Below are 57028 nucleotides of genomic sequence, written 5' to 3' on the forward strand. Positions count from 1 at the left end.
GAAGGTGCGCGCCTCGTCCACCAGGATGGGCACCACACGCGGGCCCAGGGCCTGGTCACGCAGCAGCTGCGTGAGGAAACGCACATAGGCCTGCGTGGTGGAAATCTCGCGACCCTCGGCCGTGGGCTCCAGCACCGACTTGAAGGTCTCCAGCGACGGCACGGTGAAGCTCTCGCTCGACACGGTACGACGCTTGGGCAGGTAACCGCCCAAGGCCTGGCGGCGCTCGTGCAGGTACTTCATCTCCGGCGTGTCGTCGGCCGGCTTGTAGAACGGGATCTTGGGCAGCTCGCTGTCAGGGATCGGGATGTTGAAGCGGTCGCGCATGTAGCGGATGTCGTCATCGCCGAGCTTCTTGGTCTGGTGCGCGGTGTTCTTGCCCTCGCCGGCCTTGCCCATGCCCCAGCCCTTGACGGTCTTGACCAGCAGCACGGTGGGGCCGCCCTGGGAGTTGTGGGCCTTGTGGAAGGCGGCATAGACCTTCTGCGCGTCGTGACCGCCGCGGCGCAGGCCCCAGACTTCCTGGTCGCTCATCTTGGACACCATCTCCAGCGTGCGCGGATCGCGGCCGAAGAAGTTCTTGCGCACGAAGGCACCGTCATTGGCCTTGAAGGCCTGGTAGTCGCCGTCCAGCGTGTCCATCATGATCTTGCGCAGCGCACCGTCCTTGTCGCGCGCCAGCAGGCCGTCCCACTCCTTGCCCCAGATCAGCTTGATGACGTTCCAGCCGGCACCACGGAACTCGCCCTCGAGCTCCTGGATGATCTTGCCGTTGCCGCGCACCGGGCCGTCCAGGCGCTGCAGGTTGCAGTTGACCACGAAGACCAGGTTGTCGAGCTTCTCGCGCGCGGCCAGGCCGATGGCACCCAGGCTTTCGGGTTCGTCCATCTCGCCGTCACCGCAGAAGACCCAGACCTTGCGCTGGCTGGTGTCGGCCAGGCCGCGGGCGTGCAGGTACTTGAGAAAACGCGCCTGGTAGATCGACATGATGGGCCCCAGGCCCATGGACACGGTAGGGAACTGCCAGAAACCGGGCATCAGCTTGGGATGCGGGTAGCTGGACAGGCCCTTGCCGTCGACTTCCTGGCGGAAGTTCAGCATCTGCTCTTCGCTGATACGGCCTTCCAGGAAGGCGCGGGCATAGATGCCGGGCGAGGAATGGCCCTGGATGTAGAGCAGGTCGCCACCATGGGTGCCGCCCTCGTCGGTGTTGTCGGCGTGCCAGAAGTGGTTGAAGCCGGCGGCGAACATGTGCGCCAGCGACTGGAAGGAACTGATGTGGCCACCCAGGTCGCCACCGTCGGCCGGGTCCAGGCGGTTGGCCTTGACCACCATGGCCATGGCGTTCCAGCGCATATAGGCGCGCAAGCGGCCTTCGAGGTCCAGGTTACCGGGGCTGTGCGCCTCCTGGTCCGGCTCGATGGTGTTGGTGTAGCCGGTGGTGGCCGAGAACGGCAGGTCGATGCTGTGCTCGCGCGCATGTTCCAGCAGTTGTTCCAGCAGGAAATGGGCACGTTCCGGGCCCTCCTGCGCAATCACGGCTTCCAGGGCGTGCTTCCATTCAAGGGTTTCCTGGCTGTCGATATCTTGGGCTTCGATTCCCGACAGGTTCTGGGGCAGGGCTGACATGCTTGGCTCCTCTTGGTTTTAGGCACGGAACTTGTTCGCAGACAAGTTCTTCAGTCAATGTAGAACGATCTAGGAGTTTCTCATAATTTTTTGCCTATTTCAAGGCGTGCTTGTCTATTTCACATTATGGATTTCACGCAGACCCCGGAAGGTCATACGGAATACACTTGGCACACATGCAAACACGACTGAGCCAGCTGCTGCCTTACCTGCGCGAACTGCCCGCGCTGGTGCGACTTCGGCAGTGGTGGCGCCGGCAGTCCCCCCACCGCCAGGACCGTTACGCCATGCTGGCGCCGCTGGTGGCCGTCCTGCTGTTTCTGGCCGCCATCGTGGCCGCCTTTGGCTATTTGCGCCTGGAGGAGATGGAGCGGGAACAGGAAGCGGTTCGGCGCGACGTGGAATACGCCCAGCAGCGCATGCGCCTGCGATTGCTGGAGCGTCAGGAGGAACTGGTGCGCCTCGCCCAGGAAGTCTCCAGCCAGGAGCTGGACGCCGACCAGTTCCGCAACCGTGCCAACGTGCTGCTCAACCAGTACCCCGAACTCCAGGGGCTGAGCTGGATCGACGAACGCCGCCGCCTGCGCGTCGCCCATGGCAATCCCAGTCTGGCGCACAGCCTGGTCAACAGCCCCGTCCGCAGCGGCGTGCTGCCGGAAAAACCCAGCGAGACCGAGAACGCCTTTGCCCTGGCGCGTGAACTGCGCCAGCCCATCTATGTGCAGCGCAGCGCCACGCCGGATGGCACCGCGCTGCTGGAGCTGCACCTGCCCTTGCACAGCCGAACCCGCTTCGCTGGTGTGCTGCTGGCCGAGTACTCGCTGGACACGCTCTACCGCTATGGCGTCCCCTCGGAAGTCTCGGCGCGTTATGCCGTCTCCCTGCGCGATTCCCGCGGCGAGGTGCTGGCCGGCAGCAGCGCCCCCAAGCGCAACCGGGCGGGCCAGTGGCTGGGCTGGGCCTCACATGCGAACGAATATGAAGTGCCGGTCTCGCCCGTGGGCAACGGTCTGGTGCTGCACGCCCAGGCCTATCGCGCTTCGCTGGGCGTGGTGGGCAGCGGCCTGTTCTGGCTGGTCGGCACGCTCAGCGTGATGACGGCCTGGATGCTGATCGCCAACTGGCGCCACACCCGCCGGCGCATGCAGGCGCAGCAGGCCCTGGTGCTGGAGACCAATTTCCGCCGCGCCATGGAGAACTCCATGCCCACGGGCATGCGCGCGCTCGACCTGCAAGGCCACATCACCTACGTCAACGCCGCCTTCTGCCAGATGACGGGCTGGAGCGAACGCGAACTGGTCGGCTGCACGGCCCCCTTCCCCTACTGGCCCGAGGAAGACCGCGACATGCTGATGGGCCGGCTGGAAGACGAGCTGACCGGCCGTGTGACCCCAGGCGGCTTCCAGGTGCGCGTCAAGCGCAAGGACGGCACCCTGTTCGATGCCCGCATCTACGTCTCGCCGCTGATCGACGCACGCGGCCTGCAGACCGGCTGGATGACCTCGATGACCGACATCACCGAGCCCAACCGCGTACGCGAGCAGCTTTATGCCTCCTACGAGCGCTTCACCACGGTGCTGGAGGCGCTGGACGCCTCGGTCTCGGTCGCGCCGCTGGGCGCCGACGAGCTGCTGTTCGCGAACAAGCTGTACCGGCTCTGGTTCCATGAACAGAGCAACGGCCATGTGCGCCTGTCCACCCAGGCCGGCCTGCCGGCGCGGGTGAGCACCGAGGACAGCCAGGACAGCGTGGATGGCCTGGTCGGCATGCCCACCAGCGCCCTGCCCGACGCCGACGCCGAGAACGCCGAGGTCTACGTCGAGGAACTCGGCAAGTGGCTGGAGGTGCGCACCCGTTACCTGACCTGGGTGGACGGGCGCCTGGCGCAGATGGTGATCGCCACCGACATCACGCCGCGCCGCCTGGCCGAGGCCCAGTCCGCCGCCCAGGCCGAGCGCGCCCAGACTGCCAGCCGCCTGATCACCATGGGCGAGATGGCCTCCAGCGTGGCCCACGAACTGAACCAGCCGCTGACCGCCATCAACAACTACTGCAACGGCATGGTCTCGCGCATCAAGGCGCAGCAGATCTCCGAGGAGGACCTGCTGGGCGCGCTGGAAAAAACCGCCAAGCAGGCCCAGCGCGCCGGCCAGATCATCCAGCGCATCCGCGCCTTCGTGAAACGCAGTGAGCCGAACCGCACGCTCTCCGAAGTGGCCGTCATGGTCAACGAGGCCGTGGAACTGGCCGAGATCGAACTGCGCCGCTACAACGTGCGCCTGAGCTACTTCATGGCCGACCTGCCGCCGGTGCTGGTCGACCCCATCCTGATCGAGCAGGTACTGGTCAACCTGCTGAAAAACGCCGCCGAGTCCATCGTCCATGCGCAACGCCCGCCACCGCATCGCCGCGTGGAACTGCACGTGCTGCCCGCCACCGTCGAGGGCAAGCCGGTGGTGGAGTTCACCGTGACCGACACCGGCCGTGGCATCGCCCCGGAGGTCATGGCACGCCTGTACGAGGCCTTCCACACGACCAAGGCGGAAGGCATGGGCATCGGTCTGTCCCTGTGCCGTTCCATCGTCGAGTCGCACCAGGGCCGGATGAAAGCCGAGAACCTCTACAATGGCTCCGAAGTCACCGGCTGCCGTTTCACCTTCTGGCTGCCCGTGGACGGACCAGCGGCTGCGTCAGCCCCTCCACAACTGCAAGCAGAAAAACCTCAGGTTAGAGCATGAGTCTGATTCCGAAAAAAGGCACGGTCTATGTGGTCGACGACGACGAGGCCGTACGCGATTCGCTGCAATGGTTGCTCGAGGGCAAGGACTACCGGGTGCGCTGCTTCGACTCGGCCGAGTCCTTCCTCAATCGCTACGACCCGCGCGAGGTGGCCTGCCTGATCGTCGACATCCGCATGGAAGGCATGACCGGGCTGGAACTGCAGAACCGCCTGCTCGAAGGCCACTCGCCCCTGCCCGTCGTGTTCATCACCGGCCACGGCGACGTGCCCATGGCCGTGGACACCATGAAAAAGGGCGCCATGGATTTCATCCAGAAGCCCTTCAAGGAAGACCAGCTGGTGACCCTGGTCGAGCGCATGCTTGATCGCGCCCGCGAAACCTTCAGCGTGCACCAGCAGGCCGCCAGCCGTGAAGCCCTGCTGGCGAAGCTCACGCTGCGCGAAAGCCAGGTGCTGGAGCGCATCGTCGCCGGCCGCCTGAACAAGCAGATCGCCGACGACCTGGGCATCAGCATCAAGACGGTGGAGGCGCACCGCGCCAACATCATGGAAAAGCTCAACGCCAACACCGTCGCTGACCTGCTGAAGATCGCCCTGGGACAAGCCGCCAAAGCCTGACCGCCCCCTCGCCCCTGCGACGCCCGCCTCGTTCGTTCCAGCGGGCGTTTTTACTTGACCGACGGAAACACACCATGACGCAGACCACCGGCCGACTGATCGACGGCAATGCACTCTCCAAACAACTGCGCGGCGACGTTGCCCAGCGCGCCGCCGCCCTCAAGGCCCGCGGCATCACGCCCGGCCTGGCCGTGGTCCTGGTCGGCGAGAACCCGGCCTCCCAGGTTTACGTGCGCAACAAGGTCAAGGCCTGCGAAGACAGCGGCCTGCACTCGGTACTTGAGAAGTACGAGGCTTCCATGACCGAAGCCCAGCTGCTGGCGCGCATTGAGGCCCTCAACAAGGACCCTGCCATCCACGGCATCCTGGTGCAGTTGCCCCTGCCCGCGCACATCGACGCGCACAAGGTGATCGAAGCCATCTCCCCGGCCAAGGACGTGGACGGTTTCCACGTCGCCAGCGCCGGCGCGCTGATGGTCGGCCAGCCCGGCTTCTGGCCCTGCACCCCCTACGGCTGCATGAAGATGCTGGAATCGATCAACTATGACCTCAAGGGCAAGCACGCCGTGGTCATCGGCCGCTCCAATATCGTGGGCAAGCCCATGGCCCTGATGCTGCTGCAGCAGAATGCCACCGTGACGATCTGCCACAGCGCTACCCCGGACCTCAAGGCCATGACCCTGCAGGCCGACGTGATCGTCGCCGCCGTGGGCAAGCGCAAGGTGCTGACCGCCGACATGGTGAAACCCGGCGCCGTGGTGATCGACGTCGGCATGAACCGCAATGACGAAGGCAAACTCTGCGGCGACGTGGATTTCGAAGGCGTGAAGCAGGTTGCGGGCTGGATCACCCCGGTGCCCGGCGGCGTCGGCCCCATGACCATCACCATGCTGCTGGTCAACACCCTGGAAGCCGCCGAACGCGTGGCGGCGGGCTGATCGGGAACATCAGCAAAAGCTATGGGGACATGGCTTGAATCCGGCCCCGCTGACCGCACAATGCTGAACATGAGCAACCCCCTTCTCGACGTCTCCGACCTGCCCCTCTTCGACCGCATCCGCCCGGAACACGTGGCCCCGGCCATGGATGCGCTGCTGCAGACCTGCGACGCCGCTCTGCAGCGCGTCACCGCAAGCGACTTCCCGCCCGACTGGTCCGCCATCGCCCGCGAACTGGATGTGGCCACCGAACAACTGGGCCGGGCCTGGGGCGCGGTCAGCCATCTCAACAGCGTGGCCGACACCCCCGAGTTGCGCGCCGCCTACAACGAGGCCCTGCCGCGCGTGACCGAGTTCTGGACCCGTCTGGGCGCCGACGAGCGCCTGTACGCCAAGTACAAGGCCATCGATCCGTCCCGGCTGAATGCCGAGCAGCGCCAGGCACACCAGAACGCCCTGCGCAACTTCGTGCTGGGTGGGGCCGACCTGCGCGGCGCGGCCAAGGAACGCTTTGCCCAGATCCAGGAGCGCCAGGCCGAACTGAGCCAGAAGTTCAGCGAGAACACGCTGGACGCGACCGACGCCTGGTCCTACTACGCAACGCCGAGCGAACTCGAAGGCGTGCCCACCGACGTGCAGCAGGCCGCGCGTGCGGCCGCCGAGGCCGAGAGCAAGGACGGTCACAAGCTCACGCTCAAGATGCCCTGTTACCTGCCGGTCATGCAGTTTGCGAAAAGCAGCGACCTGCGCCACAAGCTCTACCGTGCCTACACCACGCGCGCCTCCGACCAGGCCGAGGGCGAAGGCAGCAAGTTCGACAACAGCGCGCTGATCCGCGAGATCCTGGCCTTGCGCCAGGAGGAAGCCCAACTGCTGGGCTACCTGAATTTCGGCGAGGTCTCGGTGGTGCCGAAGATGGCCGAATCCCCCCAGCAGGTGGTGCGTTTCCTGCGCGACCTGGCGGTCAAGGCCCGCCCCTACGCCGAGCAGGACGTGGCCGACCTGCGCGCCTTTGCACGGGACGAGTTGCACATGGCCGATCCCCAGCCCTGGGACTGGCCCTACATAGCCGAGCGCCTGAAGGAGGCGCGCTACGCCTTCAGCGAACAGGAGGTCAAGCAGTACTTCACGGCACCGCGCGTACTGGCCGGCCTGTTCAAGATCATCGAGACCCTGTTCGAGGTCTCGATCCGGCCTGACACGGCCCCGGTCTGGCACCCGGCGGTGGCTTTCTACCGGATTGAGCGCGGCGGCCATCTGGTCGGCCAGTTCTACCTGGACCAGCCGGCCCGCCCCGGCAAACGCGGCGGTGCCTGGATGGACGATGTGCGTTCACGCTGGCTGCGCCCGGACGACGGCCGCCTGCAGATGCCCGTGGCCCACCTGGTCTGCAACTTTGCCGATGGCGTGGGCGGTAAGCCGCCGCTGCTCACGCACGATGACGTCATCACCCTCTTCCACGAGTTCGGCCACGGCCTGCACCACCTGCTGACCCAGGTCAACGAGCGCGATGTCTCCGGCATCAGCGGCGTGGAATGGGATGCGGTGGAACTGCCCAGCCAGTTCATGGAAAACTTCTGCTGGGAATGGGACGTGCTCAAGCACATGACATCCCATGTCGAGACCGGCGAGCCATTGCCGCGCGCCCTTTTCGAGAAGATGGTCGCCGCCAAGAACTTCCAGAGCGGCATGCAGACCCTGCGCCAGATCGAGTTCGCCCTGTTCGACATGCTGCTGCACACTGAACACGACCCGCAGCAGGACTTCATGCCCCTGCTGGACTTGGTGCGCACCGAGGTCGCCGTGCTGCAACCGCCGGCCTGGAGCCGCACGGCCCACACCTTCAGCCACATCTTCGCCGGTGGTTACGCGGCCGGCTACTACAGCTACAAATGGGCTGAGGTGCTCAGTGCCGACGCCTACGCCGCCTTCGAGGAAACCCCGGGGCCGGAGGGCTTGCCGAATGTGCAAACCGGGCGAAAATATCGCCAGGCCATCCTGGAGGCCGGCGGCAGCCGCCCGGCCCTTGAATCCTTCAAGGCGTTCCGCGGGCGCGAGCCCAGCCTGGACGCCCTTTTGCGGCACCAGGGCATGGCCCGTTCCTAGGGAACCTTCACTTGAGGAATAATGAGGCGCATGAAGACCACCTACCGTCCCCGCCACGCCGCCCTGCTGGCTGCGGCTGTCATACTGGCCCTGCTCCCTGTTTTGGCTTCTGCCCAGGGCATCTACCGCATCGTCGGCCCGGACGGTCGGGTCACCTTTTCCGACAAGCCGCCCACCAGCAGCGAAAAAGCCACGGCACTGAGCCCGAGCGGCCGCTCCAGCGAGAGCGGCGGTGCCAGTGAACTGCCCTTCGAACTGCGCGAGGCCATGAACCGCTACCCGGTCACGCTCTATAGCGGAAAAAACTGCGAGCCCTGCAATGCAGCGCGCAGCCTGCTGAACTCACGCGGGATACCCCATACCGAGCGCACCGTCACGACGTCACAAGATGTCGAAGCGCTCAAGCGCCTGGGCATTGAGGCCACGGTGCCCACGGCCACCATTGGCGGCCAGCGCCTCAAGGGCTTTTCCGAGGGGGAGTGGAGCGACTTCCTGGACGCCGCGGGTTATCCCAAGAGCTCCCGCTTGCCCTCTGGCTACCGCAACCCGCCGATTGCCCCCCTGGTACCACTCCAGGAAGCTGCTCCCGCGTCCGCCGAACGCCCAGCAGCGCCACCGGTAACGCCCAGCGCCCCGGCACCCGGGCCGACGCCGGACAATCCGACCGGCATCGTGTTCTGACCAGCAAGGGGCCTCAGCAGGCCCCTTGTGCATTCAGTACGTCAGCGTCTTCACGCCGCTGGCCGTTCCCAGCAGGCAGACCTGGGCGCGCTGGTGCGCGAACACGCCCACCGTCACCACGCCCGGCCACTGGTTGACCTCGGACTCGAAGGCCAGCGGATCCTTGATCTGAAGGCCGGTCACGTCCAGGATGTGCTGGCCGTTATCGGTCACCAGGGGCTCGGCCCCTTTCATGCGCACCCTGGCCGTGCCGCCCAGGGCGGTGAACTGGCGGATCAGGCGCTGGCTGGCCATGGGGATCACCTCCACCGGCAGCGGAAACTTGCCCAGCACGGTCACCTGCTTGGATTCGTCGGCAATGCAGACGAAGCGGCGCGACTGCGCGGCCACGATCTTCTCGCGCGTCAGCGCGGCGCCGCCGCCCTTGATCATGTAGCCTTTGTGGTCGATCTCGTCGGCGCCATCGATGTAGACCGACAGTTCGCCGACCTCGTTGGCGTCGAACACCGGGATGCCCAGGGCCAGCAGGCGCTCGGTGCTGGCGACCGAACTCGACACGGCCCCCTTGATCTGGCCTTTCATCGAGGCCAGGGCATCGATGAACTTGTTGACCGTGGAGCCGGTCCCGACCCCGACGATTTCGCCGGGAACCACGTAGTGCAGGGCGGCCTGGCCGACCAGGGTCTTGAGTTCGTCTTGGGTGAGCATGTCGCGATCTATAAAGTGAGGTGGTTGATCTGGGAAAATACGGGAACAACGGAATTATGCGATGTCCCTGATCCCCTACGCCCTCTCCCGCGCCATGCTGTTCCGCCTCGACCCCGAGGCCGCGCACGAGCTCACGATCGACATGCTGGCGCGCACGCAGAACACCCCCCTGGCCTGCGCCTACAGCCAGACCCGGGTCGAGGACCCCATCACCCTGGCCGGCCTGCAGTTCCCGAACCGCGTGGGCATGGCCGCCGGCCTGGACAAGAACGCGCGCTGCATCGATGGCCTGGGCGCCATGGGTTTCGGTTTCGTCGAAGTCGGTACCGTGACCCCCTTGGCCCAGCCTGGCAACCCGAAACCGCGCATGTTTCGCCTGCCCGCCGGGAACGCACTGATCAATCGCATGGGCTTCAACAACGACGGCCTGGACGCCTTCCTGGCCAACGTGCAGCGCGCCACCTTCCGCCGCAAGAGCGGGACGCCCCTGCTGCTGGGCCTCAACATCGGCAAAAACGCCGCCACGCCGATCGAACGTGCCACGGATGACTATCTGATCGGCCTGGCCGGCGTCTATCCGCACGCCGACTACGTCACCATCAACATTTCCAGCCCCAACACCAAGAACCTGCGTGCACTGCAGAGCGACGAGGCGCTGGACGGGCTGCTCGGAGCCATCGCGACCCGGCGCGAGCAACTGGCGCAGCAGCATGGCAAACGGGTACCCGTGTTCGTCAAGATCGCCCCGGACCTGGACGAAGAACAGGTCAAGGTGATTGCCGCCACCCTGCAACGCCACGGCATGGACGGCGTGATCGCCACCAACACCACGCTCAGCCGCGAAGCGGTGCAAGGTCTGCCACATGCCGAGGAAACCGGCGGACTCTCGGGCGCACCGGTGCTGGAGGCCAGCAACCGCGTGATCCGCCAGTTGCGCGCGGCCCTGGGCCAGGGCTACCCCATCATCGGCGTGGGTGGCATCCTGAACGCCGCCGATGCCGTGAGCAAGATCGAGGCTGGTGCCGACCTGGTGCAGATCTACACCGGCCTGATCTACCAGGGTCCGGAACTGGTGCAGCAGTCTGCACGGGCGATCAAGGCCTTGCGCCAGGCATCCTGAAGCGCGCCCCGTGCGGGTTCAGGCCCCCAGCCTGGAACTGCGGCTTTCCTTGCCGGGAGGCGGCGTAAGCAGCGGCTGGTCCCAAGAGGGTTCGTCCGCAAAGCGCTCGGCGAGGAACTGGACGAAATTGCGCAAACGCTCCGGCAGCCGACGATCCGGCAGGAACACGGCGTACAACGTGCTCTCGGGCAAGGTGTACTCCGGAAACAGCTGGACCAGGCGTCCTGCCACGATGTGTTCACTGGCCGCGAAAGACGGCAGCACGGCAATGCCCACGCCGGCCACGGCAGCATCGACCAGGCCCTCGGCCACATTCGCACGCAGATTGCCCGACACATTGACGGTCAGTTCACCGTCGCGTCCACGGAAACGCCATTCGTTGCCCTTGGGCCGGTCATAGACCAGGCAGTTGCAGGCCAGCAGGTCGCGCGGGGTGCGCGGGGTGGCGTTGGCAGCCAGGTAGGCCGGCGAAGCCACCACGATCCAGCGGCAAGGCGCCAGGCGACGCGCCACGAGATTGCTCAGGCGCGGCTCTTCCGCCAGCCGGACCACCAGATCAGCATTGCCCGAGATCAGGTCGGCGAAGCGCTCGGACAAGGTGACGTCGATCTGGATGGATCGATTCAGCGCGAGAAATTCGCTCACGGCCGGCAGCAGGTGCAGGCGGCCGAAGGTGATGGCCGTGCTGATGCGGATCAAACCGTGCGAGCCCCGCGAGAGCTCCTCGACATCGCGTACAGCATCGCCGGCATCGGCGACGATGCGCGCGCAGCGCTCGTAGAAACGTTCGCCCGCCAGGGTCAGGCCCAGCTTGCGGGTGCTGCGATTGAGCAGCTTCACACCCAGTGACTCCTCGAGTTCCTGGATATGACGACTGGCCAGGGCCTTGGAAATGCCGCAGCGATCGGCGGCAACGGTGAAACTGCCGGCATCCACGACCGCCACGAAGGTGGCCAGGGCGTTCAGGTCGCGCATGGAGGAACCCTCGGCGCAACTCCCGTAAACAATGAATTCACAAAATCCCGTTTCATAGACGATGGCTTGAAAGTATATTGTCCTGTTGACCCAGCGTGCATGCGGCATCACCCGGTGCGGGCGCGCTGCCCCTCTCTCGAATTGAAAGACCGCCATCGTGATCTGGAGTGAAGAACATTTTGTGACCCGTGAGGGCGTGCAACTCTATGTGTACCGCAAGCGCGCCAAGGCACCCGTGCCCGGCGAAGCGCCGCTGCCGGTGCTGATGCTGGTGCACGGCTCCACCGTCTCGGGTCGCAACACCTACGACCTGCAGGTGCCCGGCGGCAAGGACTACTCGGTGATGGACTACTTTGCCGAACGCGGCTACGACGTCTGGACCCTGGACCACGAAGGCTACGGCCGCTCGGGCTGGTCGGGCCGCGGCAACAGCGACATCAAGACCGGCGCCCTCGACCTGGCCGCCGCCATCCCCTTCATCCTGCAGAAAACCGGCGCGCAGAAGCTCAACCTGTTCGGCTCCTCCTCCGGCGCACTGCGCTCCTGCCTGTACACCGCCGCGCACCCTGATACGGTCGAGCGGCTGGGCCTCTCGGCCCTGGTCTACACCGGCGCCGGCTCCCCCACGCTGGAGCAGCGCCGCAAGAAGCTGCCCGAGTACTCGGCCAGCCCGCGCCGCAAGGTGGACCTGGCCTTTTATGAGGGCATGTTCAACCGCGACAAACCCGGCAGCAGCGAGGACATCGTGCCCAAGGCCATCGCCGCGGCGGAACTGCCGCTGGTGAGCGAAGTGCCGACCGGCACCTATGTGGACATGTGCGCCAACCTGCCGGTGGCCACGCCCGAGGCCATCCCCTGCCCGACCCTGGTGATCCGCGGCGAATACGACGGCATCGCCGCCGAGCCGGACCTGCTGGACTTCTTCGCACGCCTGCCCACCAAGGACAAGGAGTTCGTCGTGCTCTCCGGCATTGCGCACAACCCGATGATGGGCGTGCAGCGCTACAAATTCCACTACGCGCTCGAGACCTTCCTGCGCCGGCCCGTCTGAGCATCGATCACACCCAAGGAAACAAGACCATGGCACATGTGCAGTGGACCGGTGGCATCGAGCACTGGACCCATAAGGGCGACATCAAGCTCTTTCTCTGGCAGAAACCGGCCCAACCCAAGGTGCCCTACGCCGGCACCATCCTCTTTGTCCATGGTTCTTCCATGGCCTCGCAGCCGACCTTCGACCTCACGGTCCCCGGCCGGCCGCATTCCTCGGTCATGGACTGGTTCGCCGAGCGCGGCTTCGACACCTGGTGTTTGGACAACGAAGGCTATGGCCGCTCCGACAAGCACCGGCCCATCAACTTCGACATCAGCAACGGTGCCGACGACCTGGCTGCCGGCAGCGAGTACATCCTGAAGACCACCGGTGTGGGCCAGCTGATGGTGTACGGCATCTCCTCTGGCGCGCTCAAGGCCGCGCTGTTTGCCGAGCGCCACCCCGAGCGCGTCGCCCGGCTGGCCCTCGATGCCTTCGTCTGGACCGGCGCAGGCAGCCCCACCCTGGCCGAGCGCCGGAAGAAGCTGCCGGAATTCCTGGCCAGGAACCAGCGCCCGATCGACCGCGCCTTCGTGCACAGCATCTTCAACCGCGACCATCCGGGCTGCGCCGACGAGGCCACCAAGGAAGCTTTTGCAGATGCCATCCTGACGCTGGACAGCGCCATGCCCACCGGCACCTACGTCGACATGTGCTCGAAGCTGCCGGTCGTCGAACCGCGCAACATCAAGGCGGCCACGCTCATCATGCGCGGCGAGTTCGACGGCATCGCCAGCCTGGACGACCTGCTGAAGTTCTACGAGTTGCTGCCTTGCACCAACAAGCAGTTCAGCATCATGCAGGGTATCTCCCATGCCAGCTTCCAGCAGAAGAATTATTTAATGGTCTACGCCATCCTGCACGGCTTCTTTGCCATGCCCGAACCTAGCTACAAGGGGTAATCATCATGACTGCACGCTTCTCCATCCGTCGTCTTTTCCTGGGCTCGCTGCTCGTGCTGGCAGCCGGCAGCGCCGCGGCGCAGGGCTATCCGAACCGCCCCGTGAAGATCATCGTGCCCTTCGGGCCCGGCGGCTTCACCGACGTGGTCGCGCGCATCATGGGCCAGAAACTCGGCGCGGCCATGGGCGGCTCCTTCGTGATCGAGAACAAGCCAGGCGCCGGCTCCACCATCGGCGCCGACCTGGTCGCCAAGGCCGCCCCCGATGGCTACACCTTGGTGATGGTCTCCTCGACCCACACGATCAGCCCCTCGATCTACAAGACGATCCCCTACGATCACATCAAGAGTTTCACCCCCATCAGCAAGCTGGTGGATTCCGCCTACGTGCTGGTGGTCAACCCGAGCAAGGTCCCGGCCACCAACGTGAAGGAATTCATCGCGCTGGCCAAGGCCAAGCCCGATACCCTGCGCTACGCCTCTTCGGGCAACGGCAGCACGCAGCACCTGATGGGTGGCCTGTTCATCTCCATGACCGATGCCAAGCTCCAGCACATCCCCTACCGCGGCAGCAACCTGGCCATGACCGACCTGATCGGCGGCGTGGTCGAGAGCAGCTTTGCCGGCATCACCAACGCCCTGCCCCATCTGGCCAGCGGCAAGCTCAAGGCCCTCGCCGTGACCACGGCCACCCGCGCACCGCAAATGCCCGACGTGCCCACCCTGCAGGAAGCCGGCGTGCCCGGTTATGACGCCAGCAACTGGCTGGCGCTGCTGGGGCCGGCCGGCATGCCCAAGGAAATCGTGCAGCGGCTCAACAGCGAGATCGCCAAGCTCATGGCCCAGCCCGACACGCAGAAGGCCCTGTTCGACGCTGGCGTGCAGGTCAGCCTGTCCACCCCCGAAGGCCTGACCAAGCTCATGCAGGACGAGACCGTCAAGTGGAACAAGATCGTCAAGGATGCCGGCGTCAGCATCGACTGAGCGACTTCAGACGAGTTCAGCCACCCGGGCAGCGATGGCCAGGCTGCTGGTCAGCCCCGGCGACTCGATGCCAAACAGGTTGACCAGGCCTGGCACCCCGTGCCCGGCCGGCCCCTGAATCACGAAGTCGCGTGCGGCCTCTCCCGGGCCGCTGATCTTGGGCCGGATGCCCGCGTAGCCGGCCTGCAGGGCCGCATCGGGCAGGGCCGGCCAGTACTTGCGCACCTCGGCATAGAAGCCATCACCGCGCGCCGGGTCCACCACCAGATCGTCGGGCGAATCCACCCACTGCACATCGGGGCCGAACTTGGCCTGGCCACCCAGGTCGATGGTCAGGTGCACGCCGAGGCCGGCCGCCTCGGGCACGGGGTAGATCAGGCGGGAAAACGGCGAGCGGCCAGCCAGCGTGAAGTAGTTGCCTTTGGCGTAAAACTCGCCGGGAATGTGGCGTGCGTCCAGCCCTTCGAAGCGGCGCGCCAGCCCGGGCGCGTGCACGCCGGCGGCGTTGACCACGGTGCGGGCTCGCAACTGCGTGCCATCCTCGGCCGTAAGCTCGATACCTTGCGGCGTCACGCGTGCCCGTGCCAGCGGCGAATTGAAGACCACCATGCCACCGGCGTTTTCGAGATCACCCTGCAGGGACAGCATCAACCCGTGGCTGTCGACGATGCCTGTGCTCGGCGACTGGACGGCCGCCACGCATTCCAGCGCCGGCTCCAGGGCGCGGGCCTGCTCGCGGGTCAGCAGCACCAGATCATCGACGCCGTTGGCCGCAGCCTTGGCCATGATGCCCTGCAATGCGGGGACCTGCTGCTCGGAGGTGGCGACGATGAGCTTGCCGCAGCGGCGGTGCCCGATGCCGCGCTCAGCGCAGTAGTCGTACAGCATCTGCCGGCCCTGCACGCACAGCAACGCCTTGAGCGAGCCCTGGGGGTAATAGATGCCGGCGTGGATGACCTCGCTGTTGCGCGAGCTGGTCTGTGTGCCTATGGCTTCGGCCGCTTCCAGCACCAGCACCTCGCGTCCGTTCAGCGCCAGCGCGCGCGCCACCGCCAGGCCGACCACACCCGCACCGATCACCACACAATCGACCTGTTCCACAGCTCAGCTCCGAAGGGCAAAGCTGGGAGCATAAGCGAGCTGCCGTTCAGCCCTCTTCGCCGCCCAGGGCCTTGTAGAGCTGGGCCGCGGCCGACCACATGGAACGACGCACCTGGATCAGGCTCTGCTGCACGGCAAAGAGCTGGCGCTGCGCATCCAGCACTTCGAGGAAGCTGCCCACGCCCTGGCGGTAGCGCGCCTGGGCAATGTCGGCTGCGCGTTGCTGCGAACGCTCCTGAGCCTCCACCGCCTTGAGCTGCTCGGCCAGCTGATCGCGCGCGACCAGCAGATCGGCCACTTCACGGAAGGCCTGTTGCACGGTGCGCTCGTAGTCGGCCACGGCAATGTTCTTGCGGACCGTGGCCAGGTCCAGGTTGGAGCTGTTGCGGCCGTAGTCGAAGATGGGCAGGCTGATGCTGGGCGTGAAGCTCCAGGCATCGGATCCGCTCTTGAACAGGCCGTCGATCTCACGGCTGGCCGTGCCGGCCGAAGCGGTCAGCGCGATGCGCGGAAAGAAGGCCGCACGCGCCGCGCCGATGTTTGCGTTGGCCGCCAGCAGGCGCTGCTCGGCCGCCAGCACGTCGGGGCGGCGCACCAATACCTGCGAAGGCAGATCGGCCTGCTGGTCCAGGGCGATGCCCTGCTCGGCCAGGGCCTTGCCCGCGGGCAGATCCCTGGGTTCGGTGCCCACCAAAGCGCGCAGGTAGTTGCGCGCTGCCGACTGCTGACGCATCAGGGCCGACACCTCGGCACGTGCGCCTTCAAAAGCCGCATCGGCCTGCAGGTAGTCCAGGTCGCCGGCCAGTCCCGCCTGGCGCCGGCGGTCCACCAGCTCACGTGTCTGGGCCCGGGTCTCCATTGCGGACTGGGCCAGCACCAGACGCTCCTGCGCTTCGCTCAGGGAGAGATAGGCATCGGCCACGCTGGACACCAGCGTCAGACGGAAGGCGCGTTCGGCCTGCTCAGTCGCCAGGTAGGAGGCCTTGGCCGCCTCGCTGAGGCTGGCCACGCGCCCCCAGAAGTCCAGCTCGAAAGACGACAGGCCCACGTTGACGTCGGCCCGCTGACCGATGACGGCGGCACCGGTGCTCGACAGGTCGGCCGGCGTGCGGCTACGCGCCAGCGAACCGCCGACGGCAACCGTAGGCAGACGGTCGGCCCGCTGGATGCCATAGAGCGCCTGGGCCTCGGCCACACGGGCCGTGGCGATGCGCAGGTCGCGGTTGTGCTCCAGCGAGAGCTTGATCAGGGCGCGCAGGCGCTCGTCAGGGAAGAAGCTGGCCCAATCCACCGGCTTGCCCGGCGCCGCAGTTGCCTTGACGTCGTCGGGCCAGGCATCGGGCACGGAGAGTGCGGGACGCTCGTACGTGGGCGCAAAGGAACAGCCGGCCAGAGCCAGCAAGGCGAGCAGTGCCGCATAACGAATTTGTTTAGGCACCATGGTGGCCCTCCTCGCCTGCGGCTGCACCGCGCTGACGGCTGTGACCCGGGAAGAAACGGCTCACGACCAGATAAAACACCGGCACCAGGAAGATGGCCAGCACGGTGGCTGCGATCATGCCGCCCATCACGCCGGTGCCGATGGCGTGCCGGCTTTGCGCGCCGGCGCCGCTGGAGATGGCCAGGGGCAGCACCCCCACGATGAAAGCGATCGAGGTCATCAGGATCGGGCGCAAACGCAAGCGACAGGCCTCCAGGATGGCCTCCTTGAGCTCCATGCCCTTGTCCTGCAGACTGCGCGCGAACTCGATGATCAGGATGGCGTTCTTCGAGGACAGGCCGATGGTCGCGATCAGACCGACCTTGAAGTAGACGTCATTGGGCAAGCCGCGCATATAAACGGCCAGCAGCGCACCGAAGATGCCCAGCGGCACCACCAGCATGACCGACAGCGGGATGGACCAGCTCTCGTAAAGCGCTGCCAGGCAGAGGAAAACCACGATCAGCGACACGGCGAACAGCAGGGGGGCCTGCGAGCCCGACAGGCTCTCCTCAAAGGAGGTGCCGGACCAGGCGTAACCGATGCCCGGGGGCAACTGCCCCGCCACGTCCGCCATGGACTGCATGGCTTCGCCCGTGCTGCGGCCCGGCCCCGGGTTGCCCGAGAGCTTGACCGAAGGCACGCCGTTGTAACGATCGAGCTTGGGGGCGCCCACCATCCACAGCGGTTTGACCACTTCGGACAGCGAGACCATGCCGCCGTTGCGGTTGCGCACCTGCACCCGCAACATGGCTTCAGGGCTGGTGCGCACCTGCGGCTCGGCCTGCAGCTGCACGCGCAGGATACGGCCCTGCCGCTCGAAGTCGTTGATGTAGGCCACGCCGAACAGGGTCTGCAGCGTCTCGTTGAGCGTCGCGATGTCCACACCCAGGGTCTGGGCCTTCTCGCGGTCGATCTGCAGCAGCAGCTGCGGACCCGGCGCCATGCCCTCCATGCGCACACCGGCCAGGCCCGGGTTGCCACTGGCCAGCTGCACGGCCAGGGCTTGCGCCTCGGCCAGCTTGTCCCGGCCCAGACCACCGCGGTCCTGCAGGCGGAAATCGAAACCACCGACGGCGGCCAGTTCAGGAATGGGCGGGGGGTTGACGCTGAAGATGAAGGCCTGCTTGATGCCGAACAGGGCCATGTTGGCGCGCTGCACCACAGCCGTCGCACTGCTTTCCTTGGCCTTGCGCTCATCCCAGTTCTTCAGGCGCGTGAAGATCAGGCCCGCATTCTGGCCACGGCCGAAAAAGGAGAAACCGACCACACCGATGGTGTGCTCCACCTCGGGCTGCTGCAGGAAGAACTGCTCGGCCTGGTGGATCACCTCCACCGTACGCTCCTGGGTCGCGCCCGGCGGCAGCATCACCATGCTGATGAAATAACCCTGGTCTTCTTCGGGCAGGAAGCTGCCCGGTAGCTTGGCGAACATCCAGACCGTGGCCGCCAGGATGGCGCCGTAGACGATGAGCCAGCGGCCCGGGCGGCCCAGCATGCGGGTGACGTTGCGCACGTAGCCGCGTGTGGCGGCCGCAAAACCGCGGTTGAACCAGCCAAAGAAGCCCGTCGTGGGCAGCACACCCGCCTCACCTGGCTTGTGCGGTTTGAGCAGCGTGGCACACAGGGCCGGGGTCAGCGTCAGGGCCATCAGGGCCGAGAACAGCATGGTCAGCACCAGGGTCACGGCGAACTGGCGGTAGATCGCGCCCACCGAGCCCGAGAAGAAGGCCATGGGGATGAACACCGCCGACAGCACCACCGTGATGCCGATGATGGCGCCCACAATCTGGTCCATGGCCTTGGCGGTGGCGTCACGCGGCGAGAGGTGCTCCTCGCTCATGATGCGCTCGACGTTCTCCACCACCACGATGGCATCGTCCACCACGATGCCGATGGCCAGCACCATGGCGAACAGCGTGAGCACGTTGATCGAATAGCCCAGCACGTAAAGCCCCAATGCCGCGCCGATCAGCGAGATCGGCACCACGATGGTCGGGATCAGCGTGGCGCGGAAGTTCTCGAGGAAGAGGTACATCACGATGAAGACCAGGAACACCGCTTCGAACAGGGTCTTGATCACTTCATTGATCGAGATGTCGATGAAAGGCGTGGTGTCATAGGGCACTTCCCAGGCCACGCCCTTGGGGAAATAACGCTCGAGCTCATGCATGCGGGCACGCACCGCCTTGGCGGTGTCCAGGGCGTTGGCGCCCGGCGACACCTTGATGCCGACCGCTGCCGTGGGCTGGCTGTCCATACGGGCGAAGATGGAGTAGTCCTGCGCCCCCAGCTCCACACGCGCCACGTCGCGCACACGCACCAGCGAGCCGTCCGCCTGGGCCCGCACGACCACGTTGCCGAACTCCTCGGGCGAGGTCAGGCGCCCGCGCGTGATCACGGTGGCCGCGTATTCCATGCCCTTGGGCGAAGGGGGCTGGTTGATCTCGCCCACGGCCAGCAGCACGTTCTGCGTGCGCACGGCCGCGATCACCTCACCCGGGGTCAGGCGGTAGGCGGTGAGCTTGTCGGGATCGACCCACAGGCGCATGGCGTACTCGGAACCGAAGAGCTGCGCCTCGCCCACGCCGGGCACACGCCGCAACTCGTCGATCACGCTGGCGGCCATGTAACTCGCCAGGTCCACGCCCTTGAGACTCTGGTCCGGCGAGTACAAGGTGATGAACATCAGGAAGTTGCGCCGCGTCTTGGTCACGTTGATACCGAGACGCTTGACCTCATCGGGCAGGCGCGCCTCGACGCGCTTGATGCGGTTCTGCGTCTCGACCGAGGCGATCTCGACGTTGGTGCCGGTCTTGAAGGTCAGGTTGATGGTGCCGGTGCTCTGCTCGGAGGACGAATCCATGTAGAGCAGGTTCTCGATGCCGTTCATCTCCTGCTCGATCAGGGCCACCACCGTGTCCTCGACCACCTTGGCCGAAGCCCCGGGGTAGGTCACGTTGATGGCCAGCGCCGGCGGCGCCACCTCGGGGTACTGGGCCACCGGCAACTGGCGCAGGGCGAGTGCGCCGGCCAGGATGATGACCAGGGCAATCACCCAGGCAAAAACCGGGCGGTCAATGAAAAATTTGGCCATGGTCTTTTACTTTCCCTGCGTCACGGGCGCGCCGGCGGGTGGTGCCGGCGTCCAGGGCACGGGCTTGACGACGCTGCCCGGGCGGGCCTTCATATGCCCTTCGACGATCACCTGCTCGCCGCCAGCCAGGCCACTCGTGATGGTCCAGGTGCTGCCGCTCATGCCACCGAGCTTGACCGGGCGCGGTGCGACCTTGCCCTCGGCGTCCACGATCAGCACCGCAGCGCTGCCCTGGGACAACATCACCGCGCGCTGCGGCAGCGTGATCAGCTTGTCGGCCTGGGCCTGCGCATAACGCACGCGCACGAACATGCCGGGCAGCAGTTCCTTCTTCGGATTCGGGAACTCGGCGCGCAGCGAGACGGCGCCCGTGCCCGGATCCACCGCCAGGTCCGAGAACAGCAGCTTGCCCGTCAGCGGATAGACGCTCTCGTCCTCCAGCACCAGCTCCATGCGCGCCTTGGTGGCACTGCGCCAGCGGCCGCTCTTGATCGCATCACGCAGGGCCAGCAGTTCGGCGCTGCTTTGCGTGAAGTTCACATAGATCGGATCGATCTGCTCGATGGTGGCCAGCTGGGTAGCCTCGCCACGGCCGACCAGCGCGCCTTCGGTAACCAGGGTGCGGCCGATGCGGCCCGAGATCGGAGCCGGCACGGTCGTGTTTTCCAGGTCCAGTTCGGCGCGCGACAAGGCGGCCTCGGTCTGACGCAGCCGCGCTTCGGCGGTATCGAGCTCCTGCTGGCTCACAGCCTTCATCTCGACCAGGGGGCGGTAGCGGTTCACCACGGCCCGCGCCGCGGCGGTATCGGCCTTGGCGGCCTCGTAGCTGGTGCGGTAGGTCCGCGCATCGATCCGGTACAGGGGTGCCCCGGCCTTCACGTCCGATCCTTCGACGAACAGACGCTTCTCGACGATGCCTTCCACGCGGGCCCGCACCTGGGCGGTGCGCCAGGCCTGCAGGCGCCCCGGCAGGTCCTTGGTCAGCAGGGCCTCGCCCTGGCGCGCGATCACCACGGCCACTTCCGAGGGCGGCGGTGCGGCCCCCGGCCCGGCGGCGGCCGGCTTGGGTGCATCGGATTTGCCGCAGCCGCTGAGCAGCAAGACCACGGCTGTCGAAGCCAGGAGAGAGCGGTAGACAAACGGTTTCATTCTGGGTTCCCTTCGATACGCATGGGCGTGCGCTGGGGCGCGTACGCCTGCAAAAAACATTCGATGATCTGAACCGTCCTGGCGGCCTGCTGCGGCGCTGTCGGTGCCATGCCGAAGAGGTGCAGATCCCGCTGCGTGCCGGTCAACATGCTCAGCAGCATATCGGCCGCAAAATCAACGTCGCCCTCGCGCAGTTCGCCACGTGCCATGGCCTCATGCAACAAGCGGGCCAATTCGACCGCAGCGACCTGCCAGGCCTCACAAACCGCACGCGCCAGCTCGGGGAAACGCGGCGACTCGGCCACGAGCATGCGGTGCAGGGCCAGCCCCTGCTCGCTCATGGTCTTGGTCTGGAAAGACTCGGCAAAACGCAGCAAGTCCTGGCGCACCGAACCCGAGCGGGCCACCAGATCGAGCAGCAGTTCATTGACGAGCCCGGTCAGCGCCTCGCGGAACAGGCTGTCCTTGCTGCCGTAGTGGTGGTAAAGCGTCTGCTTGACGACGCCGGCCCGGCGTGCAATGTCGTCCACGCAGGCGCCATAGCCCTTCTCGCAAAAAATGCTGAGGGCTGCATCGAGAATGCGCGCGCGCGTGTCCGCTGTCATGGTGGTTGGGCTGGGAATCCGGCTTGACGAACATCAAGTCTGGAAGGGACCCGATCATACTAGACTGATGAGTCTAGTGCTTGTCGCGACCGTAAAGTACGGTGAAGCCCGCAAAGCAAAAAGGGCCACGGCATGTGCGTGACCCTTTGCAAAGATGGTGGGCGATACATGGATCGAACATGTGACCCCTGCAGTGTGAATGCAGTGCTCTACCGCTGAGCTAATCGCCCTGAATTCGTGCTGAAAGCGCGTGTCTCTTCAGGAAAAAAAAGATTATGCCACAAGTTGCATGGAGCTCTTCATGCCTGCAGACGCCAGACCGTCTTGCCGCCACTGGCCTTGTCGAGCTGGGCCAGCAGATCCTCGTGCGCCGAGAGTTCCTGCTCGGACGCGGCCAGCACCGGCAGTTCAAATCGGCTCAGATCCACCCGCTCGAAACTCCCGGCCGTGCCGGACGTTTCGGCCACGTCGATCAGCAGCGCGTCCTGGCCCCGCGTGAGGTTGATGTAGACGTCGGCCAGCAGTTCGGCGTCCAGCAGCGCGCCGTGCAGGGTGCGCCCGGAGTTGTCCACACCGAGACGGTCGCACAAGGCATCCAGGGAGTTGCGCTTGCCCGGGTACATCTCCTTGGCCATGGCCAGGGTGTCGGTCACGCTGGCGACGAACTGGGCGAAGCGCGGCTTGCCGACGAGCTCCAGTTCCTTGTTGAGGAAACCGACGTCGAAGGCCGCGTTATGGATGATGATCTCGGCGCCCTGCAGATAGGCCAGGATCTCCTCGGCCACTTCGGCGAACCTGGGTTTGTCGCGCAGGAACTCGTTGCTGATGCCGTGCACACGCAGCGCGTCCTCGTGGCTGTCGCGCCCGGGGTTCAGGTAGAAGTGCAGGTTGTTGCCGGTGAGCTTGCGGTTGAGCAGCTCCACACAGCCGATTTCGATGATGCGGTCGCCGCCTTCGGCGGACAGGCCCGTGGTTTCCGTGTCGAGAAAGATCTGGCGCATGGGTCAGATCATAGCGGCACGACTCAGTGATTTTCCTTCGCGTGGTTGATGGAGTACTTGGGTATTTCCACCACCACATCCTGCTGCGCCAGGATGGCCTGGCAGCTCAGGCGCGACTGGGGTTCCAGGCCCCAGGCGCGGTCCAGCAGGTCTTCCTCGTTCTCGTCCGGTTCGTTAAGCGAGTCGTAGCCCTTGCGCACGATGACGTGGCAGGTCGTGCAGGCACAGCTCATGTCGCAGGCGTGCTCGATGTTGATGTGGTTGTCCAGCATGGCCTCGCAGATCGAGGTGCCGGCGGGCGCCTTGATCTCGGCGCCCTGCGGGCAGTACTCGGGATGGGGCAGGATCTTGATGACGGGCATACGGGGTACTCAGGGTAGGGGTCGTATCAGACGGCTGCGATATTCTTGCCTGCAAGGGCCTGCTGGATGCCACGGTTCATGCGCAGCGCGGCGAAGGCTTCGGTGCCCTTGGCCAGGGCTTCGGTGGCGGCATCGATGACAGCCGCCTCATCCTGCGTGCGGATGGTCTCCAGCGTGGCCATCAGGCCGTCGAGGGCACTGCGTTCTTCGGTCGAAAGCAGGTCGCCATCGGCCGCCAGCGCCGTGCGGGTGGCCATCAGCATGCGGTCAGCCTCGACGCGGGCCTCCACCAGCGCGCGGGCACGCATGTCTTCCTGCGCGGTGCTGAAACTTTCCTGCAGCATCCTGGCGATCTGCTCGTCACCGAGACCATAGGACGGCTTGACGGTGATGCTGGCCTCCACGCCGCTGGCCTGCTCGCGCGCGCCGACCTGCAGCAGGCCGTCGGCGTCGATGGTGAAGGTCACGCGGATGCGTGCCGCGCCGGCTGCCATGGGCGGGATGCCGCGCAGTTCGAACCTCGCCAGGCTGCGACAGTCGGCCACCAGGTCGCGTTCGCCCTGCACCACGTGCAGGGCCAGGGCGGTCTGGCCGTCCTTGTAGGTAGTGAAGTCCTGCGCCATCGCAGTGGGGATGGTCTGGTTGCGCGGCACGATGCGCTCCACCAGGCCGCCCATGGTCTCGATACCCAGGGACAGCGGAATCACGTCCAGCAGCAGCAGGTCGCCGCCCGGGTTGTTGCCAGCCAGCTGGTTGGCCTGGATGGCCGCGCCCAGCGCCACCACCTCGTCCGGGTTCAGGTTGATCAGCGGCTCGCGGCTGAAGAACTCGCCCACCGTGCGGCGGATCACCGGCATGCGGGTGGAGCCGCCGACCAAAACCACGCCCTGCACTTCGTCCACGGTCAGCTTGGCGTCGCGCAGCACCTTGCGCACAGCCGTCATGGTGCGCGCAGTCAGCGCCGAGGTGCAGGCCTCGAACTGGTCGCGGTTCAGTGACAGATCCACCGTGCCGCTGGAGAGCTCCAGTTCGGCGGTGACGATCTCCTCGTCCGACAGGGCTTCCTTGGCCTCGCGGGCCTCGACCATGATGCGGGCCTGGTCTTCGGGGGTATCGGCGCTCAGGCCGGCTTCCGCGAGCATCCACTCGGCCAGGGCGCGGTCGTAGTCGTCGCCGCCCAGGGCCGAGTCGCCGCCGGTGGCGATGACTTCGAACACGCCCTTGCTCAGGCGCAGGATGGAGATGTCGAAAGTACCGCCACCCAGGTCGTACACGGCGTAGATGCCCTCGCTGGCATTGTCCAGGCCATAGGCGATGGCGGCGGCCGTGGGCTCGTTGATCAGGCGCAGCACGTTGAGGCCGGCCAGCTGGGCCGCGTCCTTGGTAGCCTGGCGCTGCGCGTCGTCGAAATAGGCCGGTACCGTGATGACCGCACCGTAGAGATCGTCGTTGAAGCTGTCTTCGGCGCGATAGCGCAGTGTGGCCAGGATCTCGGCGCTGACCTCCACCGGGGTCTTCTCGCCATCGATCGTGCGCACACGCACCATGCCAGGCGCATCGATCAATGCATAAGGCAGCTTGCCGGGCTGGCTCACATCGGCCAGGCCACGCCCCATCAGGCGCTTGACCGAGGCTATGGTATTGCCCGGGTCATTGATCTGCTGTGCCAGCGCATCAAAGCCGATCTGCCGGCCGCCCTGGGGCAGGTAGCGCACCACCGAAGGCAGGATCACGCGGCCCTGGGCATCGGGCAGGCACTCGGCCACGCCACTGCGCACAGCGGCCACCAGGGAATGGGTGGTACCCAGGTCGATGCCCACCGCGATACGCCGCTGGTGCGGGTCGGGTGCCTGGCCGGGTTCGGAAATCTGCAGCAGTGCCATCGTTGTTCTATTCAGGTTCAGGGCGAATTGTCACCCGAGCCGGCTTTCCATCTTCTCGTAGCGGGCTTCGATGTCACGGGCAAAACGCTCGATGAACATCAGCGCCCTCACCTGCGCCACAGCGCCGGCGTAATCCTTGGCCTGGTCCAGAAGTTGCTCGCAGCGCTGCAGCAAACCCTTGCGACTGCGGCCGACCTCGTCATTCAGGGCATCGAGAGCCGGAATGTCCTGGGCCTCGTCCAGCGCCTCGCGCCATTCCATCTGCTGCATCAGGAACTCGGCTGGCATGGCCGTGTTGTTCTCGGCGTTCACCGGCGCACCGTGCAGTTCGCAAAGGTAGGCGGCCCGTCGGAGCGGGTCCTTCAAGCGCTGGTAGGCCTCGTTGATGCGCACCGACCACTGCATGGCCACGCGTTGGGCCGCTGCCCCCTGCGCGGAGAACTTGTCCGGATGGGCCTCGCGCTGCAGGTCTTTCCACCGCGTATCAATGGCAGCGCGGTCCTGGGTGAACTGCTGCGGCAGGCCGAAGAGTTCGAAGTCGTCGGACTGGAGATTCACACCCGGAACGATTCACCGCATCCGCAACGATCACGCTCGTTCGGATTGTTGAAACGGAAACCCTCGTTCAGGCCTTCGCGCACATAGTCGAGCTGGGTGCCGTCGATGTAGGACAGGCTCTTGGGATCGATCAGCACCTTGACGCCGTGGTCTTCGAACACGATGTCTTCCGAGGCGATCTCGTCCACGTACTCCAGCTTGTAGGCCAGGCCCGAGCAGCCCGTGGTCTTGACACCCAGGCGCACGCCCACACCCTTGCCACGTTTGCTCAGGTAGCGAGTCACATGCCGTGCTGCGGCTTCAGTCAGGGATACAGCCATGGTTCTTTTCCGTCGTGGGCAGAGGCGCACCCTGCGGTACCGCCCTGCTCCACAAGCTTGCTGGTTTAGTGCGCGTGTTTCTTGCGGTAGTCGTCCACCGCGGCCTTGATGGCGTCTTCGGCCAGGATGGAGCAGTGGATCTTGACCGGCGGCAGGGCCAACTCTTCGGCGATTTCGCTGTTCTTCAGCGCCGCAGCCTGGTCCAGCGTCTTGCCCTTGACCCATTCCGTCACCAGCGAACTGGAAGCAATGGCCGAACCGCAGCCGTAGGTCTTGAAGCGCGCATCCTCGATGACACCGGTGCTCGGGTTCACCTTGATCTGCAGCTTCATCACGTCACCGCAGGCGGGCGCGCCCACCATGCCGGTACCGACCGTGTCATCGCCCTTGTCGAAGGAGCCGACGTTGCGCGGGTTTTCATAGTGATCAACGACTTTTTCAGAATATGCCATGGTCTTGCCTCTTTAATCAGTCAATCTCAATGGGCGGCCCACTGGATGGTGCTCAGGTCCACGCCGTCCTGGAACATCTCCCACAGGGGGCTGAGCTCGCGCAGCTTGGCCACGTTGTGCTTGATGGTCGTGATGGCGTAATCGATTTCTTCTTCGGTCGTGAAACGGCCGATGGTCATGCGCAGGCTGCTGTGCGCCAGTTCGTCGCTACGGCCCAGGGCGCGCAGCACATAGCTGGGTTCCAGGCTGGCTGAGGTGCAGGCCGAGCCGCTGGATACTGCCAGCCCCTTGATCCCCATGATCAGCGACTCACCCTCGACGAAGTTGAAGCTCATGTTCAGGTTCTGCGGCACGCGCTTTTCCAGGCTGCCATTGATATAGACCTGCTCGATGTCCTTCAGGCCGTCGAGCAGGCGCTGCTGCAGCTTGCGGGCCTTGGCCAGGTCCTGGGCCATCTCGGCCTTGGCGATGCGGAAGGCCTCGCCCATGCCGACAATCTGGTGGGTCGGCAGGGTGCCCGAGCGCATGCCACGCTCATGGCCGCCGCCGTGGATCTGCGCCTCGATGCGCACGCGCGGCTTGCGACGAACGTAGAGCGCGCCGATGCCCTTGGGGCCGTAGGTCTTGTGGGCCGTCATGCTCATCAGGTCGATGGGCAGCTTGTTCATGTCGATCTCGACCCGGCCGGTCGCCTGGGCGGCATCCACATGCAGCAGGATGCCCTTTTCACGGCAATAGGCACCGATGGCGGGAATGTCCTGGATCACACCGATTTCGTTGTTCACGAAAAGGATGCTGATGAGGATGGTGTCGGGACGGACGGCTGCCTTCAGCGCATCCAGATTCACCAGCCCGTCTTCCTGCACGTCCAGGTAGGTCACGTCGAAACCCTGGCGCTCCAGTTCTCGCATGGTGTCCAGCACGGCCTTGTGCTCGGTCTTCAGGGTGATCAGGTGCTTGCCCTTGCCCTTGTAGAACTGGGCCGCGCCCTTGAGGGCCAGGTTGATCGATTCGGTGGCGCCGGAAGTCCAGACGATCTCGCGCGGATCGGCGCCGATGAGTTCGGCCACCTGGACACGCGCCTTTTCCACGGCTTCCTCGGCCTCCCAGCCCCAGGCGTGGCTGCGCGAAGCCGGGTTGCCGAAATGCTCACGCAACCAGGGAATCATGGCATCCACCACGCGCGGATCGCAAGGCGTGGTGGCACCGTAATCCATGTAAATCGGAAAGTGGGGCGTCATGTCCATACAGGTCTAGAAAAACGAACGGTCAATGAAGTGAAGTGGCGCAGGCGTGGCCGGATCAGGGCTTGGAAAAGGCATTCCCCAGCGCAAACACCGAATTGGGGGCGTTGACACGCACTGGCTTGACCACCGGGGCGCTGGAAATGGCCCGCTTGACCATGGGCTTGTCTTCGATGGTGATGCCCTTGGCCAGCTGGTCGTCGACCAGCTTTTGCAGGGTGACCGAGTCCAGGAACTCGACCATGCGGGTGTTCAGGGAAGCCCAGAGCTCGTGCGTCATGCAACGGCCGCCGTCGCCCAGGCAGTTTTCCTTGCCGCCGCACTGGGTGGCGTCGATGGGCTCGTCCACCGACAGGATGATGTCGGCCACGGTGATCTCGGCCGCCTTGCGCGCCAGGGTGTAGCCGCCGCCGGGACCCCGGGTGGATTCGACCAGCTCGTGGCGACGCAGCTTGCCGAAGAGTTGTTCCAGGTAGGACAGGGAAATCTGCTGCCGCTGGCTGATGGCGGCCAGGGTCACAGGGCCGTTGCTCTGACGCAGGGCCAGATCAATCATGGCGGTGACCGCAAAGCGGCCTTTGGTCGTGAGGCGCATGGCAAGCTCCTATTCCGAGTAATGGACTCAAGTTTAGCAAAAAACCCAGCTGCGCGCTCGGGATAGCGGCAAAGCAGCGCAAGTGCTTGTCAACAAAGGGATTTCTCCAGCCTAGCGGGAAACCGGCAGGCCGTCCGGGTGGTCCGGGACCGCCGCCCCGAAGGCCCGGGCCTTGAGCAAGCCCAGCTGGTCCCGCACCCGGGCGGCCAACTCGAACTCCAGGTTGCGGGCGTGCTCCAGCATCTGCTTTTCCAGCCGCTTGATCTCGCGCGCAATGTCCTTCTCGCTCATTTCCTCCACCTGGGCGCGGGCCATGGCCTCCCGCTCCAGACGTTCGGCCTCGCGGCCGGCCTTCTCGCTGTAGACCCCGTCGATCAGGTCCTTCACCTGCTTGACGATGGCGCGCGGCGTGATGCCATGCGCCGTGTTGTGCGTCACCTGCTTGGCCCGGCGGCGTTCCGTCTCACCGATGGCGCGCGACATGGAGTCGGTGATGCGGTCCGCATAAAGGATGGCCCGGCCGTTCAGATTGCGCGCCGCGCGGCCGATGGTCTGGATCAGGGAGCGCTCCGAGCGCAGGAAACCCTCCTTGTCGGCGTCCAGGATGGCCACCAGCGAGACCTCGGGGATGTCCAGGCCCTCGCGCAACAGGTTGATGCCCACCAACACGTCGAATTGCCCCAGGCGCAGGTCGCGCAGGATCTCCACCCGCTCCACCGTGTCCACGTCGCTGTGCAGGTAGCGCACCTTGACGCCGTTGTCGGTCAGGTAGTCGGTCAGCTGCTCGGCCATGCGTTTGGTCAGGGTGGTGATCAGCACGCGTTCGTGCTTCTCCACGCGGATGCGGATTTCCTGCAGCACATCGTCCACCTGGTGCGTGGCGGGGCGCACCTCCACCGCCGGGTCCACCAGGCCGGTGGGGCGCACCAGCTGCTCCACCACCTGGCCGGTATGCTCGTTTTCCCAGTTGCCCGGGGTGGCCGAGACGAAGACCGCCTGGCGCATCTTGGTCTCGAACTCCTCGAATTTCAGCGGCCGGTTGTCCAGCGCGCTGGGCAGGCGAAAGCCATACTCCACCAGGGTGGTCTTGCGGGCCCGGTCGCCGTTGTACATGCCGCCGAACTGGCCGATCAGCACGTGGCTCTCGTCCAGAAACATCAGCGCGTCCTTGGGCAAATAGTCGGTCAGCGTGGACGGCGGCTGGCCCGGCGCAGCGCCCGAGAGATGCCGCGTGTAGTTCTCGATGCCCTTGCAGTGCCCCACCTCGCTCAGCATTTCCAGGTCAAACCGCGTGCGCTGCTCCAGGCGCTGGGCTTCCACCAGCTTGCCCATGGACACGAATTCCTTGAGCCGCTCGGCCAGCTCGACCTTGATGGTCTCGACGGCGTTGAGCACCTGCTCGCGCGGCGTCACGTAATGGCTGCTGGGGTAGACGGTGAAACGCGGGATCTTCTGGCGGATGCGGCCGGTCAGCGGGTCGAAGAGCTGAAGACTCTCTATCTCCTCGTCAAACAATTCGATGCGCAGGGCCAGCTCGGAGTGCTCGGCCGGGAACACGTCGATGGTGTCGCCGCGCACACGGAACTTGCCGCGCCCGAAGTCCATGTCGTTGCGCTGGTACTGCATGCGCACCAGCTGGGCGATCACGTCGCGCTGGCCCAGCTTGTCGCCGGCGCGCAGGGTCATCACCATCTGGTGGTAGGCCTCGGGTTGGCCGATGCCGTAGATGGCCGAGACCGTGGCCACGATGACCACGTCGCGCCGCTCCAGCAGGCTCTTGGTGCAAGACAGGCGCATCTGCTCGATGTGCTCGTTGATCGCGCTGTCCTTCTCGATGAACAGGTCGCGCTGCGGCACATAGGCCTCGGGCTGGTAGTAGTCGTAGTAACTGACGAAGTACTCCACCGCGTTCCTGGGGAAGAACTCCCGGAACTCGCTATAGAGCTGGGCCGCCAGCGTCTTGTTGGGTGCGAACACGATGGCGGGTCGCCCCATGCGGGCGATCACATTGGCCATGGTGTAGGTCTTGCCCGAACCCGTCACCCCCAGCAGGGTCTGGTAGACCTCGCCGTTTTCCACGCCTTCCACCAGCTGGTTGATGGCCTCGGGCTGGTCGCCGGCCGGCGGATAGGGCTGGTAGAGCTCGAAGGGCGAGCCGGGGTAGCTGACAAAACGGCCTTCGGCGGGGCTGTCAGCGGCATTTGCCTCGGGCGCGGGGACTGCTGATACGTCTTGCATGTCGACCTGATAGGGACGGTTTCCGGAGCCCGTTAAAATTAGGGCTAACCCGAAAGAATACGTCATTCCGGTGCCGGGTGCAGCCCGCTGCCGGAGTGGCATGAATCCACCCGCTTCACCACTTTTCCAAGGAACCGACATGTCCATGTTCTCCGCCGTCGAAATGGCACCGCGCGACCCCATCCTGGGTCTGAACGAACAGTTCAACGCCGACACCAACCCCAAGAAGGTCAACTTGGGTGTGGGTGTGTATTTCGACGACAACGGCAAGCTGCCCCTGCTGCAGTGCGTACAGGCCGCCGAGAAGGCCATGATGGACAAACCCACCGCCCGCGGTTACCTGCCCATCGACGGCATTGCCGCCTATGACGCCGCCGTCAAGGGCCTGGTCTTCGGCGCCGACAGCGAGCCGGTCAAGAGCGGCCGGGTCGCCACCATCCAGGGCATCGGCGGTACCGGCGGCCTGAAGATCGGCGCCGACTTCCTCAAGAAGCTCAACCCGAACGCCAAGGTGCTGATCTCCGACCCGAGCTGGGAAAACCACCGCGCCCTGTTCACCAGCGCCGGCTTCGAAGTCGGCAGCTACCGCTATTACGACGCGGCCAAGCGTGGTGTGGACTTCGCCGGCATGCTGGCCGACATCCAGGCCGCTCCGGCCGGCACCATCGTGCTGCTGCACGCCTGCTGCCACAACCCCACCGGCTACGACATCACCGCCGCCCAGTGGGACCAGGTGATCGCCGCGATCAAGGCCAAGGGCCTGGTGTCCTTCCTCGACATGGCCTACCAGGGCTTCGGCAACGGCATCCAGGAAGACGGCGCCGTGATCGGCAAGTTCGTCGCCGCCGGCCTGGACTTCTTCGTCTCCACCAGCTTCTCCAAGAGCTTCAGTCTTTATGGCGAGCGCGTCGGCGCCCTGAGCGTGCTGTGTGCCAGCAAGGATGAAGCCGACCGCGTGCTGAGCCAGCTCAAGATCGTGATCCGCACCAACTACAGCAACCCGCCCACCCATGGCGGCGCCGTGGTAGCTGCCGTGCTGAACAACCCCGAGCTGCGCGCCCTGTGGGAAAAGGAGCTGGGCGAGATGCGCGTGCGCATCAAGGCCATGCGCCAGACGCTGGTCGACGGCCTCAAGGCCGCCGGCGTGAAACAGGACATGAGCTTCATCACCACCCAGATCGGCATGTTCAGCTACTCGGGCCTGAGCAAGGAGCAGATGGTGCGCCTGCGCAGCGAGTTCGGCATCTACGGCACCGACACCGGCCGCATGTGCGTGGCCGCACTCAACAGCAAGAACATCGACTACGTCTGCCAGGCGATTGCCAAGGTGGTGTGAGCCGATTCGGACTGAGACAGAAAAGCCGCCCGGTGGCGGCTTTTTCATGCGCGGCCTAGAGATCGAACTTGAGCCGGAACGCTGCGCAGAACTGCTCACTGCCACTGAGCACCAGTGTCACCGTGTGACGCGGAGGACCGGCCGAACCCGGCTGGCTGCTGAAGCGCCGCGTCACCTCGTCGTAGCCCAGGGTCTCCGGCACCGTCCACTCCTGTTGCCCTTGCAGCAGGTAGTCCCACTCCCCGCCCTCCTCCAGCGGCGCGCGCTGATGGGGAAAGGTGGCATGGGCCCAGTCCAGCACCTGCGCGATCTCGGCCTGCAGGACGGTCAGTCGCGCCGCCGGGACCGAGGCCATGGCCTCGAACGTGCCATGGCCGTGCCCGTCTTCGTTGTAGTCGAAGTCCAGGTACTGCAGCATCATTTCAAACCAGCAAATCCCGGATGTGCGGCAGCGCGAACTCGGCGGCGCGCTCGCCTTCGGCGATGGTGCCGGCCGCCAGGTGGTAGTCCATGGCGGCCACCTCGTTGAGCCGGGGGCGGATCACCACGTCGGCCGGCTCGCCGGCCAGGCGGCTTTGCGTGATGCGCATCTGCATGATGTTGAGGCTGGTGGTCAGCACGTCCAGCATGGAGGGCATGGGCAGCCCGGCGTCCTTGCCATTGGTCGTCTTGGCCGGGCGCAAGCGGGTGAGGATGGCCTGCAGCATCCCGCCCTGCGGGGCTTCCTCGACCTCGGCATCGCGCGCATGGCTGGCCACGCGGCTGTGGTGCAGCATGATGTCCCAGTTCAGGTCCACGGCGATGACGATGTCCGCCCCCATGGCACGGCACAGCGAGACGGGCACCGGATTGACCAGACCACCATCGACGAGCAGGCGTCCTTCATGCTGCGCCGGGGTGAACAGGCCCGGCAGGGCGATGGAGGCGCGCACCGCCTCGATCACCGGTCCCTCGCGCAACCAGACCTCACGGCCGGTATACAGCTCGGTGGCCACGCAGGCATAGGCCTTGTGCAGGCCGGCGATGCCCTGGTCCTCGTAGCGGCTGCGGAAGAAGTCCAGCAGCTTGCCGCCTTCGATGAGACCGCCACCCATCTTGAAGTCCATGAGCCCGAGCACGGACTTCCAGGTCAGGCTTTTGACCCAGGGCTCCAGGCGGTCAAGCTCGCCGGCCGCATAGACGGCCCCCACCAGCGCCCCGATGGAGGTGCCGCAGACGATATCGGGCGAAATGCCGGCGCGCTCCAGTGCACGGATGACGCCGATGTGCGACCAGCCGCGCGCCGAACCGCTGCCCAGGGCCAGGCCGATGCGCAGGGGCTTCTTGCTCATGCTCGCGCTCCCGGCCATCCCTCAGTCGTCCTGGTCCTCTGGCCCGCTGCCCGCCGGGCGGGCCTTGCGGTTGCCGTTCTTGACCAGCACTTCCACATACACCGCCGTGGCACCGTCCTTGGCGGCAGCGTCGATCTGCTCGATGAGGTTGCCGAAGTGGACGGGCACGGCCGTGTCGGCACTGAGGCCGAACCGGCAATCGAAGTCCCAGAAGTCGACCCCTTCGGGCAGGGCCACGCGCCGCTGGCGTTTGACGTATTTGCGGATGTCGTGCTTGACGGCGTCGAGCACGCGGTCCGGGTTTTTGCCCTCGATGTGGAGCGGATAGGTTTTGCGCACGATGGGCCTTGGTAAATTTCGCGAGGGGCTTGATTATCGTCGTCCCACGCCTGTGCCGGCAGCGGAGCGCTTAAACTGGGTGCCCTTTCCCGAAGTTGCTCATGCCATTTTCCTCCCTGGGCTTGTCGCCCGCCCTGCTGCGGGCGCTCAGCGCCCGGGCCTACACCGCCCCCACGCCCATCCAGGCCGCGGCCATTCCGGCCGCGCTGCAGGGCCGCGACGTGCTGGGCTCGGCGCAGACCGGCTCGGGCAAGACCGTCGCCTTTGCACTGCCGCTGCTGCAGCAGCTGGCGCAGGTTGCGGCTGAAAAACCCCGGCGAGCCCGCGCGCTGGTCCTGGTGCCCACCCGCGAACTGGCCGCCCAGGTCGGCGAGGAGTTCCGCAACCTGGCCCAACACCTGGACGCGCCGCTCAAGGTGAGCGTGGTGTTTGGCGGCGTGTCCATCAACCCGCAGATGATGGGCCTGCGCGGCGGCACCGACATCGTGGTGGCCACCCCCGGCCGCCTGCTGGACCTGCTGGACCACAACGCGCTCACGCTGGCCGGCGTGCAGGCGCTGGTGCTGGACGAGGCCGACCGCCTGCTGGACCTGGGCTTTGCCGAAGAGCTGGCGCGCATCCTCTCGCTGCTGCCAGCCCAGCGCCAGAACCTCTTTTTCTCGGCCACCTTCCCTCCCGCCGTCCAGGCCCTGGCGCACACCCTGCTGCAGGACCCGCTGCGCATCGACGTCCTGCCAACACCGCAGGACCGGCCCGATATCCTGCAGCGTGCCATCGCCGTCGATGCGGCCCGGCGCACCCAGCTACTGCGCCAGCTGATCTCCCAGGAAAAATGGAGCCGGGTGCTGGTGTTCGTGGCCACCAAACACGCCGCCGAGATCGTGGCCGACAAGCTGCGCAAGGTCGACATCGATGCCGAGCCCTTCCACGGCGAGCTGAGCCAGGGCAAGCGCACGCAGGTGCTGGCCGACTTCAAGGCCGAGCGGCTGACCGCGGTGGTGGCCACCGATGTCGCGGCACGCGGCCTGGACATCACACAGCTCCCGGTGGTCGTGAACTACGACCTGCCGCGCTCCACCAGCGACTACACCCACCGCATCGGCCGCACCGGTCGTGCCGGTGAAAGCGGGCTGGCCGTGAGCTTCGTCAACGCCGGCACCGAGGCGCACTTCCGCTTGATCGAAAAACGCCAGGGCCTCCAGTTGCCACGCGAAGTGATCCCCGGTTTCGAGCCGGCGGAAACCGCCCCGCCAGCCGCCGCCGGGACAGGCGGTGTCAAGGGCAAGCGCCCGAGCAAGAAAGACAAGCAACGCGCCGCCGCACGTGGCGACTGAACGGCCCGACCATGCCGGACCTCCTGACCCTGCTCTTTGCCGAACCGGTGATCACCGTGGCCTACATGGTCTTCGGCCTGGTGGGTTTTGGCTCCACCCTGGTCAGTGCACCCTTGCTGGCCCACCTGCTGCCCGTCTCCACCGTGGTGCCCACGCTGGCGCTGACGGACATGGTGGCGTCCTGGTCCAATGGCTGGCGCCTGAGCGAACATGTGGTGCGGCGCGAGCTCTGGCGCCTGGTGCCCTGGCTGCTGGCCGGCAGTGCACTGGGCGCCTGGCTGCTCTTCACCCTGCCGGTCACGCTGCTGATGCCGGCGCTGGGTGCCTTCGTGGTGCTGTACGCGCTCAACGGCCTGCGGCCCAAGGCCGTGCCAACCCAAGCGCTGTCGCCGCGCTGGGCCTGGTGGTACGGCAGCGTGGGCGGCATGTTCAGTGCGCTGTTCGGCGCGGGCGGCTGGGTCTACTCGCTCTACCTGCTGCGCCGCCTCGACGATGTGCAGCAGATCCGCGCCACGCAGACGGCCGTCTTGATGTTCAGTTCGGTGGTGCGCGTGGCACTGTTCCTGCTGGCGGGCCGCCTGCTGGACCCCGAACTGCTCTGGCTGGTGCTGTGCCTGCTGCCGGCCGTGGCGCTGGGCCTTTACATCGGCCACCATGTCAGCCTGCGGCTGGACAAACGGCGCTTCCTGCTGGTGCTGCACGGCGTGCTGCTGCTCACCGGCAGCAGCCTGCTACTGCGCTCGCTGTTCTAAGAGCCTGTTCACGGTCTCCCAGGGGCCGCGCAAGCACCTTGCCGGGATGGGATGCAAGGCGCAAAACGAAGCTGGGCTGATGCCCAGCGAGGCTTTGCAACGCCGCAGACCGCCCGGCAAGGTGCTTGCCCTTCGGGTTGGGGCGAAATCGGGCGATTTGCCCACCAAATCCCTTGCATGGGCATGAGCCCATGCGGCGGAATATTGGCGGCCAACTCATCCCGATTGCGCCCCAACGCGACCCCTGGGAGACCGTGAACAGGCTCTAAGTTATTGGGAAGCGGACAGGCCCAGCAGGGCGTCTTTCAAGGTCCAGTCGGCCGGATCCTGGCCCAGCCAGATGCGCAGCAAGGCGCCGTAGAACTCGGGCTCGGGAAACGGCTCGCCGACCGGGACACCGCGGATGGTGATCACCGTCCCCTTGCCTGGGACCCAATCCATGTTGATGACTTCGCCGACCTTCATCTTGCGTGCATCGTAGAAGACCTGGCTCATGCGCATCACGCTGCCGACGATGCGCGTGTACTCTTCATTCGGAGTATTGGACTTGATGCCCCTGATGAACAGCCGGCCCAGTTCCTCGGATGCGATCTCGCGCACAAAGGTCAGCGTCAGGCGCTTGGGCCCGGGGATCGCCAGCACATCGGGCAGGGTGCCCGCCTTCTTGCCGAGGTACAGACCGGCGGTATAGACCTTGAACACGGCCTTGTAGCGTGTGCCTGCGCCGTTGAGCTGCAGCTTCGCTCCGCCCAGTTCGATGTTTTCTTCGTATTTCACGCCCTGGATTTCGCGGGCCGGAACCTGCAAGGACAGCAGGCCCAGGGTGCACAGGAGCAGCGCTTTCAGAATTCGACTCATTTGTTCCTCTGATCGTTGTTGGGTAATAGCGGCATTGTCACTGCCTTACAGAGGCTTACAAATGGGCCTGCGCAAGCGATTGCCCAGGGTCGCTCAGATTACCTTGCTAGCCCCAGATGACCGAACGCATGGAGATCGAGGCTCCCTGGAAACTGGCGTTGAAGAAGCGCACGGACTCCCCTGAGTCCGCAGCGCCCGCTGCGTACAGCAGGGGCAGGAAGTGGTCGTGCGTGGGATGGGCCAGTCGGGCCAGTTCGCCCAGTTGCAGGAAGTCCGTCAGTGCATTCAGGCGCCCCTGTGCGATGTGCTCGCCCATGAGGTGGTCGAACTCCAGGGCCCAGTCATAGGCCTGGTCGTTGGAGGCGCCCCGGCGCATGGTGCGCAGGTTGTGCACCATGTTGCCGCTGCCCACGATGAGCACGCCGCGCTCGCGCAGGCCGCGCAGTTGCTGGCCGAGTGCATAGTGTTCGGCCGGCGGGCGGCTGTAGTCCATGCTGAGCTGCAGCACCGGAATATCCGCCTGCGGAAACATGGGCTTGAGCACCGACCAGCTGCCGTGGTCGTAACCCCATTCAGCCTGGTCCACGCCCAGGGGCTGCTGGCTGGCGGGCTGGCGCAGTTCGCCGGCCAGGGCCTGCGCCACCCGCGGCGCGCCCGGTGCCGGGTATTGCTGGTCGAACAGCGCCTGCGGAAAGCCGCCGAAGTCGTGGATGGTGGGCGGTTTTTCCATGCCAGTGAGCCACCAGCCGCGTGTGAGCCAATGCGCCGAGATGCACAGGATGAGTTGCGGCCGGGGCCAGCGGGCCTGCGCGCCGCTGCCGAATTCACGGCCCAGGACCTCCCAGCGGGGCCGGAACTCATTGGGTTCGATCACGTTCAGCGGGCTGCCGTGCCCGATGAAGAGCACCGGCATGCGCGGACTGGGCTGGAGCTGGGTGAGGCTGGTCGCCCCGGCAATGGCGGTCATGGGCATTCCGGTCAGAAGGCTGGCGCCAGGGCCCAGGGCCGTGGCAAGAAGGATGCGGCGCTGCATGGTCAGGGTCTGTTCACGCCAATTGTCGCCTTTGTGTCCCTCTGGCCCGTCGATTAGGTGCAATTACCCAGACCGCAAAGCCCTACAACTGCTATATTGCACTGCAGCAATCCGCTGAAAGCGAGTCCGCCATGCTGTACCAGCTCTACGAAACCCAGCGCTCCCTGATGGAGCCCTTTGCCGATCTGGCCGTGACCACGGCCAAGGCCTTCAACAACCCGCTGTCGCCGCTGGCCCACCTGCCCCATGCACAGCGCATGGCAGCCGGCTATGCGCTGCTGCACCGCTTGGGCAAGGACTACGAAAAACCCGAATTCGGCATCCGCACGGTGGGCGTGGACGGCATCAACGTGGCCATCCACGAACGCGTGGAGTTGGACAAGCCCTTCTGCGAACTGCGCCGCTTCAAGCGCTTCACCGACGACCCGGCCACCCTGACCAAGCTCAAGGCCCAGCCCGTGGTGCTGGTCGTGGCGCCGCTCTCGGGCCACTACGCCACGCTGCTGCGCGACACCGTGCGCACCATGCTCAAGGACCACAAGGTCTACATCACCGACTGGAAGAACGCGCGCATGGTGCCGCTGTCGCAGGGTGAGTTCCATCTGGACGACTACGTCAACTACGTGCAGGAATTCATCCGCCACATCCAGGCCGAATACGGCAACTGCCACGTGATGAGCGTGTGCCAGCCCACGGTGCCGGTGCTGGCCGCCGTCTCCCTGATGGCCAGCCGCGGCGAGGCCACGCCGCTGACCATGACCATGATGGGCGGCCCGATCGACGCGCGCAAATCACCCACGGCCGTGAACAACCTGGCCATGACCAAGAGCCACAGCTGGTTCGAGAACAACGTGATCTACCGCGTACCCAGCAACTTCCCCGGCGCGGGCCGGCGCGTCTACCCGGGCTTCCTGCAGCACGCGGGTTTCGTGGCCATGAACCCGCAGCACCACGCCAAGAGCCACTACGACTACTTCGAGCACCTGCTCAAGGGCGACGACACCAGCGCCGATGCGCACCGCCAGTTTTACGACGAGTACAACGCCGTGCTCGACATGGACGCGCACTACTACCTGGAAACCATCAAGACCGTGTTCCAGGACTTCAGCCTGGTGCAGGGCAGCTGGGATGTGAAGGGTGTGGACGGCCAGGTCGAGCGCGTGAAGCCGCAGGACATCAAGACCACCGCGCTGCTCTCGGTCGAGGGCGAGCTCGACGACATCTCCGGCTCGGGCCAGACCGAGGCCGTGCACGACATCTGCAGCGGCGTGCCCAAGGCCCGCCAGCATCACCTGGAAGCCAAGGGCGCCGGCCATTACGGCATCTTCTCGGGCCGGCGCTGGCGCGACATCGTCTACCCGAAGGTCAAGGCCTTCATCCTGGACCACAACACCCCGGCCAAGGCTGGCGGAAAAAAGTCTGCCAAATCGGCCGCCTGAGAGCGGCCCCCGATAATCCGGGCATGCCCGCGACCGCCGCCCAGATCCTCGATGCCCTGCCCCAGACCCAGTGCACGCGCTGTGGTTATCCGGACTGTGCGGCTTATGCCCAGGCCATCGCGGCGGGTGATGCCGCCATCAACCAATGCCCGCCTGGCGGCGCAGAAGGCATCAGCCGCCTGGCAGCGCTGACCGGCCTGCCCGCGCTGCCCCTGGACCCCGCGTTCGGTGCCGAAGGCCCCCTGACCGTTGCCGTGATCGACGAGGACTGGTGCATAGGCTGCACGCTGTGCCTCAAGGCCTGCCCCACCGACGCCATCCTGGGCGGCAACAAACGCATGCACACCGTGATCGAGCCCTGGTGCACCGGCTGCGAGTTGTGCATCCCGGTCTGCCCGGTGGACTGCATCCAGATGGAAAACGTCAGCGGCAAGCGCACCGGCTGGGCCGCCTGGTCGCAGCCGCAAGCCGACACCGCACGCCAGCGTTATGCCTTCCACGTGCTGCGCCTGCAGCGCGAGCAGCAGGAAAACGAACAGCGCCTGGAGGAAAAGGCCCGCGCCAAGCTGGCCGATCTGCCAGCCCACAGCCAGCACACCGACCCCGCCGTGCTGGACCAGAAACGCGCCGTGATCGAGGCGGCCCCGGCCCGCGCGCGCGCGCGCCGCGCGGGCAGCCCTTGATCCCGGCTCAGGAAGCGACCAGGTTCTTGTACACGCCGCAGCCGACGTAGACGTCGTCGACCTGCTGCACATAGGACATCTTGGTCTGCACCGCACCGGTGGCGGGATTGGTGATGTCGTATTCCACCCAGCCCGGCTCGTGCTCGGCCTGCGCGACGATGGATTCGAGCAGGCCCTGGCCGTCGATGCCCGGGATGTCCTGCACCCGGGTGCCCACCTTGGCCGGGTTGCCGCCGAAGGCCAGATAGGCGCCGCTGCGATCCAGCGCGAAGACATACATGTCGCGGTCGTGGAAGCCCTGGGCGGGATCGGTCAGGCCGCGCAGGAAGCTGTCGCGGCTGCTCTGCTGGCGGAAGGCGATGGCGCGCTGCACCAGCGCGAGCGCCTCATCGGCCGTGCCCTGCTGCAGCCGGAAGGCCGCCACCGCCTGGGCCAGCGTGGAGGCGCGCTGCTCCAGCTTCTCCGCCTGCTCAACCGCATGTTCCACCATGGTCGCATTACGCTGGGTGATCTCGTCGAGCTGGCGGATGGCGGCCGTGATCTCGTTGAGCGAGGTACTCTGCTCGGCGCTGGACACCGAGATGTGGGACATGCTCTCGGCCACGCCGCGGATGCCCGGAACGATTTCGCCGATGCTGCCGCCCGCGGCGCGGATCTGCGTCACGCTGGCCGCCACCTGGCTGGAGGAAGCACCGATGAGCTGGCGGATCTCCTTGGCCGACTCGGCGGAGCGTTGCGCCAGCGAGCGCACCTCGGCCGCCACCACGGCGAAACCACGCCCGGCCTCACCGGCCCGCGCGGCCTCGACGGCGGCATTGAGCGCCAGGATATTGGTCTGGAAGGCCAGGCTGTCGATCACGCCGATGATCTCGTTCATGCGCTGCGCACTGCTCTGGATCGCCTCGACCGACTGCACGGCCTGCACCATGCCCTGGGCGCCGCGGTCGGCCACGTCACGCACCTGGGCGGCCTGGCTGTTGGCCTGCTGCGTGGTCCGCGCATTGCCCTGCACGGTGCTGGAGAGCTCCTGCACGCTGGCCGAGGTCTGCTCCAGATTGGCCGCCTGCTGCTCGGTGCGGTCCGACAGCTCGCGGTTGCCTGCCGCCAGGCTCTGACCCGCATGCGCCACCAGAGCCGAGTTGCTGCGGATGCTGGCCACCATGCCCGACAGGCTGGCCACCATGCCCTGCATGGCCTCGGCCATGGCGCCGAGCTCATCCCGGCCGCGGATCTCCACCTTCTCGCGCAGATTGCCGTGCGCTGTCTGCTCCATGAAATGCATGACCCGGCGCAGGTCGGCCATGAAACTGAAATAGAAGGCCAGCATCAGGTAGACCAGGGCCAGCAAGGCGCAGACGCCCGTGACGATGCCGACCCACTCCATCGCGACGTAGGCCAGCAGCATGACCACATTCAGCAGGACCAGCTTGCCGGCCAGGGACAGGCGGCGCATGAGCCATGCGCCAGGCCCGAAAATCTGTTTGATGATGCCCATGACGGATCCCGGTGACGTATGCCTCTCAAGCAAGGCGGGTCTGATCACAATTCAAGCTCGACCTCATCGAACCGGAACTGAAGCGCCCGATACCCTCACAAGTATAGGGATACGCCCTTCGGGAAACTTACGGGGTTTGTCCCTATCAAGTCAGGGCGGCCACCACCTCGGGGGGCGCCTGCACCAGTTCGATCAGCACGCCCTCACCGGCAATCGGAAACTCGTCGTTCGACTTGGGATGCAGGAAACAGATGTCGTAGCCGGCCGCACCCTTGCGGATACCGCCGGGCGCAAAACGCACGCCTTGTGCGGTGAGCCATTCCACGGCCTTGGGCAGATCGTCGATCCACAGGCCCACGTGGTTGAGCGGCGTGGTGTGCACGGCCGGTTTCTTCTCGGGGTCCAGCGGCTGCATCAGGTCCACCTCGACCTTGTAAGGCCCGGAGCCCATGGCGCAGATGTCCTCGTCCACGTTCTCACGTTCGCTCCTGAACGTGCCCGTGACCTGCAGGCCCAGCATCTCGACCCAGAGTTTTTGCAGACGGGACTTGTCGGGCCCACCGATGGCGATCTGCTGGATGCCCAGCACCCTGAAGGGGCGTTGGACAGCCATCACTGGAACTCCACGATCGGCTGATCGACCGTGAGTGACTCGCCCTTGCTCGCCAGCACCTTGGCCACCACGCCATCGGCAGCGGCGAACAGGACGTTCTCCATCTTCATGGCCTCGATCACGGCCACGCGCTCGCCCGCCTGCACTTTCTGGCCCGGCTGGACCGCCACGTCGACCAGCAGACCCGGCATGGGCGAGAGCACATAACGGCTCATGTCCGGCGGCGCCTTGTGGGGCATGAGCCGGTGCAGTTCGGCCATGCGCGGCGAGATCACCAGCGCTTCGATCAGTGTGCCGTTGTGCTGCAGGCGCAGGGCAAGTGGATTCCGGGTGGTCCCGCGCTCCACCTGGGTCGTGAAGGGCCGGCCGTCCACGGTGCCGGTGATGATGATGTCGTTCAGGCGCGAGGTGCTGCATATCTCGTAGTTCTTGCCACCCACGCGAACCCGCGCCTTGCCGGTCTCGCCGACAAACTCGTCGACATGCACGGAGCTATGCACGTGCTGGCCGTCGGCCCCCAGGGTGATGACCACGTAGTCCTTGCCGGCATCCACGGAATACCCCGGCAGCTGGCCGGAGATCGTGGTCGTGCGCTCGCGTGATTTGCGACGCACAAAAGCCGCCAGCGCCACCAGGAAGTTCGGATCTGCGTGCGGCACGTCTTCCGAGGAGAAGCCCTTGCCGTAATGCTCGGCGATGAAACCGGTGTTGAAGTCACCCGCCACAAACTTCGGGTGCGCCAGCAGCGCGGCCTGGAAGGGGATGTTGGAACTGATGCCGCGGATGACAAAGCCGTTGAGTGCCTCGCGCATCTTGCCGATCGCATCCAGGCGGTCCTGGCCGTGCACGATGAGCTTGGCGATCATCGAGTCGTAGTACATCGGGATCTCGCCGCCATCCTGCACGCCGGTATCGACGCGCACGCCCTGCAGGCTCTTCGTGTCGGACTGCCACATGCTCTGCGTCGGCGGCGTGAAACGCACCAGGCGGCCGGTGGACGGCAGGAAGTTGCGGAAGGGGTCCTCGGCGTTGATGCGGCACTCGATGGCCCAGCCATTGCGCTTGACGTCGGCCTGGGCCAGCGGCAGCTTTTCTCCGGCTGCCACGCGAATCATCAGCTCCACCAGGTCCAGGCCGGTGATGCACTCGGTCACCGGGTGCTCCACCTGCAGCCGGGTGTTCATCTCCAGGAAGAAGAAGCTCTGGTCCTTGCCGACCACGAACTCCACCGTGCCGGCGCTCTGGTACTTCACGGCCTTGGCCAGGGCCACGGCCTGCTCGCCCATGGCCTTGCGGGTCGCGTCCGAGATGAAGGGGCTGGGCGCCTCCTCGATCACCTTCTGGTGGCGGCGCTGGATCGAGCACTCGCGCTCGTTCAGGTAGATCACATTGCCGTGGCTGTCGCCCAGCACCTGGATCTCGATGTGGCGCGGCTCCTCGACGAACTTCTCGATGAAGACGCGGTCGTCACCGAAGCTGTTGCGTGCCTCGTTGCGGCAGCTGGTGAAGCCTTCCAGCGCCTCCTTGTCGTTGAAGGCCACGCGCAGCCCCTTGCCGCCGCCACCGGCCGAGGCCTTGATCATCACCGGATAACCGATGCCCTTGGCGATCTCCACGGCGCGCTCGGCTGATTCAATGGCCTCGTTCCAGCCCGGGATGCAGTTCACCTTGGCTTCGCCGGCCAGCTTCTTGGAGGCGATCTTGTCGCCCATGGCGGCGATGGAATAGTGCTTGGGACCGATGAAGACCAGCCCCTCCTCCTCCACGCGTTTGGCGAAGTCCTCGTTCTCGGACAGGAAACCGTAGCCCGGGTGGATGGCCTGCGCGCCGGTCTGCTTGGCGGCGGCGATGATCTTGTCGGCCACCAGATAAGACTCACGGCTCGGTGCCGGGCCCAGCAGCACGGACTCGTCGGCCAGCAGCACGTGGCGCGCGTCGCGGTCGGCTTCCGAATACACCGCCACGGTGGCGATGCCCATCTTCTTGGCGGTGGCGATCACCCGGCATGCAATTTCGCCACGGTTGGCAATCAATATCTTCTTGAACATGTCAGTTTCCTTATCGAGAATCTGTTTCGATCTCTACACAATGAGCTTCTGAGCCCGCAATGGGCGCGGCGCATCTACCTCCGCTCATGTCCCCCGCCCTTCGGGCTCCTCCTTTACTTCGCTGCGGCAGACACACCGCACCCATTGCTGCGAAGAAAGTTGGGAAGGAGACGCAGGAATACCCAGCCATCAGGATTGGGTTGCCTGGGTGTTTTGCACAGGTAAAGGAGGAGCCCGAAGGGCGGGGGACACGGAGCAAAACGCCCAGGCAACCCAATCCGGCACGGTACAAAGTCATGGCAAAACCTGCGTGACTCACAAAGGAATATTTCCGTGCTTGCGCCACGGGTTCTCAAGTTTCTTGTCCTTGAGCATCACTAGCGATCGGCAGATGCGCTTGCGCGTCTCGTGCGGCAGGATCACGTCGTCGATGTAACCACGCGCGCCGGCCACGAAGGGGTTGGCGAAGCGGGCCTTGTACTCGGCTTCCTTGGCGGCCAGCTTGGCCGGGTCGCCCTTGTCCTCGCGGAAGATGATCTCCACCGCACCCTTGGCGCCCATGACGGCGATCTCGGCGTTGGGCCAGGCGAAGTTGACGTCGCCGCGCAGGTGCTTGGAGGCCATCACGTCGTAGGCGCCGCCGTAGGCCTTGCGCGTGATGACGGTGATCTTGGGCACCGTGCACTCGGCATAGGCGTAGAGCAGCTTGGCACCATGCTTGATGATGCCGCCGTATTCCTGGCTGGTGCCGGGCATGAAACCGGGCACGTCGACAAACGTCACCACCGGAATGTTGAAAGCATCGCAGAAGCGCACGAAGCGTGCCGCCTTGATCGAGCTCTTGATGTCCAGGCAGCCCGCCAGCACCAGCGGCTGGTTGGCCACGATGCCCACCGTCTGTCCGTCCATGCGCGCAAAACCGATCAGGATGTTCTTGGCGTACTCGGGCTGGATCTCGAAGAAATCACCGTCGTCCACGGTCTTGACGATCAGCTCCTTCATGTCATAGGGCTTGTTGGGGTTATCCGGCACCAGGGTGTCCAGGCTGCGCTCCATGCGGTCGATCGGGTCGCCGCTCTTGCGCACCGGGGCCTTCTCGCGGTTGTTCAGCGGCAGGTAGTTGTAGAGGCGGCGCAGCATCAGCAGCGCCTCCACGTCGTTCTCGAAGGCCAGATCGGCCACACCGCTACGGGTGGTGTGGGTCAGCGCGCCACCCAGTTCCTCGGCGGTCACCTCCTCGTGCGTGACCGTCTTCACCACGTCGGGCCCGGTGACGAACATATAAGAAGAGTCCTTCACCATGAAGATGAAGTCGGTGATCGCCGGGCTGTACACGGCGCCGCCGGCACTCGGCCCCATGATCATGCTGATCTGCGGGATCACGCCCGAGGCCAGCACATTGCGCTGGAACACCTCCGCATAACCGCCCAGCGAGGCCACGCCTTCCTGGATACGGGCACCGCCCGAGTCGTTGAGGCCGATCACCGGCGCGCCGGCCTTCATGGCCTGGTCCAGGATCTTGCAGATTTTTTCCGCATGGGCCTCGGACAGCGCACCGCCGAAGACCGTGAAGTCCTGGCTGTAGACGAAGACCAGGCGGCCGTTGATCATGCCGTAGCCGGTGACGACGCCGTCACCCGGGATCTTGTTGTCCTGCATGCCGAAGTCCACGCAGCGGTGTTCGACGAACATGTCCCACTCTTCGAAGGTACCTTCGTCGAGCAGCACTTCCAGGCGCTCACGTGCCGTGAGCTTGCCCTTGGCGTGCTGCGCGGCAATGCGCTTCTCGCCGCCGCCCAGGCGGGCTGCGGCGCGTTTTTGCTCCAGTTGTTCCAGGATGTCGTGCATGGTTCGTCCTCTGTTGATTCAGTCTTGTCAGGTTTTTTGTTCGTAGGCCTGCAGCAGCTGGCGCGCGGCGGTGGAGGCTGCCAGGCGACCGGCCGTGACTTCTGCGCCCAGTTGCGGCAACAGTTTGCGCACCTGCGGGTGCGCGCGGAAAGCCTGCTTGAGCCCCGACTCGATACGCTCCCACATCCAGGCCTGGGCCTGGCCCTCGCGCCGCGCTGCCAGTTTGCCGCTGGCGGTCTGCAGGGCACGAAACTGCGTGACAGCCGCCCAGAAAGCATCCACGCCCTGGCCCAGCAGGGCACTGAGCTGGACCACCTTGGGGTGCCAGATCTTTTCGTCGTGGTGCGCGTGCTCCGGATGGCCATGTTGGCCCAGCAGGCGCAAGGAAGAGGTGATCTGCGCCTGCGCGCGCGTGGCGGCAGCAGCATCGATATCGGCCTTGTTGATCACCACCAGGTCGGCCAACTCCATCACGCCCTTCTTGATGGCCTGCAGATCGTCGCCGGCATTGGGCAGCTGCATCAGGCAGAACATGTCCGTCATGCTGGCCACGGCGGTCTCGCTCTGGCCCACACCCACGGTCTCGACGATGACGATGTCGTATCCCGCGGCCTCGCAGACCAGCATGGCCTCACGCGTCTTCTCGGCCACACCACCGAGCGTGCCGCTGGACGGGCTGGGGCGGATGTAGGCTTTTTCGTCCACGGAGAGTTTTTCCATGCGGGTCTTATCGCCCAGGATGGAACCACCGGAAACGCTGGAAGACGGGTCCACCGCCAGCACCGCCACGCGATGCCCATGGCCGATGAGGTAGAGGCCCAGCGCCTCGATGAAGGTGGACTTGCCCACACCGGGCACGCCGCTGATCCCCAGGCGAAACGCGCCGCCCGTATGCGGCAGCAGGGCCGTCAGCAGCTCGTCGCCCTGGGCGCGGTGATCGGCCCGGGTGGACTCAAGCAGCGTGATGGCCTTGGCCATGGCGCGACGCTGCTGGGCGGGAGTTCCCTGCAGGATGCCGTCCAGTAGAGAAGGATGGCTCACCGCCGTTACTTTCAAGCGTGGGCTTTCTTGATCTGCTCCAGCACGTCCTTGGCGCTGGCCGGGATCGGGGTGCCGGGGCCGTAGATGCCCTTGACGCCCGCTTCATAGAGAAAGTCGTAGTCCTGACGCGGAATGACGCCGCCGACGAAAACGATGATGTCGTCTGCGCCCTGCTTCTTCAGCTCGGCGATGATGGCCGGCACCAGGGTCTTGTGGCCTGCCGCCAGCGTGGAGACACCCACGGCATGCACGTCGTTCTCGATGGCCTGGCGCGCGCACTCTTCGGGGGTCTGGAACAGCGGGCCCATGTCCACGTCGAAGCCCAGGTCGGCAAAGGCCGTGGCCACCACCTTGGCGCCGCGGTCATGGCCGTCCTGGCCGAGCTTGGAGATCATCACGCGCGGACGACGGCCATGCACCGTCGCGAAGTCGGCGATTTCCTTCTTGAGTGTTTCCCAGCCCTCGGCCGAGTCGTAGGCAGCTGCGTACACACCGGTCACCTTTTGTGTATCGGCGCGATGGCGCCCGAAAACCTTCTCCAGCGCATCACTGACCTCGCCCACCGTGGCGCGCAGGCGGATGGCCCGGATCGACAAGTCGAGCAGGTTACCACTGCCTTGCTCGGCAGCCTGGGTGAGCGCGTCGAGCGCGGCCTGCACCGCCTTGCCGTCGCGGCTGACGCGGATGGCCTTGAGGCGTGCGATCTGCCCGTCGCGCACCGCCACGTTGTCGATATCGCGCGCCTCGATCGGGTCTTCCTTCGCGAGCTTGTACTTGTTGACGCCGACGATCACGTCCTTGCCCGAGTCGATGCGCGCCTGCTTCTCGGCCGCTGCGGCCTCGATCTTGAGCTTGGCCCATCCACTGTCCACCGCCTTGGTCATGCCGCCCATGGCATCGACCTCCTCGATGATGGTCCAGGCCGCGTCAGCCATGTCTTGCGTCAGCTTCTCCATCATGTAGCTGCCGGCCCAGGGGTCGATCACGTTGGTGATGTGGGTCTCTTCCTGGATGATGAGCTGGGTGTTGCGCGCGATGCGCGAGCTGAACTCGGTGGGCAGGGCAATGGCCTCATCAAATGAATTGGTGTGCAGGCTCTGCGTACCGCCAAACACAGCCGCCATGGCCTCGATGGTGGTGCGCACCACGTTGTTGTAGGGGTCCTGCTCGGTCAGGCTCCAGCCGCTGGTCTGGCTGTGCGTGCGCAGCATCAGGCTCTTCGGTGCCTTGGCGTTGAAGCCCTTCATGATGCGGCACCAGAGCAGGCGCGCGGCGCGCATCTTGGCGATTTCCAGGTAGAAGTTCATGCCGACCGCCCAGAAGAAGGACAGGCGGCCCGCGAAGTCGTCCACGTCCATGCCCTTGGCGATCGCCGTCTTCACATACTCCTTGCCGTCGGCCAGGGTGAAGGCCAGTTCCAGCGCCTGGTTGGCGCCGGCTTCCTGCATGTGGTAACCCGAGATCGAGATCGAGTTGAACTTCGGCATGTTCTTCGCCGTGTACTCGATGATGTCGCCGATGATGCGCATGCTCGGCTCAGGCGGGTAGATGTAGGTGTTGCGAACCATGAACTCCTTGAGGATGTCGTTCTGGATGGTCCCGCTCAACTTGTCTTGCGACACGCCCTGCTCTTCCGCCGCCACCACGTAACCCGCCAGCACCGGCAGCACGGCGCCGTTCATGGTCATGGAGACGCTCACCTTGTCCAGCGGGATCTCGCTGAACAGGACCTTCATGTCCTCCACGCTGTCGATGGCCACACCGGCCTTGCCCACGTCACCTGTCACGCGGGGATGGTCGCTGTCGTAACCGCGGTGCGTGGCCAGGTCAAAGGCCACACTCACGCCCTGCCCGCCGGCGGCCAGGGCCTTGCGGTAGAAGGCGTTGGACTCCTCAGCCGTGGAAAAGCCGGCGTACTGGCGGATGGTCCAGGGCCGAACGGCGTACATGGTGGCTTGCGGGCCGCGCAAATACGGCTCGAAACCGGGCAGCGTGTCGGCGTGCGGCAGGTTTTCGGTATCGGCCGCCGTGTACAGCGGCTTGACCGCAATGCCATCGGGCGTGAGCCAGTTCAGGGCCGCTACATCGCCGCCAGGGGCGGACTTGGCGGCGGCCTTGTGCCAGGCCTCAAGGCTGGCGCTTGCGAATTCGGTTTTTTTCTGGCTCATGGCAAAGCGGCGGCCCCGGGAAGGCCCTTTATTTTGTTGCGCGGAGTTTACATCATTCATAATTATTGATGCAAAATATCGACTCCACCTACAATCCCGCCCATGTCTGCCGTTTCCCTCTCCCCCCGCGCCCTCTACGAAGAAGTGGCCGAGCTGTTGCGCCAGCGCATTTTCAGCCGCGAGCTGGAGCCCGGCAGCTGGATCGACGAACTGAAGATTGCCGAAGACTACGGCATCAGCCGCACCCCCCTGCGCGAGGCGCTCAAGGTCCTGGCCGCCGAAGGCCTGGTAACCATGAAGGTGCGCCGCGGCGCCTACGTCACCGAGGTCAATGAAAAGGACCTGGTGGACATCTACCACCTGCTGGGCCTGCTGGAGTCGGACGCCAGCGGCGTGGTGGCCCGGCACGCCACGGACGAGCAGTTGCGCGAACTGCAGAACCTGCACGAGTCGCTGGAAGCCAGTGCCCAGGACCGGGATCGATTCTTCGAGCTCAACGAGCGCTTTCACATGCGCCTGCTGGAGATCGCCGACAACCGCTGGCGCAACCAGATGGTGGCCGACCTGCGCAAGGTCATGAAACTCAACCGGCACCACTCGCTGCTCAAGTCCGGTCGGATCGAGGAATCACTGGCCGAACACCGCGCCGTCATGACCGCGCTGCAGGCACGCGATGCCGCGGCCGCCACGAAAAGGATGCTGGAGCACTTCCGCAACGGACTCGAAGCGGCAACCTGAGACTTTTGCACTGGCCGCCCGGCCTGAATTGCCCTATCCTGAGTTCATGGCCCCACCGCCCGGAGACACCTTCGAACCCGGCATCCAGCAGACCTTGCTGGAGTACCAGGCCATTCTGGAAAACGCCTCGGTCGGCATCCTCTTCACGCGTGACCGCAAGGTCCTGCACTGCAATCCGCGTTCCTCCGAGATCTACGGCTGGCCGCATGGTGAACTGGTCGGCCAGCCGGGCTCCGTCTTTTATCCCAGCCAGGAAGCCTATGAGGCCATGGGCCGCCAGGCAGGCCCCCTGCTGGCATGCGGCGAACTGCTGGACGTGGAACTGTCCATGCGACGCAAGGACGGCAGTGAGGTCTACTGCCATATGCGGGCCAAGGCCATCAACCCGGCCAACACGGCCGAGGGCACGATCTGGATCATCGAGGACATCAGCGAACGCAAGCGTGAGCAGGCCAGCCTCGACGAACTGCTGCAACGCCAGCAGGCCATCCTGGAAAACGCCTCGGTCGGCATTCTCTTCACCCGCAACGGCCAGATCGTGCATTGCAACCCACGCATGGAAGCCATCTACGGCTGGGCCCCGGGCAGCCTGATCGGCGAGTACGCACGGGCCTTTTTTGCCGACGACGAAGACTACCGGGCTTTCGGTGCCGCCGTCGGCCCCATGCTCGCGCGTGGCGAACTGGTCGACATCGCCTGGCGACATGCCCGCCGCAACGACGGTGTCGTGATCTGGAGCCGGCACCTGGCCAAGGCCCAGCCCAATCTGGACGGCAGCCCAGGCGCCATCTGGATCAGCGAGGACATCAGCGCACAGAAAGCCGCGCAGCAAGCCCTGGCCGATGCGCGCCATGAACTCGAGCGCCGGGTCGAGGAGCGCACCCAGGAACTGGCGACAATCAACGAGCAGCTGCAGCATGAAATCGCCGAACGCGCCGCCGCGGAACAGCACCTGCGCACCGAGGAAGCGCGCTTTCGCGACCTGTCAGAAATGTCCTCCGACTGGTTCTGGGAAATGGATGCCAACTTGTGCTTCACGGAGATATCCGGCGGCCACCTTGCCTCCCCTCCCAGCAAGGAGGGCAGCGCCCTGGGCAAGCAGCGCTGGGACCTGCCCATCGTGGGGGTGACGCCGGAACAGTGGGCCGAGCACCGCCGCGCGCTCGACGCGCGCCAGCCCTTCAAGGATTTTGTCTACCAGTTGCGGAACAGAGACGGCGAACTGCGTTGGTGCGTGATCAACGGCAAGCCGGTGTTCGAGGACGGTATCTTCAAAGGCTACCGCGGCACCGGCTCGGACATCACGCAGCGCAAGCAGGCCGAGCAGCGAGTCGAGTTCCTGGCCTACCACGATCCGCTGACCGGCCTGCCCAATCGACTGCTGCTCGAAGACCGGCTGCAGCAGGCCATCACCCAGGCCGATCGCAACCGCAGCGGCCTGGCCCTGGTTTTCCTGGACCTGGACAACTTCAAGAAGATCAACGACTCGCTGGGCCACGCCACCGGCGACGCCCTGCTCAAGGAAGTCGCAACACGGCTCAAGCATTGCGTGCGCGACAGCGACACCATCAGCCGCCAGGGGGGCGACGAGTTCGTGCTCATCCTGCGCGAGCAGCACGGCACCGAGAGCTGCCTGCCGGTGTTGGCCAAGATCATGGAGCTGCTGCAGGAACCCTTCTTTTCCGACGGCAACGAACTCTCCACCTCGGCCTCGATCGGCGTCGCGCTGTACCCGCAGGACGGCAGCGACTTCGACATCCTGCGCAAAAAGGCCGACATGGCCATGTACCGCGCCAAGGAGGCAGGCCGCAACACCTATCGCTTCTTCGACGAAGCCATGGACGAGGAGGCGGTGGAACACCTGCTGATGCGCAGCGGTCTGCGCCGTGCCCTGGAGCGCGGCGAGTTCGTGCTGCACTACCAGCCGCAGATCGAGCTGGGCAGCGGCCGGGTCATCGGCGTCGAGGCCCTGCTGCGCTGGGAGCACCCGGAATTCGGCCTGATCCATCCCGCCCGTTTCGTGCCGGTGGCGGAGGACAGCGGCCTGATCGTGCCCATCGGCGACTGGGTGATCCAGGAAGCCTGCCGCCAGGCCCAGGCTTGGCAGAACGCCGGCATGCCCGCCCTGATGATGGCGGTCAACCTCTCGGCCGTGCAGTTCCAGCGTGGCAGCATCGAAGACACCGTGGTGCAGGCGCTGGCCGGCACGGGCCTGGACCCGTCACGGCTGGAGCTGGAGCTGACCGAATCCATCCTGATCCAGGACGTCGAGCAGGTCATGACCACGGTCCGTCGCCTCAAGCAGCTGGGCGTGAAGCTGGCCATCGACGACTTCGGCACCGGCTACTCCAGCCTGTCCTACCTGAAGCGTTTCGACATCGACAAGCTCAAGATCGACCAGAGTTTCATCCGCGACTTGGCCAGCGACCCGGACGATGCAGCCATCGTGCGCGCCATCATCCAGATGGCGCACAGCCTGGACCTGCTGACCATCGCCGAGGGCGTGGAAACACCGGACCTGCTGCTGCAATTGCAGAGCTTCGGCTGCGACGAAGCCCAGGGTTACCACTTCGCCCGCCCCATGCCGGCCGCGGAGTTCGAACTTTATATGGGCAGCCGCAAGACCGGCCTGCACTGAACCCGCATCGCCGGGCTTCAGGCGGCCGCACGCGCCTGACCGTGCGCCAGCGCCATCACCTCGCGCGGATCGAGCGGCTTGAGCTTGTGGTCGCTCCAGACCTGGCGCCAGCGCCGCGCCCCGGGCAGGCCGTGGCGCAAACCCAGCATGTGGCGTGCAATCGCGTACCAGGGGCAGCCATCCTCGGCGGCGGCGCGTAGCATGTAGTCCACCATCTGCTGCTCCACCGTCTCGCGCGTCAACGTCGTAGATGATGCACCGAAATACTGCTCGTCCCAGGAGGCCAGCCACCAGGGGTTGTGGTAGGCCTCGCGCCCGATCATCACGCCGTCGAGCAGGCGCAATTCGCGCGACACCTGATCGTCGGTGGTGAGGCCGCCGTTGATCACGATGTTCAGCTGGGGGAAGTCGTGCTTGAGCCGGTGCACCAGCTCGTAGCGCAGCGGCGGAATCTCGCGGTTTTCCTTCGGGGACAGGCCCTGCAGCCAGGCATTGCGTGCATGCACGATGAAGGTGGCGCAACCGGCCTCGGCCACCGTGCCGACGAAGTCGCGCACGAACTCATAACTCTCGGTCCGGTCGATGCCGATGCGGTGTTTCACCGTGACGGGCACGGACACCGCGTCCACCATGGCCTTGACCCCCTCGGCCACCAGCTTCGGCTCGGCCATCAGGCAGGCGCCGAAGGCGCCGCGCTGCACGCGCTCGCTGGGGCAGCCGCAATTCAGGTTGATCTCGTCGTAGCCCCACTGCTCGCCCAGCTTCGCGCAGCGGGCCAGATCGGCCGGTTCGCTGCCGCCCAGCTGCAGCGCCACCGCATGCTCCTCGGCATTGAAGCGCAGATGGCGCGCCACGTCACCATGCAGCAGCGCACCGGTGGTGATCATCTCGGTGTACAGCCGCGCGTGGCGGCTCAGCAAGCGGTGGAAATAGCGGCAATGGCGGTCCGTCCAGTCGATCATGGGCGCGACCGACAGGCGCCAGGGCCCGGGGGCGGCAGACTGGGGGGTGAACATGCGCCAATTATCTCAGGCGACACGGCGCCCACCGTTAAAATGGCTGGTTGCCCTTTTCAGCCCACCCTGTTTCCCCGCCTGTCACACGCCCTCTCATGAGCACCACCGACACCCAGACCGAATTCGAACGCGAGATCGCCGGCTTCATCGTCACAGCCCTGAACCTCGAAGTCACCCCCGAACAGATCGCCCCGCTGGACCCGCTGTACGGTGACGGCCTGGGCCTGGACTCGATCGACGTGCTGGAGATCGCCCTGGCCGTTTCCAAGCAATACGGCTTCCAGATGCGCTCGGACGACCCGGACAACGCCAACATTTTCAGCTCCCTGCGCAGCCTGGCCGCGCACATCGCCAGCCACCGCGTCTGAGCCGCTGCGGCCTCGCACCTGTCCATGAAAACAGGACTGTGGTTCAAGACGGCTCTGGCCCTGCTGCTCCTGCTGGGCTACCCGGCCGCCATGCACTGGCTGCTGACCGCTTCCAGCTGGTCGCACGCCACGCTGGCCTGGATCAACCTGGCGCAGACCGTGGGCATGCAGTCGCTGCTGGCCTGGTTCTTCGGCCACACGCTGCGCCCGGGCCGTGAGCCGCTGATCGCCCAGTTCGCCCGGCGCATCCATGGCGCGGACTACAGCCCGCGCATTGCCCGCTACGCGCGCCAGGCCACCTGGGCCTGGACCTGGTTTTTCATCGCCATGGCCGTGATCCCGCTGGTCCTGTTCTTCACGGCCTCGTTGACCACCTGGTCCCTTTTCGTCAACGTGCTTTCCATCCCCCTGCTGGGCGGGATGTTCGTGGCCGAATACGCAGCGCGGCGCTGGTGCCTGCGCGGCATCCCCCACGTCTCCATCCTCCAGAGCTTCACGATGTACCGCGACAAGCGGCGCGCCGCGGGCGACGGCACCTGAACCACCGACCATGCCGGCCCTCATCTCGCACCGCACACCCCAGGCCCTGATGGCCTGGTCCAAGGGTCGTGGCATCACGGCGCTGGACTATCTGGCGGCCGTGCGCCACATGGCAGCGCGCCTGCCGCAAGACGCCGCCGTGCTCAACCTGTGCAGCAAGCGCCACCACTTTGCCGTGGTGCTGGGCGCCGCCCTGCTGCGCGGCGTGCCGCTGCTGCTGCCTTCGACCCGCACGCCCGAGATGCTGCAGCGCCTGGGCCAGCGTTACCCCGGCCTGCACGCCGTGGTGGATGCCCCCGGCGACAGCGGCGGCCTGCCGCAGATCGTCTACGAACGCGGCCCCATTCCCGCCGCCGACGCGCCCTTCGACGTACCCGAGATCGACGGGGAGCAGATCGCCGCCTACGTCTTCACCTCGGGCTCCACCGGCGAGCCCATGCCGCACGCCAAACACTGGGGACCGCTGGTGCAGAACGCCCAGGGCGCTGGCCGCCGGGTGCGCGAGTGGCTGGGCACGGATCGGCCTTTCACGGTCACCGGCACCGTGCCGCCCCAGCACATGTACGGCTTCGAATCCACGGTGCTGCTGCCCCTGCTCAACGAGGGCGTGATCGACGCCAGCCATCCTTTCTACCCGGCCGATATCGCGGCCGCGCTGCAAGACACGCCTGGCCCGCGTGTGCTGGTCAGCACGCCCTTCCATCTGCGCACCCTGGTCGAAGCGCAGCTCCCCGTGCCCCCACTGTCCCTGCTGCTGAGTGCCACCGCGCCGCTGGCACCACAGCTGGCACGCCAGGCCGAGGAAACGCTGGGTGCCCCGCTGCTTGAAATCTACGGCAGCACCGAAACCGGCCAGATCGCCGCGCGCCGTTGCGCGGCCGGCGATCTGTGGCAGACCTTCGACGGCATCGAAGTTCAGGCCGAGCCGGTCGTGGATGGCGAGCCACGCTTCAGCGCCCATGGCGGCCACGTGGAAGGCGTGGTGCCGTTGAGCGACGTGCTGGAGCTGCAGTCCCCCACCCGCTTCGCCCTGCTGGGCCGCCACGCCGACATGGTCAACATCGCCGGCAAGCGCACCTCGCTGGCCTACCTGAACCACCAGATCAACAGCATCCCGGGTGTGGTGGATGCCGCCCTCTACTGGCCGCAGGACGCCGCCCAGGACGCGCAGGGCCGCATCCAGCGCCCGGTCGCTTTCGTGGTGGCACCCACGCTGAACGAGGCCGAACTGCAGCACGCCATGCGCGAGCGCATCGACCCGGCCTTCCTGCCGCGCCCCATCCATTTCCTGCCGGCCTTGCCGCGCAACGCCACCGGCAAGCTGCCCCAGCAGGTCCTGGCCGAACTGGCGCGACAAGCAACACAGGAGCGCAGCGCCGCTCACGCCACGACCGCCATGGCCCCGCCCGGCCAGACCGCCCGCTGGAAACCGGCGCCTTTCGTCCAGGTCTCCCTGGGCGTGCACGCCTTGGCCGGTGTCGGCCTGCTCACACCCGCCTGGCCCCTGAGCCTGGGTGCGCTGGCGGCGAACCATGCGCTGATCGCGGCCACCGGCCTGTGGCCGCGCAGCCATTGGCTGGGACCCAACCTGACGCATCTGCCGCGCCAGCGCCCTGAAGTTGCGATCACCATTGACGACGGCCCGGACCCGCAGGTCACGCCCGCCGTGCTGGACCTGCTCGATACGCTGCAGGCCAAGGCCACCTTCTTCTGCATCGGCGAACACGTGCAGCGGCATCCGGAACTGGCGCGCGAGATCGTGCGGCGTGGCCATGCCCTGGGCAACCACAGTCAGCGGCACAGGCACCATTTTTCCGTCATGGGGCCGGGCCAGTTGCGTCGTGAAATCAGCACCGCACAAGCCACCCTGGAAGACGTGACCGGTCAACGCCCGCAGTTTTTCCGTGCGCCGGCCGGCCTGCGCAATATCTTCCTCGACCCCGTGCTGCACGAGCTCGGCCTGCAACTTGCCAGCTGGACACGGCGCGGCTTCGACACCCGCACGGGGGATGCGGCCCTGGTGCTGCAACGCCTCACCCGCAACCTGGGTGCCGGTGACATCCTGCTGCTGCACGACCACCATGCTGCCCTCGGCCCCGCGGGCCGGCCCGTGCTGCTGGACGTGCTGCCCCCGCTGATGGCCGCCCTGCGCGCGCAGGGCCTGCAGCCTGTGCGGCTGGAACCCCATCGTCTCTGAACCCCGCCCACCATGTCCCGTACCCCCCGACTGCCGTCCGCGCTGCTGGAACAAGCCACGGCACCCTACCGTCCGCTGGGCAGCTTCGCCTGGCGTTTCGCCCGCGGAAAACTCGGCGGTGATCCGGCCTTTGCCAACCTGCTGCAACGCGGCCTGATTCCACCCCATGCCCGTGTGCTCGACATCGGCTGTGGCCAGGGCCTGATGGCCGCGCTGCTGGGCAGCCTGAGCGGCGCATCACCGGCCGAGCGCGCCTGGCCCGCGGGCTGGGCGCCGCCGCCCGCCGGCGCGCAGGTGCACGGCATCGAGCTCATGCCGCGCGACGTGGAACGCGCGCGGCAGGCACTGGCCCACCTGGGCAATCGCGCCCGTTTCACGCTGGGCAATATGTGCACGACCGAGTTCACCCCGGCCGATGCCGTGGTCATCCTCGACGTGCTGCACTATGTGGACTACGCCGCCCAGGACGACGTGCTGCGCCGCGTGAAGGCCGCCCTGGCACCCGGCGGCGTGCTGCTGCTGCGCGTGGGCGACGCCGCCGCCGGCCTGCCCTTCAAGATCAGCAACTGGGTCGATGCCATGGTTCTCCTGGCGCGTGGCCACGGCATCGCGCGCCTGTACTGCCGCCCCCTGGC

General features: G+C 65.8%; 49 protein-coding genes and 1 tRNA gene (2 of these 50 cut by a window edge). 20 read left to right on the plus strand and 30 right to left on the minus strand.

All coding sequences use genetic code 11. The features are described from left to right. Window positions 1–1629, minus strand: the 5' portion of a protein-coding gene (gene aceE, locus AO057_RS12735) for a pyruvate dehydrogenase (acetyl-transferring), homodimeric type (protein WP_057676309.1). Its footprint begins 1095 nt before the window's first position; only the first 1629 of its 2724 coding nucleotides appear in the window; its start codon is at window positions 1627–1629; its stop codon lies beyond the left edge, outside the window. Window positions 1630–1805: 176 nt separating this feature from the next. Here aceE and AO057_RS12740 point away from each other — a divergent pair, with 176 nt between their 5' ends. The 5 genes from AO057_RS12740 to AO057_RS12760 all read left to right on the plus strand — a co-directional run bounded on the left by AO057_RS12740 (window position 1806) and on the right by AO057_RS12760 (window position 8712). Next, complete coding sequence (locus AO057_RS12740; RefSeq protein WP_057676310.1) at window positions 1806–4367, plus strand: PAS domain-containing sensor histidine kinase; 2562 nt, start codon at window positions 1806–1808, stop codon at window positions 4365–4367. After that, window positions 4364–4987 (plus strand): response regulator transcription factor, encoded by a 624-nt coding sequence (locus tag AO057_RS12745; protein ID WP_057676311.1) that lies wholly within the window; start codon window positions 4364–4366, stop codon window positions 4985–4987. The genes AO057_RS12740 and AO057_RS12745 overlap by 4 nt, the downstream gene beginning before the upstream one ends. Window positions 4988–5061: 74 nt before the next feature. Continuing rightward, on the plus strand, window positions 5062–5925 hold the full coding sequence (gene folD / locus AO057_RS12750) for a bifunctional methylenetetrahydrofolate dehydrogenase/methenyltetrahydrofolate cyclohydrolase FolD (RefSeq protein ID WP_057676312.1): 864 nt from the start codon (window positions 5062–5064) through the stop codon (window positions 5923–5925). Window positions 5926–5994: 69 nt separating this feature from the next. Continuing rightward, window positions 5995–8031, plus strand: coding sequence for a M3 family metallopeptidase (locus tag AO057_RS12755; RefSeq protein WP_057677286.1), 2037 nt, complete (start codon window positions 5995–5997; stop codon window positions 8029–8031). A gap of 30 nt (window positions 8032–8061) precedes the next feature. Next, a complete protein-coding gene (locus AO057_RS12760) occupies window positions 8062–8712 on the plus strand; it encodes a glutaredoxin domain-containing protein (protein WP_057676313.1) in 651 nt (216 codons plus the stop codon). A gap of 33 nt (window positions 8713–8745) precedes the next feature. Here the strand turns inward: AO057_RS12760 and rpiA are convergent, their stop codons facing one another. Then, window positions 8746–9420 (minus strand): ribose-5-phosphate isomerase RpiA, encoded by a 675-nt coding sequence (gene rpiA / locus AO057_RS12765; RefSeq protein ID WP_057676314.1) that lies wholly within the window; start codon window positions 9418–9420, stop codon window positions 8746–8748. Window positions 9421–9481: 61 nt separating this feature from the next. Between rpiA and AO057_RS12770 the strand changes: the two genes are divergently transcribed. After that, entirely contained in the window at window positions 9482–10540 is a 1059-nt protein-coding gene (locus AO057_RS12770) for a quinone-dependent dihydroorotate dehydrogenase (protein ID WP_057676315.1), read from the plus strand. Window positions 10541–10558: 18 nt separating this feature from the next. On the opposite strand, the gene AO057_RS12775 is transcribed toward AO057_RS12770, so the two are convergent. Further along, a complete protein-coding gene (locus tag AO057_RS12775) occupies window positions 10559–11515 on the minus strand; it encodes a LysR family transcriptional regulator (RefSeq protein ID WP_057676316.1) in 957 nt (318 codons plus the stop codon). 157 nt (window positions 11516–11672) lie between these two features. Here AO057_RS12775 and AO057_RS12780 point away from each other — a divergent pair, with 157 nt between their 5' ends. The 3 genes from AO057_RS12780 to AO057_RS12790 are packed head-to-tail and all read left to right on the plus strand — an operon-like array spanning window position 11673 to window position 14493. Beyond that, window positions 11673–12566: an alpha/beta hydrolase gene (locus tag AO057_RS12780; protein WP_082605553.1), complete on the plus strand. Its 894-nt coding sequence runs from the start codon at window positions 11673–11675 to the stop codon at window positions 12564–12566. A gap of 29 nt (window positions 12567–12595) precedes the next feature. Continuing rightward, window positions 12596–13510 (plus strand): alpha/beta hydrolase, encoded by a 915-nt coding sequence (locus AO057_RS12785; protein ID WP_057676318.1) that lies wholly within the window; start codon window positions 12596–12598, stop codon window positions 13508–13510. Window positions 13511–13515: 5 nt separating this feature from the next. Continuing rightward, a complete protein-coding gene (locus AO057_RS12790) occupies window positions 13516–14493 on the plus strand; it encodes a Bug family tripartite tricarboxylate transporter substrate binding protein (RefSeq protein WP_057676319.1) in 978 nt (325 codons plus the stop codon). Between the two features lie 6 nt (window positions 14494–14499). On the opposite strand, the gene AO057_RS12795 is transcribed toward AO057_RS12790, so the two are convergent. The 15 genes from AO057_RS12795 to uvrB form a co-directional block, all read right to left on the minus strand. Continuing rightward, the gene (locus AO057_RS12795) at window positions 14500–15594 is read right to left on the minus strand and encodes an NAD(P)/FAD-dependent oxidoreductase (RefSeq protein WP_057676320.1); all 1095 of its coding nucleotides are present in this window, start codon (window positions 15592–15594) and stop codon (window positions 14500–14502) included. A gap of 46 nt (window positions 15595–15640) precedes the next feature. Beyond that, window positions 15641–17035 (minus strand): efflux transporter outer membrane subunit, encoded by a 1395-nt coding sequence (locus AO057_RS12800; protein WP_057676321.1) that lies wholly within the window; start codon window positions 17033–17035, stop codon window positions 15641–15643. Continuing rightward, complete coding sequence (locus tag AO057_RS12805) at window positions 17025–20171, minus strand: efflux RND transporter permease subunit (RefSeq protein ID WP_057676322.1); 3147 nt, start codon at window positions 20169–20171, stop codon at window positions 17025–17027. Before AO057_RS12805 ends, AO057_RS12800 begins: the two co-directional genes overlap by 11 nt. Before the next feature lie 6 nt (window positions 20172–20177). Then, on the minus strand, window positions 20178–21320 hold the full coding sequence (locus AO057_RS12810; protein WP_057676323.1) for an efflux RND transporter periplasmic adaptor subunit: 1143 nt from the start codon (window positions 21318–21320) through the stop codon (window positions 20178–20180). Continuing rightward, window positions 21317–21925, minus strand: coding sequence for a TetR/AcrR family transcriptional regulator (locus tag AO057_RS12815; RefSeq protein ID WP_057676324.1), 609 nt, complete (start codon window positions 21923–21925; stop codon window positions 21317–21319). Before AO057_RS12815 ends, AO057_RS12810 begins: the two co-directional genes overlap by 4 nt. Window positions 21926–22080: 155 nt before the next feature. Continuing rightward, window positions 22081–22155 (minus strand) — tRNA-Val (locus AO057_RS12820). Window positions 22156–22224: 69 nt separating this feature from the next. After that, the gene (gene dnaQ / locus AO057_RS12825) at window positions 22225–22926 is read right to left on the minus strand and encodes a DNA polymerase III subunit epsilon (RefSeq protein ID WP_057676325.1); all 702 of its coding nucleotides are present in this window, start codon (window positions 22924–22926) and stop codon (window positions 22225–22227) included. Window positions 22927–22949: 23 nt separating this feature from the next. Next, window positions 22950–23288, minus strand: coding sequence for an ISC system 2Fe-2S type ferredoxin (fdx, locus tag AO057_RS12830; RefSeq protein ID WP_057676326.1), 339 nt, complete (start codon window positions 23286–23288; stop codon window positions 22950–22952). A 26-nt stretch (window positions 23289–23314) separates the two neighbouring features. Further along, complete coding sequence (hscA, locus tag AO057_RS12835; protein ID WP_057676327.1) at window positions 23315–25171, minus strand: Fe-S protein assembly chaperone HscA; 1857 nt, start codon at window positions 25169–25171, stop codon at window positions 23315–23317. 30 nt (window positions 25172–25201) lie between these two features. Further along, window positions 25202–25729, minus strand: a complete 528-nt coding sequence (gene hscB / locus AO057_RS12840; protein ID WP_057676328.1) for a Fe-S protein assembly co-chaperone HscB — start codon at window positions 25727–25729, stop codon at window positions 25202–25204. Beyond that, window positions 25726–26049 (minus strand): iron-sulfur cluster assembly protein IscA, encoded by a 324-nt coding sequence (gene iscA / locus AO057_RS12845; protein ID WP_057676329.1) that lies wholly within the window; start codon window positions 26047–26049, stop codon window positions 25726–25728. The genes hscB and iscA overlap by 4 nt, the downstream gene beginning before the upstream one ends. Before the next feature lie 65 nt (window positions 26050–26114). Beyond that, window positions 26115–26501, minus strand: a complete 387-nt coding sequence (gene iscU / locus AO057_RS12850; protein WP_057676330.1) for a Fe-S cluster assembly scaffold IscU — start codon at window positions 26499–26501, stop codon at window positions 26115–26117. Between the two features lie 26 nt (window positions 26502–26527). Further along, window positions 26528–27748 (minus strand): IscS subfamily cysteine desulfurase, encoded by a 1221-nt coding sequence (locus tag AO057_RS12855; protein WP_057676331.1) that lies wholly within the window; start codon window positions 27746–27748, stop codon window positions 26528–26530. A 55-nt stretch (window positions 27749–27803) separates the two neighbouring features. Beyond that, window positions 27804–28340, minus strand: a complete 537-nt coding sequence (gene iscR, locus AO057_RS12860) for a Fe-S cluster assembly transcriptional regulator IscR (RefSeq protein WP_057676332.1) — start codon at window positions 28338–28340, stop codon at window positions 27804–27806. Between the two features lie 111 nt (window positions 28341–28451). Beyond that, the gene (gene uvrB / locus AO057_RS12865) at window positions 28452–30578 is read right to left on the minus strand and encodes an excinuclease ABC subunit UvrB (RefSeq protein WP_057676333.1); all 2127 of its coding nucleotides are present in this window, start codon (window positions 30576–30578) and stop codon (window positions 28452–28454) included. A 139-nt stretch (window positions 30579–30717) separates the two neighbouring features. On the opposite strand from uvrB, the gene AO057_RS12870 reads away from it, so the two are divergent. Next, entirely contained in the window at window positions 30718–31914 is a 1197-nt protein-coding gene (locus tag AO057_RS12870) for an amino acid aminotransferase (protein ID WP_057676334.1), read from the plus strand. A 55-nt stretch (window positions 31915–31969) separates the two neighbouring features. Here the strand turns inward: AO057_RS12870 and AO057_RS12875 are convergent, their stop codons facing one another. Genes AO057_RS12875 through AO057_RS12885 form a run of 3 tightly spaced genes read right to left on the minus strand, consistent with a single transcriptional unit; the run spans window position 31970 to window position 33584 of the window. Further along, entirely contained in the window at window positions 31970–32335 is a 366-nt protein-coding gene (locus AO057_RS12875; RefSeq protein ID WP_057676335.1) for a hypothetical protein, read from the minus strand. Window position 32336: 1 nt separating this feature from the next. After that, window positions 32337–33245: a patatin-like phospholipase RssA gene (gene rssA, locus AO057_RS12880; RefSeq protein WP_057676336.1), complete on the minus strand. Its 909-nt coding sequence runs from the start codon at window positions 33243–33245 to the stop codon at window positions 32337–32339. 21 nt (window positions 33246–33266) lie between these two features. Continuing rightward, window positions 33267–33584 (minus strand): DUF6172 family protein, encoded by a 318-nt coding sequence (locus AO057_RS12885; RefSeq protein ID WP_057676337.1) that lies wholly within the window; start codon window positions 33582–33584, stop codon window positions 33267–33269. 101 nt (window positions 33585–33685) lie between these two features. On the opposite strand from AO057_RS12885, the gene AO057_RS12890 reads away from it, so the two are divergent. Both AO057_RS12890 and AO057_RS12895 read left to right on the plus strand, forming a co-directional pair. Then, window positions 33686–34918, plus strand: coding sequence for a DEAD/DEAH box helicase (locus AO057_RS12890; RefSeq protein ID WP_057676338.1), 1233 nt, complete (start codon window positions 33686–33688; stop codon window positions 34916–34918). Between the two features lie 11 nt (window positions 34919–34929). Continuing rightward, complete coding sequence (locus tag AO057_RS12895) at window positions 34930–35670, plus strand: sulfite exporter TauE/SafE family protein (protein WP_057676339.1); 741 nt, start codon at window positions 34930–34932, stop codon at window positions 35668–35670. Between the two features lie 270 nt (window positions 35671–35940). On the opposite strand, the gene AO057_RS12900 is transcribed toward AO057_RS12895, so the two are convergent. Together AO057_RS12900 and ygiD are read right to left on the minus strand one after the other, a co-directional pair. Next, window positions 35941–36528, minus strand: coding sequence for a chalcone isomerase family protein (locus AO057_RS12900; protein ID WP_057676340.1), 588 nt, complete (start codon window positions 36526–36528; stop codon window positions 35941–35943). 106 nt (window positions 36529–36634) lie between these two features. Next, window positions 36635–37495 carry a 4,5-DOPA-extradiol-dioxygenase gene (gene ygiD / locus AO057_RS12905; RefSeq protein WP_082605649.1) on the minus strand — a complete coding sequence of 287 codons (861 nt, stop codon included), beginning with the start codon at window positions 37493–37495 and terminating at the stop codon, window positions 36635–36637. A 197-nt stretch (window positions 37496–37692) separates the two neighbouring features. Between ygiD and AO057_RS12910 the strand changes: the two genes are divergently transcribed. Both AO057_RS12910 and rsxB read left to right on the plus strand, forming a co-directional pair. Continuing rightward, on the plus strand, window positions 37693–39000 hold the full coding sequence (locus AO057_RS12910) for a polyhydroxyalkanoate depolymerase (RefSeq protein ID WP_057676342.1): 1308 nt from the start codon (window positions 37693–37695) through the stop codon (window positions 38998–39000). A gap of 23 nt (window positions 39001–39023) precedes the next feature. Beyond that, window positions 39024–39683 carry an electron transport complex subunit RsxB gene (gene rsxB, locus AO057_RS12915; RefSeq protein ID WP_057676343.1) on the plus strand — a complete coding sequence of 220 codons (660 nt, stop codon included), beginning with the start codon at window positions 39024–39026 and terminating at the stop codon, window positions 39681–39683. Window positions 39684–39690: 7 nt separating this feature from the next. Here the strand turns inward: rsxB and AO057_RS12920 are convergent, their stop codons facing one another. The 6 genes from AO057_RS12920 to scpA form a co-directional block, all read right to left on the minus strand. Then, window positions 39691–41178, minus strand: a complete 1488-nt coding sequence (locus tag AO057_RS12920) for a methyl-accepting chemotaxis protein (protein WP_240480779.1) — start codon at window positions 41176–41178, stop codon at window positions 39691–39693. Between the two features lie 145 nt (window positions 41179–41323). Further along, entirely contained in the window at window positions 41324–41791 is a 468-nt protein-coding gene (locus AO057_RS12925) for a VOC family protein (protein ID WP_057676344.1), read from the minus strand. Beyond that, window positions 41791–43839, minus strand: coding sequence for an acetyl-CoA carboxylase biotin carboxylase subunit (locus AO057_RS12930; protein ID WP_057676345.1), 2049 nt, complete (start codon window positions 43837–43839; stop codon window positions 41791–41793). The genes AO057_RS12925 and AO057_RS12930 overlap by 1 nt, the downstream gene beginning before the upstream one ends. Before the next feature lie 315 nt (window positions 43840–44154). Beyond that, window positions 44155–45687: an acyl-CoA carboxylase subunit beta gene (locus AO057_RS12935; RefSeq protein WP_057676346.1), complete on the minus strand. Its 1533-nt coding sequence runs from the start codon at window positions 45685–45687 to the stop codon at window positions 44155–44157. A 27-nt stretch (window positions 45688–45714) separates the two neighbouring features. After that, window positions 45715–46665 (minus strand): methylmalonyl Co-A mutase-associated GTPase MeaB, encoded by a 951-nt coding sequence (gene meaB / locus AO057_RS12940; RefSeq protein ID WP_371258282.1) that lies wholly within the window; start codon window positions 46663–46665, stop codon window positions 45715–45717. Between the two features lie 74 nt (window positions 46666–46739). Continuing rightward, window positions 46740–48896 carry a methylmalonyl-CoA mutase gene (gene scpA / locus AO057_RS12945; RefSeq protein ID WP_057676348.1) on the minus strand — a complete coding sequence of 719 codons (2157 nt, stop codon included), beginning with the start codon at window positions 48894–48896 and terminating at the stop codon, window positions 46740–46742. 102 nt (window positions 48897–48998) lie between these two features. Between scpA and AO057_RS12950 the strand changes: the two genes are divergently transcribed. Both AO057_RS12950 and AO057_RS18485 read left to right on the plus strand, forming a co-directional pair. Continuing rightward, entirely contained in the window at window positions 48999–49634 is a 636-nt protein-coding gene (locus AO057_RS12950) for a GntR family transcriptional regulator (RefSeq protein WP_057676349.1), read from the plus strand. Between the two features lie 46 nt (window positions 49635–49680). Beyond that, on the plus strand, window positions 49681–52272 hold the full coding sequence (locus AO057_RS18485; protein WP_168163374.1) for a sensor domain-containing protein: 2592 nt from the start codon (window positions 49681–49683) through the stop codon (window positions 52270–52272). 17 nt (window positions 52273–52289) lie between these two features. Here AO057_RS18485 and dusA read toward each other — a convergent pair whose 3' ends face one another. Continuing rightward, window positions 52290–53288, minus strand: a complete 999-nt coding sequence (dusA, locus tag AO057_RS12960) for a tRNA dihydrouridine(20/20a) synthase DusA (RefSeq protein WP_057676350.1) — start codon at window positions 53286–53288, stop codon at window positions 52290–52292. A 95-nt stretch (window positions 53289–53383) separates the two neighbouring features. Between dusA and AO057_RS12965 the strand changes: the two genes are divergently transcribed. The 4 genes in view from AO057_RS12965 to AO057_RS12980 are tightly spaced (at most 24 nt apart) and all read left to right on the plus strand, a layout consistent with a single transcriptional unit that may run on beyond the window. Then, complete coding sequence (locus AO057_RS12965; RefSeq protein ID WP_057676351.1) at window positions 53384–53656, plus strand: phosphopantetheine-binding protein; 273 nt, start codon at window positions 53384–53386, stop codon at window positions 53654–53656. Window positions 53657–53680: 24 nt separating this feature from the next. After that, complete coding sequence (locus AO057_RS12970) at window positions 53681–54196, plus strand: COG4648 family protein (protein WP_057676352.1); 516 nt, start codon at window positions 53681–53683, stop codon at window positions 54194–54196. A gap of 10 nt (window positions 54197–54206) precedes the next feature. Next, complete coding sequence (locus AO057_RS18510) at window positions 54207–56393, plus strand: polysaccharide deacetylase family protein (protein ID WP_205630023.1); 2187 nt, start codon at window positions 54207–54209, stop codon at window positions 56391–56393. A gap of 12 nt (window positions 56394–56405) precedes the next feature. Beyond that, on the plus strand, window positions 56406–57028 hold the 5' portion of the coding sequence (locus AO057_RS12980) for a class I SAM-dependent methyltransferase (RefSeq protein WP_057676353.1). It continues 106 nt past the right edge of the window; the window shows 623 of its 729 coding nt (coding positions 1–623); its start codon is at window positions 56406–56408; its stop codon lies off the right edge, out of view.

Origin of the sequence: Curvibacter sp. PAE-UM, assembly GCF_001432305.1 — a bacterium.
In the GTDB taxonomy this organism is placed as follows: domain Bacteria; phylum Pseudomonadota; class Gammaproteobacteria; order Burkholderiales; family Burkholderiaceae_C; genus Hylemonella.

Coding starts and splice junctions, on each gene's coding strand:
- scpA (WP_057676348.1), bottom strand. CDS start 48,896: ATGAGCCAGAAAAAAACCGAATTCGCAAGCGCCAGCCTTGAGGCCTGG.
- hscA (WP_057676327.1), bottom strand. CDS start 25,171: ATGGCACTGCTGCAGATTTCCGAACCCGGCCAGGCACCCGACCCGCAC.
- AO057_RS12785 (WP_057676318.1), top strand. CDS start 12,596: ATGGCACATGTGCAGTGGACCGGTGGCATCGAGCACTGGACCCATAAG.
- AO057_RS12815 (WP_057676324.1), bottom strand. CDS start 21,925: ATGACAGCGGACACGCGCGCGCGCATTCTCGATGCAGCCCTCAGCATT.
- uvrB (WP_057676333.1), bottom strand. CDS start 30,578: ATGCAAGACGTATCAGCAGTCCCCGCGCCCGAGGCAAATGCCGCTGAC.
- dusA (WP_057676350.1), bottom strand. CDS start 53,288: ATGTTCACCCCCCAGTCTGCCGCCCCCGGGCCCTGGCGCCTGTCGGTC.
- AO057_RS12800 (WP_057676321.1), bottom strand. CDS start 17,035: ATGGTGCCTAAACAAATTCGTTATGCGGCACTGCTCGCCTTGCTGGCT.
- AO057_RS12775 (WP_057676316.1), bottom strand. CDS start 11,515: ATGCGCGACCTGAACGCCCTGGCCACCTTCGTGGCGGTCGTGGATGCC.
- AO057_RS12970 (WP_057676352.1), top strand. CDS start 53,681: ATGAAAACAGGACTGTGGTTCAAGACGGCTCTGGCCCTGCTGCTCCTG.
- AO057_RS12770 (WP_057676315.1), top strand. CDS start 9,482: ATGTCCCTGATCCCCTACGCCCTCTCCCGCGCCATGCTGTTCCGCCTC.
- AO057_RS12805 (WP_057676322.1), bottom strand. CDS start 20,171: ATGGCCAAATTTTTCATTGACCGCCCGGTTTTTGCCTGGGTGATTGCC.
- AO057_RS12965 (WP_057676351.1), top strand. CDS start 53,384: ATGAGCACCACCGACACCCAGACCGAATTCGAACGCGAGATCGCCGGC.
- AO057_RS12935 (WP_057676346.1), bottom strand. CDS start 45,687: ATGCACGACATCCTGGAACAACTGGAGCAAAAACGCGCCGCAGCCCGC.
- AO057_RS12895 (WP_057676339.1), top strand. CDS start 34,930: ATGCCGGACCTCCTGACCCTGCTCTTTGCCGAACCGGTGATCACCGTG.
- AO057_RS12930 (WP_057676345.1), bottom strand. CDS start 43,839: ATGTTCAAGAAGATATTGATTGCCAACCGTGGCGAAATTGCATGCCGG.
- iscR (WP_057676332.1), bottom strand. CDS start 28,340: ATGCGCCTCACGACCAAAGGCCGCTTTGCGGTCACCGCCATGATTGAT.
- iscU (WP_057676330.1), bottom strand. CDS start 26,501: ATGGCATATTCTGAAAAAGTCGTTGATCACTATGAAAACCCGCGCAAC.
- AO057_RS12875 (WP_057676335.1), bottom strand. CDS start 32,335: ATGATGCTGCAGTACCTGGACTTCGACTACAACGAAGACGGGCACGGC.
- AO057_RS12870 (WP_057676334.1), top strand. CDS start 30,718: ATGTCCATGTTCTCCGCCGTCGAAATGGCACCGCGCGACCCCATCCTG.
- ygiD (WP_082605649.1), bottom strand. CDS start 37,495: ATGACCGCCATTGCCGGGGCGACCAGCCTCACCCAGCTCCAGCCCAGT.
- dnaQ (WP_057676325.1), bottom strand. CDS start 22,926: ATGCGCCAGATCTTTCTCGACACGGAAACCACGGGCCTGTCCGCCGAA.
- AO057_RS12755 (WP_057677286.1), top strand. CDS start 5,995: ATGAGCAACCCCCTTCTCGACGTCTCCGACCTGCCCCTCTTCGACCGC.
- AO057_RS12900 (WP_057676340.1), bottom strand. CDS start 36,528: ATGAGTCGAATTCTGAAAGCGCTGCTCCTGTGCACCCTGGGCCTGCTG.
- AO057_RS18485 (WP_168163374.1), top strand. CDS start 49,681: ATGGCCCCACCGCCCGGAGACACCTTCGAACCCGGCATCCAGCAGACC.
- AO057_RS12810 (WP_057676323.1), bottom strand. CDS start 21,320: ATGAAACCGTTTGTCTACCGCTCTCTCCTGGCTTCGACAGCCGTGGTC.
- fdx (WP_057676326.1), bottom strand. CDS start 23,288: ATGCCCGTCATCAAGATCCTGCCCCATCCCGAGTACTGCCCGCAGGGC.
- AO057_RS12925 (WP_057676344.1), bottom strand. CDS start 41,791: ATGGCTGTCCAACGCCCCTTCAGGGTGCTGGGCATCCAGCAGATCGCC.
- AO057_RS12855 (WP_057676331.1), bottom strand. CDS start 27,748: ATGGACATGACGCCCCACTTTCCGATTTACATGGATTACGGTGCCACC.
- AO057_RS18510 (WP_205630023.1), top strand. CDS start 54,207: ATGCCGGCCCTCATCTCGCACCGCACACCCCAGGCCCTGATGGCCTGG.
- iscA (WP_057676329.1), bottom strand. CDS start 26,049: ATGGCTGTATCCCTGACTGAAGCCGCAGCACGGCATGTGACTCGCTAC.
- meaB (WP_371258282.1), bottom strand. CDS start 46,665: ATGGCCAAGGCCATCACGCTGCTTGAGTCCACCCGGGCCGATCACCGC.
- rpiA (WP_057676314.1), bottom strand. CDS start 9,420: ATGCTCACCCAAGACGAACTCAAGACCCTGGTCGGCCAGGCCGCCCTG.
- AO057_RS12910 (WP_057676342.1), top strand. CDS start 37,693: ATGCTGTACCAGCTCTACGAAACCCAGCGCTCCCTGATGGAGCCCTTT.
- AO057_RS12790 (WP_057676319.1), top strand. CDS start 13,516: ATGACTGCACGCTTCTCCATCCGTCGTCTTTTCCTGGGCTCGCTGCTC.
- folD (WP_057676312.1), top strand. CDS start 5,062: ATGACGCAGACCACCGGCCGACTGATCGACGGCAATGCACTCTCCAAA.
- AO057_RS12950 (WP_057676349.1), top strand. CDS start 48,999: ATGTCTGCCGTTTCCCTCTCCCCCCGCGCCCTCTACGAAGAAGTGGCC.
- AO057_RS12760 (WP_057676313.1), top strand. CDS start 8,062: ATGAAGACCACCTACCGTCCCCGCCACGCCGCCCTGCTGGCTGCGGCT.
- AO057_RS12745 (WP_057676311.1), top strand. CDS start 4,364: ATGAGTCTGATTCCGAAAAAAGGCACGGTCTATGTGGTCGACGACGAC.
- AO057_RS12920 (WP_240480779.1), bottom strand. CDS start 41,178: ATGGGCATCATCAAACAGATTTTCGGGCCTGGCGCATGGCTCATGCGC.
- AO057_RS12740 (WP_057676310.1), top strand. CDS start 1,806: ATGCAAACACGACTGAGCCAGCTGCTGCCTTACCTGCGCGAACTGCCC.
- AO057_RS12890 (WP_057676338.1), top strand. CDS start 33,686: ATGCCATTTTCCTCCCTGGGCTTGTCGCCCGCCCTGCTGCGGGCGCTC.
- rsxB (WP_057676343.1), top strand. CDS start 39,024: ATGCCCGCGACCGCCGCCCAGATCCTCGATGCCCTGCCCCAGACCCAG.
- rssA (WP_057676336.1), bottom strand. CDS start 33,245: ATGAGCAAGAAGCCCCTGCGCATCGGCCTGGCCCTGGGCAGCGGTTCG.